48 protein-coding genes (1 of these 48 only partly in view) are annotated in these 49,403 nt (G+C 35.7%); 27 read left to right on the forward strand and 21 right to left on the reverse strand.

The window, feature by feature from the left end; genetic code table 11:
• Nucleotides 1-838, reverse strand: partial view of a glycoside hydrolase family 26 protein gene (locus tag AC2A07_RS11960; RefSeq protein WP_484050600.1) — the 5' portion only. Its footprint begins 293 nt before the window's first position; the window shows 838 of its 1,131 coding nt (coding positions 1-838); its start codon is at nucleotides 836-838; its stop codon lies beyond the left edge, outside the window.
• Nucleotides 839-905: 67 nt separating this feature from the next.
• The gene (locus tag AC2A07_RS11965) at nucleotides 906-2,189 is read right to left on the reverse strand and encodes a glycoside hydrolase 5 family protein (RefSeq protein WP_484050601.1); all 1,284 of its coding nucleotides are present in this window, start codon (nucleotides 2,187-2,189) and stop codon (nucleotides 906-908) included.
• Nucleotides 2,190-2,340: 151 nt separating this feature from the next.
• Here AC2A07_RS11965 and AC2A07_RS11970 point away from each other — a divergent pair, with 151 nt between their 5' ends.
• From AC2A07_RS11970 to AC2A07_RS11985, 4 genes are all read left to right on the forward strand, one after another.
• Entirely contained in the window at nucleotides 2,341-3,219 is an 879-nt protein-coding gene (locus tag AC2A07_RS11970) for a helix-turn-helix domain-containing protein (RefSeq protein WP_314495924.1), read from the forward strand.
• Between the two features lie 379 nt (nucleotides 3,220-3,598).
• Complete coding sequence (locus tag AC2A07_RS11975; RefSeq protein WP_484050602.1) at nucleotides 3,599-6,547, forward strand: SusC/RagA family TonB-linked outer membrane protein; 2,949 nt, start codon at nucleotides 3,599-3,601, stop codon at nucleotides 6,545-6,547.
• Nucleotides 6,548-6,558: 11 nt separating this feature from the next.
• Nucleotides 6,559-8,160: a RagB/SusD family nutrient uptake outer membrane protein gene (locus tag AC2A07_RS11980; RefSeq protein WP_484050603.1), complete on the forward strand. Its 1,602-nt coding sequence runs from the start codon at nucleotides 6,559-6,561 to the stop codon at nucleotides 8,158-8,160.
• 10 nt (nucleotides 8,161-8,170) lie between these two features.
• The gene (locus tag AC2A07_RS11985) at nucleotides 8,171-9,241 is read left to right on the forward strand and encodes an IPT/TIG domain-containing protein (RefSeq protein ID WP_484050604.1); all 1,071 of its coding nucleotides are present in this window, start codon (nucleotides 8,171-8,173) and stop codon (nucleotides 9,239-9,241) included.
• Between the two features lie 205 nt (nucleotides 9,242-9,446).
• Here the strand turns inward: AC2A07_RS11985 and AC2A07_RS11990 are convergent, their stop codons facing one another.
• Nucleotides 9,447-9,836 (reverse strand): nuclear transport factor 2 family protein, encoded by a 390-nt coding sequence (locus AC2A07_RS11990; RefSeq protein WP_484050605.1) that lies wholly within the window; start codon nucleotides 9,834-9,836, stop codon nucleotides 9,447-9,449.
• Nucleotides 9,837-9,904: 68 nt separating this feature from the next.
• Nucleotides 9,905-10,795 (reverse strand): MBL fold metallo-hydrolase, encoded by an 891-nt coding sequence (locus tag AC2A07_RS11995; RefSeq protein WP_484050606.1) that lies wholly within the window; start codon nucleotides 10,793-10,795, stop codon nucleotides 9,905-9,907.
• A 257-nt stretch (nucleotides 10,796-11,052) separates the two neighbouring features.
• On the opposite strand from AC2A07_RS11995, the gene AC2A07_RS12000 reads away from it, so the two are divergent.
• The 5 genes from AC2A07_RS12000 (at nucleotide 11,053) to AC2A07_RS12020 (ending at nucleotide 17,619) form a co-directional block, all read left to right on the forward strand.
• On the forward strand, nucleotides 11,053-11,598 hold the full coding sequence (locus tag AC2A07_RS12000; protein ID WP_484050607.1) for a hypothetical protein: 546 nt from the start codon (nucleotides 11,053-11,055) through the stop codon (nucleotides 11,596-11,598).
• A 331-nt stretch (nucleotides 11,599-11,929) separates the two neighbouring features.
• Complete coding sequence (locus AC2A07_RS12005; RefSeq protein WP_484050608.1) at nucleotides 11,930-14,047, forward strand: M13 family metallopeptidase; 2,118 nt, start codon at nucleotides 11,930-11,932, stop codon at nucleotides 14,045-14,047.
• 308 nt (nucleotides 14,048-14,355) lie between these two features.
• Nucleotides 14,356-14,877: a hypothetical protein gene (locus AC2A07_RS12010; protein ID WP_484050609.1), complete on the forward strand. Its 522-nt coding sequence runs from the start codon at nucleotides 14,356-14,358 to the stop codon at nucleotides 14,875-14,877.
• 144 nt (nucleotides 14,878-15,021) lie between these two features.
• Complete coding sequence (locus AC2A07_RS12015) at nucleotides 15,022-15,855, forward strand: helix-turn-helix domain-containing protein (protein ID WP_484050610.1); 834 nt, start codon at nucleotides 15,022-15,024, stop codon at nucleotides 15,853-15,855.
• A gap of 72 nt (nucleotides 15,856-15,927) precedes the next feature.
• Nucleotides 15,928-17,619, forward strand: coding sequence for an alpha/beta hydrolase-fold protein (locus tag AC2A07_RS12020; protein WP_484050611.1), 1,692 nt, complete (start codon nucleotides 15,928-15,930; stop codon nucleotides 17,617-17,619).
• 485 nt (nucleotides 17,620-18,104) lie between these two features.
• Here the strand turns inward: AC2A07_RS12020 and AC2A07_RS12025 are convergent, their stop codons facing one another.
• From AC2A07_RS12025 to AC2A07_RS12035, 3 genes are all read right to left on the reverse strand, one after another.
• Nucleotides 18,105-18,587, reverse strand: a complete 483-nt coding sequence (locus AC2A07_RS12025; protein ID WP_484050612.1) for a hypothetical protein — start codon at nucleotides 18,585-18,587, stop codon at nucleotides 18,105-18,107.
• A gap of 68 nt (nucleotides 18,588-18,655) precedes the next feature.
• Nucleotides 18,656-19,258 (reverse strand): hypothetical protein, encoded by a 603-nt coding sequence (locus AC2A07_RS12030; RefSeq protein ID WP_484050613.1) that lies wholly within the window; start codon nucleotides 19,256-19,258, stop codon nucleotides 18,656-18,658.
• A gap of 29 nt (nucleotides 19,259-19,287) precedes the next feature.
• A complete protein-coding gene (locus AC2A07_RS12035) occupies nucleotides 19,288-19,731 on the reverse strand; it encodes a hypothetical protein (RefSeq protein ID WP_484050614.1) in 444 nt (147 codons plus the stop codon).
• A gap of 493 nt (nucleotides 19,732-20,224) precedes the next feature.
• Between AC2A07_RS12035 and AC2A07_RS12040 the strand changes: the two genes are divergently transcribed.
• The 6 genes from AC2A07_RS12040 to AC2A07_RS12065 all read left to right on the forward strand — a co-directional run bounded on the left by AC2A07_RS12040 (nucleotide 20,225) and on the right by AC2A07_RS12065 (nucleotide 24,771).
• Nucleotides 20,225-20,590, forward strand: a complete 366-nt coding sequence (locus tag AC2A07_RS12040; protein WP_484050615.1) for a hypothetical protein — start codon at nucleotides 20,225-20,227, stop codon at nucleotides 20,588-20,590.
• A 257-nt stretch (nucleotides 20,591-20,847) separates the two neighbouring features.
• Nucleotides 20,848-21,402: an SMI1/KNR4 family protein gene (locus tag AC2A07_RS12045; RefSeq protein WP_484050616.1), complete on the forward strand. Its 555-nt coding sequence runs from the start codon at nucleotides 20,848-20,850 to the stop codon at nucleotides 21,400-21,402.
• 494 nt (nucleotides 21,403-21,896) lie between these two features.
• Nucleotides 21,897-22,100 (forward strand): bacteriocin-like protein, encoded by a 204-nt coding sequence (locus tag AC2A07_RS12050; protein WP_484050617.1) that lies wholly within the window; start codon nucleotides 21,897-21,899, stop codon nucleotides 22,098-22,100.
• Nucleotides 22,101-22,173: 73 nt separating this feature from the next.
• Nucleotides 22,174-23,022 (forward strand): GLPGLI family protein, encoded by an 849-nt coding sequence (locus AC2A07_RS12055; protein WP_484050618.1) that lies wholly within the window; start codon nucleotides 22,174-22,176, stop codon nucleotides 23,020-23,022.
• 369 nt (nucleotides 23,023-23,391) lie between these two features.
• Nucleotides 23,392-24,021 (forward strand): hypothetical protein, encoded by a 630-nt coding sequence (locus tag AC2A07_RS12060; protein ID WP_484050619.1) that lies wholly within the window; start codon nucleotides 23,392-23,394, stop codon nucleotides 24,019-24,021.
• Nucleotides 24,022-24,297: 276 nt separating this feature from the next.
• Nucleotides 24,298-24,771, forward strand: a complete 474-nt coding sequence (locus AC2A07_RS12065; protein WP_484050620.1) for a hypothetical protein — start codon at nucleotides 24,298-24,300, stop codon at nucleotides 24,769-24,771.
• An 18-nt stretch (nucleotides 24,772-24,789) separates the two neighbouring features.
• Here the strand turns inward: AC2A07_RS12065 and AC2A07_RS12070 are convergent, their stop codons facing one another.
• The 7 genes from AC2A07_RS12070 to AC2A07_RS12100 form a co-directional block, all read right to left on the reverse strand.
• A complete protein-coding gene (locus AC2A07_RS12070; protein WP_484050621.1) occupies nucleotides 24,790-25,386 on the reverse strand; it encodes a hypothetical protein in 597 nt (198 codons plus the stop codon).
• Between the two features lie 96 nt (nucleotides 25,387-25,482).
• Entirely contained in the window at nucleotides 25,483-25,656 is a 174-nt protein-coding gene (locus AC2A07_RS12075; RefSeq protein ID WP_484050622.1) for a hypothetical protein, read from the reverse strand.
• Between the two features lie 276 nt (nucleotides 25,657-25,932).
• Nucleotides 25,933-27,048, reverse strand: coding sequence for a serine hydrolase domain-containing protein (locus AC2A07_RS12080; RefSeq protein ID WP_484050623.1), 1,116 nt, complete (start codon nucleotides 27,046-27,048; stop codon nucleotides 25,933-25,935).
• Between the two features lie 58 nt (nucleotides 27,049-27,106).
• Nucleotides 27,107-27,730, reverse strand: a complete 624-nt coding sequence (locus AC2A07_RS12085; protein ID WP_484050624.1) for an SMI1/KNR4 family protein — start codon at nucleotides 27,728-27,730, stop codon at nucleotides 27,107-27,109.
• Between the two features lie 69 nt (nucleotides 27,731-27,799).
• Entirely contained in the window at nucleotides 27,800-28,417 is a 618-nt protein-coding gene (locus AC2A07_RS12090; RefSeq protein WP_484050625.1) for a hypothetical protein, read from the reverse strand.
• Between the two features lie 124 nt (nucleotides 28,418-28,541).
• Nucleotides 28,542-29,534, reverse strand: coding sequence for an ankyrin repeat domain-containing protein (locus AC2A07_RS12095; protein WP_484050626.1), 993 nt, complete (start codon nucleotides 29,532-29,534; stop codon nucleotides 28,542-28,544).
• Between the two features lie 443 nt (nucleotides 29,535-29,977).
• Nucleotides 29,978-30,169, reverse strand: a complete 192-nt coding sequence (locus tag AC2A07_RS12100; RefSeq protein WP_314495988.1) for a cold shock domain-containing protein — start codon at nucleotides 30,167-30,169, stop codon at nucleotides 29,978-29,980.
• 444 nt (nucleotides 30,170-30,613) lie between these two features.
• Between AC2A07_RS12100 and AC2A07_RS12105 the strand changes: the two genes are divergently transcribed.
• Both AC2A07_RS12105 and AC2A07_RS12110 read left to right on the forward strand, forming a co-directional pair.
• Nucleotides 30,614-31,279 (forward strand): DoxX family protein, encoded by a 666-nt coding sequence (locus AC2A07_RS12105; RefSeq protein ID WP_484050627.1) that lies wholly within the window; start codon nucleotides 30,614-30,616, stop codon nucleotides 31,277-31,279.
• Between the two features lie 213 nt (nucleotides 31,280-31,492).
• Nucleotides 31,493-33,304 (forward strand): chloride channel protein, encoded by a 1,812-nt coding sequence (locus tag AC2A07_RS12110; RefSeq protein ID WP_484050628.1) that lies wholly within the window; start codon nucleotides 31,493-31,495, stop codon nucleotides 33,302-33,304.
• A gap of 315 nt (nucleotides 33,305-33,619) precedes the next feature.
• Here the strand turns inward: AC2A07_RS12110 and AC2A07_RS12115 are convergent, their stop codons facing one another.
• Complete coding sequence (locus AC2A07_RS12115; RefSeq protein WP_484050629.1) at nucleotides 33,620-34,315, reverse strand: alpha/beta fold hydrolase; 696 nt, start codon at nucleotides 34,313-34,315, stop codon at nucleotides 33,620-33,622.
• Nucleotides 34,312-36,888 (reverse strand): phosphatidylglycerol lysyltransferase domain-containing protein, encoded by a 2,577-nt coding sequence (locus AC2A07_RS12120; protein WP_484050630.1) that lies wholly within the window; start codon nucleotides 36,886-36,888, stop codon nucleotides 34,312-34,314. The genes AC2A07_RS12115 and AC2A07_RS12120 overlap by 4 nt, the downstream gene beginning before the upstream one ends.
• 85 nt (nucleotides 36,889-36,973) lie before the next feature.
• Between AC2A07_RS12120 and AC2A07_RS12125 the strand changes: the two genes are divergently transcribed.
• From AC2A07_RS12125 to AC2A07_RS12150, 6 genes are all read left to right on the forward strand, one after another.
• The gene (locus AC2A07_RS12125; protein WP_484050631.1) at nucleotides 36,974-37,714 is read left to right on the forward strand and encodes a polysaccharide deacetylase family protein; all 741 of its coding nucleotides are present in this window, start codon (nucleotides 36,974-36,976) and stop codon (nucleotides 37,712-37,714) included.
• 372 nt (nucleotides 37,715-38,086) lie between these two features.
• Complete coding sequence (locus AC2A07_RS12130) at nucleotides 38,087-38,995, forward strand: universal stress protein (RefSeq protein WP_484050632.1); 909 nt, start codon at nucleotides 38,087-38,089, stop codon at nucleotides 38,993-38,995.
• Nucleotides 38,996-39,004: 9 nt separating this feature from the next.
• Complete coding sequence (locus AC2A07_RS12135) at nucleotides 39,005-39,451, forward strand: GNAT family N-acetyltransferase (protein ID WP_484050633.1); 447 nt, start codon at nucleotides 39,005-39,007, stop codon at nucleotides 39,449-39,451.
• Between the two features lies 1 nt (nucleotide 39,452).
• Nucleotides 39,453-40,568, forward strand: a complete 1,116-nt coding sequence (locus AC2A07_RS12140) for an alanine racemase (RefSeq protein WP_484050634.1) — start codon at nucleotides 39,453-39,455, stop codon at nucleotides 40,566-40,568.
• A gap of 83 nt (nucleotides 40,569-40,651) precedes the next feature.
• On the forward strand, nucleotides 40,652-41,566 hold the full coding sequence (locus AC2A07_RS12145) for a helix-turn-helix domain-containing protein (RefSeq protein WP_484050635.1): 915 nt from the start codon (nucleotides 40,652-40,654) through the stop codon (nucleotides 41,564-41,566).
• 126 nt (nucleotides 41,567-41,692) lie between these two features.
• The gene (locus tag AC2A07_RS12150; protein WP_484050636.1) at nucleotides 41,693-41,845 is read left to right on the forward strand and encodes a bacteriocin-like protein; all 153 of its coding nucleotides are present in this window, start codon (nucleotides 41,693-41,695) and stop codon (nucleotides 41,843-41,845) included.
• A gap of 619 nt (nucleotides 41,846-42,464) precedes the next feature.
• On the opposite strand, the gene AC2A07_RS12155 is transcribed toward AC2A07_RS12150, so the two are convergent.
• Nucleotides 42,465-42,707: a hypothetical protein gene (locus AC2A07_RS12155; RefSeq protein ID WP_484050637.1), complete on the reverse strand. Its 243-nt coding sequence runs from the start codon at nucleotides 42,705-42,707 to the stop codon at nucleotides 42,465-42,467.
• Nucleotides 42,708-42,998: 291 nt separating this feature from the next.
• Here AC2A07_RS12155 and AC2A07_RS12160 point away from each other — a divergent pair, with 291 nt between their 5' ends.
• The 4 genes from AC2A07_RS12160 (at nucleotide 42,999) to AC2A07_RS12175 (ending at nucleotide 46,698) form a co-directional block, all read left to right on the forward strand.
• A complete protein-coding gene (locus AC2A07_RS12160) occupies nucleotides 42,999-44,744 on the forward strand; it encodes a helix-turn-helix domain-containing protein (RefSeq protein ID WP_484050638.1) in 1,746 nt (581 codons plus the stop codon).
• Nucleotides 44,745-44,899: 155 nt separating this feature from the next.
• On the forward strand, nucleotides 44,900-45,307 hold the full coding sequence (locus AC2A07_RS12165) for an XRE family transcriptional regulator (RefSeq protein WP_484050639.1): 408 nt from the start codon (nucleotides 44,900-44,902) through the stop codon (nucleotides 45,305-45,307).
• Nucleotides 45,308-45,906: 599 nt separating this feature from the next.
• Complete coding sequence (locus AC2A07_RS12170; RefSeq protein ID WP_484050640.1) at nucleotides 45,907-46,323, forward strand: helix-turn-helix domain-containing protein; 417 nt, start codon at nucleotides 45,907-45,909, stop codon at nucleotides 46,321-46,323.
• Nucleotides 46,324-46,476: 153 nt separating this feature from the next.
• Nucleotides 46,477-46,698, forward strand: coding sequence for a hypothetical protein (locus tag AC2A07_RS12175; protein ID WP_484050641.1), 222 nt, complete (start codon nucleotides 46,477-46,479; stop codon nucleotides 46,696-46,698).
• Nucleotides 46,699-46,898: 200 nt separating this feature from the next.
• On the opposite strand, the gene AC2A07_RS12180 is transcribed toward AC2A07_RS12175, so the two are convergent.
• From AC2A07_RS12180 to AC2A07_RS12195, 4 genes are all read right to left on the reverse strand, one after another.
• Nucleotides 46,899-47,165 (reverse strand): hypothetical protein, encoded by a 267-nt coding sequence (locus AC2A07_RS12180; RefSeq protein ID WP_484050642.1) that lies wholly within the window; start codon nucleotides 47,163-47,165, stop codon nucleotides 46,899-46,901.
• A gap of 119 nt (nucleotides 47,166-47,284) precedes the next feature.
• Nucleotides 47,285-47,746, reverse strand: coding sequence for a hypothetical protein (locus AC2A07_RS12185; protein WP_484050643.1), 462 nt, complete (start codon nucleotides 47,744-47,746; stop codon nucleotides 47,285-47,287).
• 317 nt (nucleotides 47,747-48,063) lie between these two features.
• Entirely contained in the window at nucleotides 48,064-48,603 is a 540-nt protein-coding gene (locus AC2A07_RS12190; protein ID WP_484050644.1) for a suppressor of fused domain protein, read from the reverse strand.
• Nucleotides 48,604-49,026: 423 nt separating this feature from the next.
• Nucleotides 49,027-49,326: a hypothetical protein gene (locus AC2A07_RS12195; RefSeq protein ID WP_484050645.1), complete on the reverse strand. Its 300-nt coding sequence runs from the start codon at nucleotides 49,324-49,326 to the stop codon at nucleotides 49,027-49,029.
• Nucleotides 49,327-49,403 lie beyond the last annotated feature (77 nt).

A 49,403-nucleotide genomic window follows, 5' to 3' on the forward strand; every position in this document is an offset into this window, starting at 1 on the left:
AAAACTGTTTCCTTGCATTTTCTACAAAAGATCTGTCTTGTACAGGATTATTCATCAGGTAGATATCAAAGCTTATCATATCCACATATCCGTCTCCGGGATACGCTTCCATAAACTCTTCTCTGCTTTTGAAATCAGATGTATTGTAAACCCAGATCAGATTGTGAACTTTTTTCTCTTTGGTTAGATAATCATAGGTAAATTTCCACAGCTGCTTATACTCTTCCGGCGAGCAGTTTCCTTTGCCCCACCAAAACCAGTTTCCGGTAAGTTCATGATAAGGACGGAAAAGAACAGGAACCAGCTTTCTGTTTTTCCCCCTGATACTTGATAAATAGCCTGAAATTCTGTCGAGCCAGGATTTATAGAGATTATGCTTTTCACCATTTGGTAAAATAGTTTTAACGCTTTCTTTCGTATTGTCCCAGGCATCTTTTCCGGTTTTAGGATTGGAAGTGTGCCAGCTTACCGTATTGATCCCGCCTTTATCATAAACCTCTTCCATCATTTTTTTCATTTCCTGAAAACTGAAAATATCAATAGCACCTTTACCATCCAGTTCCATATTCATGATATCCCATCCAAAAACAGCAGGATAATCTCCGGCAGTTTCCAAAACATCACTCCTGTCTTTCTGCATTCTCCAGTTTACACCATAGGCAAGATCATCCTGATGACCAAACATAACACCTCTGTCAAGAATCTTCCAAAGATTCTGATATAGATTTTGAGTTTCCTGAGTTGCATTTTTATCCGACAATGCAATCTGATGCTGTGCAGGAAAAAAAGCCACCCAAAAAATGAGAGTGAAAAAATATATTTGATGAAACAAATTCATTGTTATGTATTTACAATATTTCAATACAAATTTTTAGTTATTGATTTTAAACCCGACATATATCAGTTTACGGTTTAGAATATTTTATAACAGTCTCCCATGTTGACTGATCAGAACTGAAAACTCCATTCAGCCCCTGCTCTTCCATCGGAGGATCACCCATGTATTCATCTCCCTTTTTCCAGTAGATTTGTCCCGGAATTGGTTTTGAAAATCCGTTGAAAGACCAGAAAGCACATCCGGCCAGGCTTCCTTTCCTGTTCTTATTATTTCCCCAAAGTCTGAGGACAGCATCATAATACCGGTCTCGTAATTTTGTGGAGCTGTTGATATCATAAGAATGATGGTCTCTGGGGAAGCCAAATTCTTCAAGTACCAATGGTTTTTTAAGTTCGCCAGCAATTTTGATGTGCCTTTCAATATAATTTAAGGACTTATTTTTTGCATTTTCAAATCCTGCTTCCATTTTATCTTTTTCAAACCATCCCCAGTTTTTCGGCCAGATATGGATGGTAAGATAATCTATGTTTTTATCCTGATGATTTTCTTTGTAAAGATCCATATTTTCAGTGCCCATTTCACCTTCGCTCCCTGTAGTAACCAGATGATTCGTATCAAGAGATTTTATGAAAGCAGCTGTATTTGAAATGAATTTTTTGTACGGTTCATTTGCATCGGGGCGCATCGGGCGAGGTTCGTTGGCAATTTCCCAAGCCATCAGGTTTTTATCTTTTTTATATAATTTACCGGTGACCGTATTTTTCCGGTTAACAATTCTTTTTACCTGCTCCAGATATTGTTCTATACATTCATTACAGGAATAAAATTTTGAAGTGTAATCTCTTAAGTCATCCCAATTAAGAGCACCTCTCATTTTTTCTTCGTCTATTTTTCCGTTCCAGTTAAGATATTGAAGCCATCCGCCACTCCATTCCCAGTTGTTGGAAAGAAAAAGGACTACTTTCATGTCTCTTTTCGAAACTTCCTTCATCAAAATATCCAGACCTTTCAAATTATCATCGTTAAATTTTCCGGGCTCATATTGAAAAGGGATATCCACACGATTCACTCCATTTATCTTCCCTGTCCCTTCAACCCCCACCAAGACACGGATATTGTTGATGTTTTTAGATTTCAGAAAATCAAGTTCTTTTCGAAGCCTTATAATTCCACGTTCCGGATTTTTTTCCAGACCAAGAAGAGAGGCATACCAAAAATTGGTTCCTACAAAATAATAGGCTTTATGTTTATACTGAAACTGATTGTTTTTTACCGATACAAACTTTTGTGCATTAACCGTAATTAAAGCTCCAAGCGTAATTAAAACAACACATTTTGATAAAAATTTCATTAAGATTTTTTATACTTTTATTAACATTTGCTTAATGTCAAATATATTTATGTAAGTTTGTATTATATAATACTATTTTGTCAATTTAGTATTCAAATTTGACAATAGGATCACAAAAAACTGTTTAACAAGTATTTAAAAAAGATACAAAATGAACAAAAATGAATCTATACTAAGAGAAATACCTACAATTTTACCTGATGAGACTTTCCTGATCTTTGACCGTATTAAAAAAACATTTGATTTTCCGTTACATTATCATCCTGAAATTGAAATCAATTTTATTTCCAAAGGAAAAGGAAATATCAGGGTAATTGGTGATCACATTGGAGAAATTGATGAACTGGAACTGGTTATGGTTGGTCCCTATTTACCGCATTGCTGGAATAATCATAAATCCAAATATAAAAGAATCCATGAAATCACGGTTCAGTTTAATAAAGATTTTTTTGATGAATCATTAATGAGCAGGAAAATCATGAGATCTATCGATGAATTATTACAAAAGTCAATAAGGGGAATATTATTTTCCCATGAAACTGCAGAAAAACTCAAAGACCGTTTTTTTAACCTTTCAAAGATGGAAGGCTTTGAAACCTTTTTAGAAATGCTTTATATACTGCACGAACTTTCTATTGCAGAAAACACGACCATCCTGTCCTCATACAGTATAGAGCATGAGACTTTTGCAGATACAGACAGCATGAAGCTGATTCACGATTTCGTACATAATAACTTTGATAAAAAAATAACCCTTGATGAAGTTGCATCGCTCACCAATATGAGCAGCGTCACTTTCAATCGTTTTATAAAGAAAAGAATTGGGAAAACTTTCGTGAATTACCTCAACGAAATCAGAGTAGGATATGCAGCCAGATGGCTTATAGAAAAGGACATAACGGTATCAGAAATAGCATTCGAATCGGGCTTTAACAACATTGCCAATTTTAATAAAATCTTTAAATCGATTCAGAAATCTACTCCTTCAGAATTTAAAGCAAAATTCAACGGCATCAAAAATATTCAATAACATTATCAAATCTCTTTTTTTAAAAAAAACACATTTTAATAACAAATTTGGTTAAATAAATCATGGCAAACTGTTCGTTTTTTACAATAAACCAAGGGAGTATTTGCCTGAAAAAATGAAAATCCGTTTTGTTTTTTCATTAAAATCAACATAATAGTATAAGCATACCCATCACTATTTACAATATAACTAATCAATAAAAACACTAAAAATCAATACATTACACTATAAAAAAAGTTAATCAATTAATTTATTGTAGAAAAAAGATAATATAATGACAAAATAACATTAACCGCTCATGCCGTCAAAATTTAGATTTGTCACTAATGTAAACTAATTATTAACTCAATTTTAACAATTATCTTTTTTCATTTTGATTATGAGAGTAATAAAACAAAATGTAGGCTATCCAATAGCACAAAATAAAGCGGCACTGTTTTTTGCGCTCGTTTTATTACCATTTGGGCTTACCAACGCACAGAGTAAAAAAGATACTCTGAAAGAAAAACAGATCGACGAAGTGGTAATTGTGGGCTATGGAACACAAAAAAGAAGCGATGTAAACTCATCTATCTCTTCTATTAAAGCCAAAGATCTGGAAAACATCAAGCAGACCTCAGTAGATCAAATGATACAGGGTAAGCTGTCCGGTGTTACTGTAACGAATGGGAGCGGGCAGCCCGGTGCCGCTGTTTCGATTAAAATCAGGGGATCGGCGTCGATCAATAACAGTAACGAACCGCTTTATATTATAGACGGTGTTCCGATTTCTGGTGATGCAACAGGAAGAACGACATCGGGAAGGCCTATCGCAGGAAATGATTTTTCCTCAACCGGGGGATCTGGAAATGTAGCTGTTTCTCCTGTTTCTTTCCTTAATCCCAATGATATAGAATCTATCGATGTTCTTAAAGATGCTTCTGCAACTGCAATCTACGGATCCAGAGGAGCTAACGGGGTTATCATCATTACAACGAAATCCGGTAAAAAAGGAGCAGGAAAGATAAGCTACGAAGGATTTACTTCAATTTCAGAAAATTATAAAGATTTAGATGTTTTAAATCTACGCCAATATGCGCAATTGCAAAATGCTATGGCTTCGGTATTCAACGTTCCATTGCGTCCCGAATTTGCACATCCTGAATTACTTGGAGAAGGAACGGATTGGCAGAAAACCATTTATCAAACATCGATCAGCCAAAGTCATCAACTCTCTTTTTCCGGAGGAAAAGAGGATGTCAACTACTTTTTATCTACAGGTTTTCTGGATCAGACAGGTACAATTATTAACACAGGCCTGAAGCGGTATACTATAAGATTAAACCTAAATGCTAAAGTTAAACCTTGGCTGAGGGTTGGTGCTAACATTTCAGGTGGGTTCAGCAATCAGAATTACACCATCAACCAGAGTTATAACGGATTAATTTCCAACACATTATTACAGGCTCCGGATTTACCGGTTTATAATTCTGACGGGACATTTGCCTCTCCTCCTGCAGGACAAAATGTGAACTATTTCAACCCGGTTGCAGAAGCTCTGACTAAAGTAAACAAACTGATCCGAAAAAATTTCAGCGGAAATGTATATGGAGAAGCTGATCTTTTTAAAGGTCTGAAATACCGTGTGGAATTATCTGCCAATACAGAATTTGCAGAGAACACAGAATTTGCCCCGCAGTTTGACAGAGGTTCACAATATAATATTGATGCTGATTTGTGGTTAAGAGATAATGATTGGTATTCTACCAATATCAAAAATTTATTAACCTATGACCGATCTTTCGGCAGGCACAAAGTCACTCTACTAGTAGGGCAAGAAGCTTTAGATTCCCAATGGAAAGGAAATACAGGTGAAGGGCACGGTTTCAAATCCAATGATATTTATACTCTTGCTATGGCCACCACGACCAAGGCAACCAGTTATAAAGGCAGTGCTTCTCTAAGCTCTTATTTCTCCAGATTAATCTATGACTTTGATAACAGGTACAGCATGACCGCTTCCATACGAAGAGATCAGTCATCTAAATTTGAGCCCACTTACAATGACGGAAAAAATCAAGTTGGATATTTTCCTGGAATTACAGGCTCCTGGAAGGTAACGAATGAAAAATTCATGGGATGGATCCCGGAGAATGTGGTCAGCAATCTTAAATTTCGTGCAGGATACGGAGAAACCGGTAATCAGCAGATTCCAAATAACCTATATGCATCGCAGCTTACCATTTATAATAATCCCGCATTCCAGAACAATCCGGATTTAAAATGGGAAACAGTGAGACAATCAAACTTTGGAGTAGATGTTACTTTATTTAAAAGATTAAATGTTAATGTAGATCTGTACAATAAAAAATCTTCTGATTTATTATTCAAAGTGCCTTTAGCAGATTATCTTACAGGCGGCTCATCTTTTTACGGAGGGATAGAAGCACCTTACTCCAACATAGGAAGTTTACAGAACAAAGGTCTGGACATAACGGCTAATTATGAAACAGGAGGAGACATTTTTAAATGGAGTACCAATTTTGTGTTTTCAAAATATAAAAACGAATTATTAAGCCTTGTTAATGGACTGGATGAAATAACTGAACAGGTTAATATCAACGGTTATCTTCCAATGGTTGCTACCAATACTGTAATAGGGCAGCCAATCGGAATGTTTTACGGCCTGAAAAGTGACGGAATCTACAGAAATTCTGCTGATCTGGCTGGTGCGCCGGCAACTGTGTTTGGCTCTGCTCCGCAATTGGGAGATGTAAAATATGCCGACATCAATGGTGACGGAAAAATCGACGATGAGGACAGAACGATTATCGGAAATCCTCATCCTGATTTCACATTCGGATTTACCAACAACTTTAAATATAAAAACTTTGACCTATCTGTTTTTGTACAGGGCTCTGTAGGAAATGATGTTATGAATCTTACCAAAAGAAACGGAACTCAAAATGCAATGATGTACCAGAACCAATTGGTTGATGCATTGGATTACTGGAGTGCAGAAAATCCAAATGCCAGCCAGCCGAGACTGATCAACAGCATTACCCATCCGAACATTATGATCTCTGACCGATATGTAGAAAAGGGAGATTATGTAAGAATACAGAATGTGACATTCGGCTATACATTGTCGCCTGATTTTGCATCAAAAATCGGGGTAACAAGGCTTAGAATTTATGCAACTGCTCAAAACCTCTTTACCATAACCAAATATTCAGGTTACGATCCGGAAATCGGCTCCTTTAACCAGAATATCCTGCTATCAGGAATTGACAATGGCAGATACCCATCTCCAAGAACATATACATTTGGTGTTAACTTAGATTTTTAATTTTTAAAATTATGAAAACCTTATATACTTTAAACCTAAAAAAGATGGCAACCATAGCGCTGCTGTTCGGGTCAATGGTTTCTTGCAGCAATGATTTTACAGACAGACCATCGGAAGACTCGATTGATACCGGTAATTACTATCAAACTGACGAGCAGGTAAATGCCGCCACAGATGCCTTATATTACAAAACATGGTTTCAGTTTAATAATAAATTTTTCTACGCAATAGCAGAGGTAGGATCCGGTAATATGTATACCAATTCTTCTGATGTGAATGCCATGAGAAATTTTTCCATAACTTCTGTAGATCCTGAAATGAATGCGGGATGGCAGTCACTTTGGGCAAATGTAGCGCAGGCCAATTTTCTGATCAATAACTTAAAGACCCTGGCAAAACCCGGAGTTAGCCAGCCTGTCATTGATAATGTGTTGGGAGAAGCTTATTTTATGAGGGCCACCGCCTATTTTTACCTGGTAAGACTATGGGGCCCGGTTCCTATTATTGTCAACAACCTCAACAGTTCAGCCAATCCACAAATAAATACCAATCGGGTTGATGATGTGTACGAACTGATCAGGAGAGATTACACACAGGCTATCGGACTTCTGAACAGCAAGGTAAGAGGAGCAAGCTACGCAAGTAACGCCAAAGTTTCCAAAGGTTCTGCAAAAGCGATGCTTGCAAAAGTTTATCTCTATAATAAAAATTACGCAAAGGCAAAAGAACTGGCAGAAGAGGTGATCAACAGCGGAGAATTTAAACTTTTAGGAGGTACATCCCAATATTCTCTGACAGGAAAATCTTTCGGTGATCTTTTCAAATATGCCAATAACAATAACGAAGAATCTATTTTTGCATTGCAGTGGAGAACCGACGCCAACTATGGTTCTGGTAACAACTGCAACACACAATTTGGAATAAGTAACGGAACACTTTCCACCTCGAATGCTTCTTATGGCGGCGTATTTGCACCATCCCAGGATATACTATCACTGTATGATGCAAACGATGTACGAAGAAATGAGACTTTAATGCTTCCCGGAAATACTTATGCTGATATCAAAGTAAAAGAAGGTAATACATTTAAAGTAGGATTTACCGTTCCGGCAGCGACTCTGATTGGAGGCCAGGGATCTGGTGCTGCAATCAAAAAGTATTGCATTGGTATCGAAAACGGAAATTCTACAGGCTCTGTAGACGCCTTTGCAATGATGAATAACAATACCTATATCATGAGATATGCAGAATTGTTACTGATCCACGCAGAAGCAGTTCTGGCAGGTGGCGGATCTACTTCTAACGCCGTTGCACTTACCTCTTACAATGCCGTAAGAAACAGGGCCGGACTTTCTGCAGTGACCTCTTTCACTTTTGATGATTTGTTTAAAGAAAGAAGAAAAGAGCTGGCATTTGAGGGAGACTATTGGTTTGATTTAGGAAGAATTCCACGCGCTCAGGCTATTACGATCATGTCTGCCCAGAACAGGGGAAATATGTTCAGTCCAGAATATTTCACCCCGGATAACAGTGATTTTACATTACCGTATCCTGCTAACGATGTGGCGAAGAATCCAAAATTATTAGAACCTCCTGTTCCTTATCAATTCTAAAACTTCAATTATGAAAAATTTAAATCTAAAAAACTTTATAAAAGTATTTTTACTTTTTCTTACTGCAACCTTATGGTCTGCCTGCAGTAATGATGACAATGAGGAAAATGGAACCAGTAATCCATCCATAGAATTTGTTGCAGCATCAGTAAACACAGACGGTTCTCCCAGCAATCTTACTCCTACCACTGTAGGATTTGCCAACAATACCTATGTTATAAGAGGAAAAGGCTTCTCTAACCTCAAAAATATCTACTTCAATAATTATGAATCTTATTTTAATCCAACTTTGGTGACCGATAACAATATTATTGTAAGTATTAACGAAAAAACACCTTATTCTAACGTCAACAACAAGCTAAAACTGGTTACCGCATCGGGGACCGTAGAATATGATTTTGTCATTGCTCCGCCGGCACCTTTATTTAACGGTTTCCAGTCTGTAAATGCTGCTGATGGTTCCAGTATTATCATCAAAGGAAATTATTTTGTAAACCCTACGGTAAAAGTAGGCGATACACAGGCAACAATAGTTTCATCTACTCTTACTCAAATTACGGCCACTTTACCAGCGGGTTCCCAAGGCAAAAAGGTTTCGGTAACCACACTCTCCGGAACGGTTACTTACAGTTCTCAGGTAGGAACCTCAATTTACGATGATATTTTCTATGGTGGGGTCACCAATTCGACATGGGCAGGAGATACTTATAATATTGCCTACAGTACAGATGCTGCCAATATTATGCAGGGAGATAAAGCGATTAAATGGAATGCGAAGGCTTTCTCTGCATTTCAAATGGATAATTCTCCCTCAATACCGGCCAACGCAAAAGGAATAAGATTTTATGCTAAAGCTAAAACCGCAGGTGCTACGAATGGTGTAAGGCTCATTCTGAATTACAGTTGGACAACAACACCCTCGATCACCATAGGAGAAGTATACAAATACTACGAAATTCCCTTTACAGGAGCTAATGGTTTTGGATTATCCGCAACTCCATCGACCATGAATCTAACTTTAAACCACAATACAGGGGTTGAAAACGAAATTTATCTAGACGATATCGGTTACTATTATTAATCGCAATTTAACATTTCATATTTTCAAAACGCCATTTCTGTCAGAAGAAATGGCGTTTTTATTTAGGTGACAGAAAATTTCTTTTGATATTTATCCGTCCGTTTAGTATTATAATAATTAAAGTATATGAAATTAAATTTTATTAATAAAAACGGTTTCGGAAATTAAACATAATGGGAGATGAATATAAAATTACACCGGCAATTTATTTCATTGCATCATTAACCGTCTGACTGTCGACAAACTGCTCAAAACTGATAATCTTCCCATCTTTTAATTTCCAGATATGAGCGACTCTGGCTGTAAATGACTTACCAGTGATTTTATTCGTTCCTGTATAAGCTCCATATGCCACCACTTTATCATCACCTGCCACATAATCTTCAGGAGTGAATGTATAGTCGATCCATTCACTTCCTAATCTTGCAAAAACATTTTTTGTAATGCTTTCCAGGCCGATGTAAGTTCCTGCGTAAGGGAAACCTTTGGCTTCGGTCCATGATATATATTCAGCAGCATATCTCGCTAAATTTGCGCCGTTCTCTTCTGAAGTTTTACCTTCGTAGGTACTTTTTACAATTTCAAGATTTGTCATTTTACAGGGTTTTAAAGAACAGCCTGAAAATATAGATAATAGGACCAGGCTGATCACTGTTTTAAATTTTACCATTTCATTTCTCCTGTATTCACTTTGGCCCCAAGCTGCAGGGCTGCTTCAAAAGTAAGGGTCGGATATTTTGTTTTGACTGCTGTAATTAATGCTTCTGAACTCCTGTTATGTTTCAGTGCTTCTTCATAAAACAGGATATAGCTTTTGGTATGTTTCACCGATGCAATATCGAAGGAAGAATCTGAATTTGTATGGGCAGGAATTACAATTTCCGGATGCAGAGCTTCTATTTTATCAAGAACCGTGATCCATTCTCTGCGTATTTCAGGAGTCTGTGCATCTGCCATCCAGAGATTAAAATTGGTTCCGAAAACATTAATTCCGCCAACGACTGCCTTTACAGAAGGAATCCATACAAAAGTTTTTGACGGAAATTCTTCCAGACCCCGGATTTCCAGTTTCTGACCTTCGAGTTCAATACTGTTTCCTTTGACTACCTGTGGCAGTACAACATTGGATGTGATTGCCTTACCTAATCTCTCTCCCCATACATCAAGCTTCTTCTGAGAGGTAGCTTTGATGGATTCTACTGTTGCAGGAGATGCGTAAGCAGTAACCTCCGGAAAATATTTTTTGAATACCTCCAGCCCGAAGTAGAAATCAGGATCAGTGTGGGAAATATAGATGGCTTCCAGTTTCTTACCTGAATGCCTGATTTCCTTCGCTACTTTTTCTGCATCTTCCAAAGTAAACTGAGCATCAATCAGTACAGCATCAGTCTTTCCTGATATAATTACTGATGTAATACCAAAACTTTCTTCTGATGCGTTGTAAACCTGTAATTTTAGATTGCCTGCTTCAATGGTTCTGAAACTTTTTGCCTGTGATTCCATATTGAATAATAGTAAGATGATTATAAATACTGTTGAGATAATTGATTTCATTTAAAATCAGTTTTTCTTCGTTGATGCAAAGATGCGTTGATTTTAAAGCCAGAAACATTGAACAAGTTCAATAAATTGATAACTCAAATTCTACAGTCTCTATTCATCATAAAAAGGAATAATCAATCCAGCAGTATTTATTTTCAGAAAGTTTTTAACATAGAAATGTAATAGACAAGTACATTACAATGAATATGCATGAAATATTACCCAGACAAAATCTTTTTTTTTAGCTTTACCATAGAAAAGCTGTAAAAATGAATCCAATCTATGAGGAGTTTTATGTACATGGCAACAGTGCTCCTTTTATAAAGAAACTCTGGATTGTCAGCAATCCTGAGGATTGCCCGTCACTGTTAAATAAAGGCATCCCTCCAAACGGCTGTTTCACCATCGCAGTCGTTCAGGGAAAAGGTTTGTGCGTAAAACATAAAAACCGTGTTACAAATTTAGCGGAAGGCATTTATTTCTGCGGTCATATTACCGAGATGCTCTACATTGATATTTTTTCAGGAACGAAAGCAACCATGATCCAGCTTTTTCCCTGGACGCCTGCATACTTTGGAATCTCTGATGCTCATTTTTTTGCCGATAAGATCTTTTCTGCCCACGAAATTACCCCGCTAAAAACCTTGGATTTAAGCAAAATGATTGGTTTAAGCAATACACTGATCTGTCATTATATAACAAAAGCCTTTATTCCTTTTTTCAGAAGCAACAGCAATACAGCCCTGATCAGTACAAGTATACAGATGATTATTGCCGGAAAAGGAAATATAACAGTATCACTGCTGGCTAAGTAAGTTCACTGTTCTGTACGCCAGCTCCAGAAATTGTTTAAAAATTTTATAGGAATAAGTCCAAAACTTTTCATCAGAATTATTAATGTGCGGGAAGCACTGGATGATATTGTTTATCCAGGCTTTTTTTCTCCGAATATGACTCAACTTGCTCTCTCACACGGATATTATGACTAGCCCCATTTTAACCGAACATTTTCTTCATTTATAAAAACAACACCAAAGAATTTCGTCAGCGAAGATTATCTGCTTACGATAAAAAATAAGTAACTGTTCGCATTTATACAATCACAGATATCAATGTTGAGGTATCTTAGCCGCTAAAATTAATAAAATGATCAGACCAGCCACATGTAAGGACTTATTCTCAGAATCCTGTAAAACAGTATTGATGATCACAGGAAAGATTGGCTTAAGAATGGCTCGAATATGTGCTCTGATAACACCCTTTCTCTGTATTGATGCTCAAATACACAAATCAGCTTTGGCTAAACCTGCTGCAGGAGATTGGGGAATTGAGACCCGGTTTATAAGCAAATCTGTTTCACCCGGTAACGATTTCTACACCTATGTGAATGACGGCTGGTTAAAGTCCGTCATGATTCCGGCGGGAGCCTCAGGATTTAACAGTTATACGGAAGCTAAAGATAAAATTGACAAGCGGTTATCGGATCTCATCCGTGAAGGATCAAAGACCGAAGGTTATACAGAGAATCCTTCTCTGAAACAGGTCAATGAAGTTTACGCAGGTTATCTTGACACCGATCATATGGATCATTTGGGACTGATGCCGATTCAGAAAGATCTTAATGAGATCCTGTCCTTACGTACTTATGATGATGTTGCAAAATGGATGGCAAATCCTAAATCCTTTTCAATTATAACGATTCATACAGGACCTGCTCTGACTGACAGAAGCAAATTTTTGGTCACCCTCACTGAAAGTGGTCTTGGTTTACCCTCTCCTGACTGGTATCTGAAAAAAGACGGCCCTTACCCAGAACACCGGAAAGCCTATCGAGAATATATCATCCGAACCTTTAAACTTGCCGGAATTTCTGATGCTGAAAAGCGTGCTGATGATATCCTTGAAATGGAGACCCGATTAGCAGAATTGCAGTGGACCCCTTCACAAATGCGTGATACTAAAATAAACTCACATGTTATATCTGTTTCTGAATTGAATATCTATGCTCCGGGTTTCCCCTGGAAAACATTTTTAATGGAAAGAAAGGTTGATGATGTAAGCAATGTGATCCTGCAGGCAGACTCAGCGATAAGAGCAAAAGCTGCACTGTTTGCAGATACCTCTGTAAATATCTGGTCATCTTATTTAGCCTTTCACTGGATTGTTAACCACTCTACTGTTCTGTCCCGGGAATTCCGTAAAAATCATTTTGATTTCTATGGCACTCAGTTAAGTGGGATCGCTGCTGATGCCCCACGAGAACAGAAATCAATTCAGTATGTCTATAACCGATTAGGTCAGTTGGTCGGGAAACTGTATGTAGAACGATATTTCCCTGTAGAAAATCTGGAAAAAATACAGGATCTGGTGAAATATATTCGAAAAGCATTTGCAGCCAGGATAGAAAAACTGGACTGGTTAGATGAAACCACAAGAAAAGAAGCTGTAGCCAAACTGGAAGCAGTAACTGTAAGAATCGGGTATCCTGACGTCTGGCGTGATTACTCATCCTTAAGGTTTGACCGAAAAAATCCTGTTGCCAATGAGCAACTTATCGCAAATGCCAATTGGGACTATGAACGATCTCTCCTCGACAGGACTTTTTCAGGCAGAGACTGGTACCAGGTTCCTCAGACAGTGGATGCGACAAGCAGTAAACTGTACAATTCAATAGAATTTCCGGCAGGCATTCTGCAGCCTTTGTTTTTTGATCCATACGCAGATCCTGCAGTTAATTTCGGTGCGATCGGTGCGATAATCGGGCATGAGTTAGGCCATTGTTTTGACGACCAGGGATCACAGTTTGACGGTCAGGGAATCATGCGCGACTGGTGGACCGGGAAGACCAGAAAACAATTTGAAAGCAGAACCCAACTCCTCGTCGAACAATATAACGGCTACTCTCCTTTAGATGGAATATACATCAACGGAAAGCAGACACTTGGAGAAAATATAGGTGATCTGACCGGAGCAGCTGTTGCCTATGAAGCCTATCAACTGTACCGTAAAGATCATCCTGCAAGTATAAAAAAGCTCAATGGATATACACCGGATCAACGCTATTTTTTATCATTTGCACAGATTAACCGCAGTCTTTACACTCCGGAAGCCTACCGCAAAACAATACTACAGGATTATCATGCTCCTGCAGATTACCGGGTGAACGGAGTTGTCAGAAACCTTGATGCATGGTATAAGGCTTTCCATATCAGCCCTAAAGATAAACTTTACCTGAAACCTGAAGACAGGGTTAGAATCTGGTGATGATACGGAGTATGAAAATAGATTCTACAGACCTTATCAGCCAGCGACATTATTGATTGAAGAATAGTATCAAAAATTTTTCATTAAAAACAATGGCAGTATTTCAATTTAATTTCAATCCATTGATAATCTTCCTATCTTTATCATCAAAGGTTCATCATAGTAAACAGGATCAAAATTGATTACCTGTACATAGAATCAATACCTCCGTAAATCATCAAACAAGGTCTGAAAATAAAAATCTAAGGATTATGCTGAGCAAAAATTATCGAGAGCTTTTGTTGAAAAAAGTTAATCTGATTAAAAAAATGACACTTGGAATAATCGGGTTTTGTATCGTATTTATGATAATCGCTGCATACACTGTCTTTTATTATACCTATTCTACTTTCGGTACTATAAATATCAGTTCCTATTTCATACTATTCGGAATCATTTTTTTTACCATTACAGGCCTGTTGATGAAATCTTTTTTTAAAAGCTACAACAAAGTCATTACTTCAATGAATGATGAAGACCTGGAAACATTGGAAAATCTCGGTGAATCACGATCATGGATAGAAAAATACCTTCCCTCTTTCATCATTTATTCCGGGAAAATAAGAATTTTCAAACTGTATCATCAGCCGGATCTAGCTTTTACTGATCTGACTAAACTTTCAATCCGTCCCAATTATTTCACCAAGGGCAGGCAAAACAAACTGGTCATTTTCAGGAAATCAAACGGAAAAACCAGTTTTTTCAGTATTGACAGCAACCCTATTCAGCATCAACACCTTATTGAAAGGGCATTGACCTATAATCCCAAGATAATAATAAAAGACAGATAGGTTTTCCTTAACCGGTTGACAGAGTCAGCAACCATAATATCTTTTAACTATTTGGTTATGAACCAAGAATTATTTCTCTTTTGTTACATTTTTTTTGAAAATGGACTCTTAATCTCAGTATATTGGTCAATACTATTTCTAAAAATGGATTTAACTCCATCACACCCAATGGCAGACCTATTCAAAACTTTCAAACCGGAAAACATATTGATCAAAAAGTATGTGGATTACTATTATATAGATATAAAACCGGATAATGACAGCTGCGAATTTCAATGTTTCCCTCATTTTAACAATACAGTATCACTTTATAAATCGCATCTGCGATTAGATAACGGAGACGTTATTTACAGCGGTACTGACACAGCATTACAGATATTTACACCGATCAGGCAGAAAGTACTGAATGTAAGACAGACCGGGAAGGTTCATAGAATTGTAATTGTTTTTCATCCTTTGGGAATTCAGCAGTTTTATAAAGAACTCAATTTCGCTGATTACATAACTGATTTTGATTTTTTTAAATGCAGTGAATTAAGAGATCTTTTTTCTACCACAGAAACAGATCGTTTGACCGTTTTACTTGACACATTTTTAGAGCAGAGATTTAATTGTACTGAACATTCGATCATCCATCGGTCTGTAGCGTATATATTCCGAAATTACGAGAATTTTTCTGTCACAGACCTTTCAGAAGATCTTGGCATCAGCAGACAGCATCTGAATAGAAATTTCAGATCACAGTTAGGGGTTTCCGTTAAAAAATTCCACGAAATTATGGTATTCAGAATGACCGTCAATCATAAATTATTTGAAAATCCCGGCAGAAATTTTACGGAACTTGCCCATGAGTTTAATTACAATGACCAGTCACACCTTAATAAAGCTTATAAAAATTTCACCGAAAACTCACCGAAAAGCTTTTTTAATAAAGGGACTGTCTTAGGAACGGAGGATACTTTCTGGTGCCTGCGGTGATAAAGAAATAACGTTCCATTTTTACAAGTTTTCATCGCTTCTTCTCTTTAGCTTTGCCGTTAAAATGTTTTTATGAGATTTTATATAACATTGAGTTTACTTTTGATCAGTTTCACTGCAAGAGGACAGGAGAATTACTCAACATTAACGCAGCGGGCCCTGGAAACCATGTGGAAATCAAAAGATGAAGCAGGTTACAGAAAAGCATTGGATATGTATGAAGAAGCTTTCAGAATGTATCCTGACAGTATTGATGGAACAGGACTTTACAAATCTTCGGTTATTGCTTCCGAACTGACAGATTATGAAAAGGCTTTCAGATATCTTACGCCACTGGCAAAAATGAACACCGATGAGGACGGTTATCCGGGCTGGAGCTATATCATCGGAGAATCCGCAGAGAGTGAATATAAAAACCTTCTTAAAGATCCGAGATGGGCCGTTTTAAGACAAAATGCTGTCAAGGATAAGGAAAATTTTTATAAAAATTTAAAGAAGACTGAAGAGGAGTTTTTTAAGATCAATACTTATTCTCCGGATGAAAATCAGGACGGAAAAATGCTGTACACTTATTTAAAAAATTACAATCCGTTTTTATCAAAAAATCAACAGAATTATTCTGTTACATTTAAAGTAAATGATTCTGCTAAAACTTCTTATCTCATTCATTTACCGCAACATTACGATCCTCAAAAAAAATATCCACTACTCTTTTTTCTTCATGGTGCGGTGAAGGTAAATGTACTGAGCGATTATCAGATGGAGCAGGAAAACCTGGGAGGATGGAACAGGTTTTATACAAAATATGCAGATGTAAGCGATGTGATTCTGGTTTTCCCGAAAGGCAGTAAAAAATACAATTGGATGAATCCGGATGATGGTTTTTTTATGATACCTGATATGTTGAAAAAAATTAAGAAAACGATTAATGTTGACGACAATAAAGTTTTCATTTCCGGGCACTCTAACGGGGCAACAGGGTCCTTTTCTTACCTGATGAAAGATCCTGCTGCGTTTGCAGGCTTCTATGGTTTCAATACCTATCCAAAAGTCTTCACCGGTGGAACTTTTATTGAGAATATCAAAAACCGATCATTCATTAATTTTTCTACTGATAAAGATTATTACTATCCTCCTGATGCCAATGATCACCTTACCAGGCTTATGAAAGGAATAAATGCAGATTATAATGACTACCGGTACAACGGATTTCCTCACTGGTTCCCTCAGTTTGATGAATCTGAACCTGCCTACCAGATACTTTTTAAAGATCTGAAAAACCGAACGAGAAATCCGTTCCCCAAAGAAATTTCCTGGGAATTTGACAATGATAAATACGGAAATGTCGATTGGCTTTCTGACATAAAACTTGATACTCTGAAATCAAAAGCTATCTGGCATAAAGAATTGAACTTTACGATAACAGAATGGTTAAAATATGATAAAAATGACAGTCTGCAGGTAGAAAAAGTTAATAAAAATGCTTTTGATTTTAAAAGAAATTCCGGGAAAATAGTGATTACTTATGAAAATAATATTTTCCACGCTAAAACTTCCCGCCTGCAATCATTTTACATTAATATCTCTCCGGAAATGATCGACATCCACAAAAAAGTCAGAGTATATGTGAATGGAAAACTGTATTTCAATAAAAAAATTAAGTACGATAAGAAAATGATGCTGCAAAATTTTGAGATCAACAGAGACCGTGAACAGATTTGGATAAATCGCATCAAAATACATATAGCAGATACACCCGTCTGAAAACATATATTTAAAGAATTGACATCTGATGTTCTCTTTAAAACACAACATAATATCCTCTTTCAGGCAATCCACTGAAAAGTGTCAGATCAATGATCAGTGGATTTCGGGGCTGGATATCAAAGTAATATTTGCCTGAAAAATTATTTCACCGGATAAAAGGGAGAATTTCATTATAGGGTTTTCCAACAATAATTCCATATAAAGACACCAAAAATAAAACAGCCGCAATGATTAAAAAAACAGGTTTATACCTGAATATCATCCCTTTCTTTCGAGTGTAAAGGTAATTAATGACAGTACCTGTTAAAAAAATACCCGTAAATAAAAGTATTATATAAGTGATCTGCATAGAATGTGATTTAGATTAGTGATGACGCATCTTACTTTTCCAATGATCATTTTTATATTTTTATCCTGATCCGGTTACATAGACTGAACTATATTCTGAAAAATCATGACATGAGCCAGCCTGCTTTTCTGTGTTATTTTACTTTATCAATCCGTACTTCAACAGGATAAACTGATCCTTCCCCAACCTCAAATGATACTTCTACTTTGTCATTTGTCGTCAGAGGTTTGCCTTCATTATCATAAAATATTGTTTTGTCAGATCCACGTCCTGCCTCTCCAGGAACAAAAACGCTGTTGTATCCGTTTTCCTGCCATTTCATTTCTACAGGAGTAATTGTTTCTCCGTCATCACCAGGCGCTGTATTTACATATACGGATTGTGGTCTGTCAACATAAACAGTCATTCCTGCTGAATAATTAAGATAGCCTGTCACAGAAAACCGTTTTCCTTCATTTGCCTCTTTATCATTCAGAATTTTCTGTACTGCACTCTTTGATGATTCTATCGGAGTTCCTTTTTCCCGGTTTTTACCACTCTCAAAATACGAGCATGCAGTGGCTGTCAACAGTATGGCAGAAGCTACAGCTGTTAAAAAAAATGTTTTAGATTTCATATTAATTTGTTTTTTGTTTGTTCTATATTAAAAAGACTGGTAATATTGTATTAGCATCCTGCACTGATTTACTCCTCCACCTTTCTGAGGTCGGAGAGAGAAAGATATCCTGAAATTTCTTTACCTTTTGGATTTACATAATAAACATATACCCAGGTATTCCCGGCCTCAACCCTGTCAATACTGAGCGTGACCTTATTGTTTTTTACCACATAAGAATTTAATTGAGCAGAAGAGTCCGGCTTTTGATGAAAGTAAGACCTTGAGGCCGTAACCATGTAGTCTCCTGCTGTAGCATTGGTCATTTTACGGTACATCCCGTTAAAATCTTCGGGTAAGTTATCTCCGTTACAATCTTTAAATACTGCACGTATCTCATTCTTTTCCAATGCAAGCGTCACCGTACATTCCGGCTCGTTTTCATCACTTTTTAAAGTACACTGCCCGGAAAATAACAATCCCTGTCCATAGTAGGATCCTGTCTGTTCACTCTCTGTATTCCACCACGCAAATATCTCCGCTTCGATATTATTTCCTTTTTTTACAAAAGATATGGAACAGTAAGAGCCGTTTTTGTTATTCAACTGATAGGTTCCGGTTTGTGCCATCACTTTTACACAGTACAAGGATAATAAACAAAAGATTGCTTTGAACTGTAGAATTTTCATCATTTAATTTTTAAAAATCTGATTATTGCTGTCTATTGCGTCCGCAGTGCTGATCTGATTTTTTCAGTATATACTGCTGAGGTCTCTAAATTCTGCTCGAAAACTACACGTCCATTTGTTTTCCCGGTAATGATCAAAGTATGAAATGTTTTTCTGAATACCGAAAACAAAGGCCTTTCCTTTACCGGCAGAAAATGGTCCGAAACCGTGAAATTGTGATCCGATCGTGAAAATTCCCTTTTGTAAATACGGACATCATGATCTGTAATAATGCATTTATTCCGAAGATAAGTGGCAATCAGCATGACAGGAAGAACAATAAAACCCAAAAGACTCCATGCACCTATCTTTACATGTGAAGCTGTTCCTAAAATCAGTCCGTAAACCAAATTATAAAAGGAACCGCCAATAATAAACGGAGCAATAACAGAATAGAAAATCAGTGTTGATTTTGACAGGTTAAATGTCTGTTTCATAGTATGGTTATCTGTTCTACTAAGCTACTTAATTTTCACATCCTGCCAAAGTGAAAGCATCACTATTATCTGATGTATTTCTTTTTCTGTTCTTTTAAAAAACATCAAAACCTCCATCTTTGACCTGGATGCTATCGGAGTCTCTGACAGCACATTTTTATCAGAGAATGACGGTTAACTGTTCTGAAAACACATCACTCAGACTGCCATGAGCATGAGCTGTACAGAAATTCACGCTCCTGTGTAATTACATCAGTTTTTTATTATAAATTTGATATAAGAGCCCATGAGCAAGCCGTTATTTAAAAGCATATATATATAAAAGAAATGCAGACCTATCTTAGTCATCCTTTTAGATAAAAAATACCTGTTTTAAAAAACGGAGATGATAATGAAACTATCAAAGATCAGTAATGTAAATTCCGGTGGCATTCAATATCAGCTTTTGAGTTCAATAAAAACAAATGTGCCGGCTGATAAAAAAATAAAAAAAATGAGTTACGACATTGCACTGTACAGAATCGAAACCAAAGAAAAAGAAGAGATCACAAATGATGAAAATTTCTTCGACAATGTAGAAAATTTAACTGCATTTACAGATCAGCAATTTAAGAAACTGGAAGAGAGACTCTTAAGCTACAGTTACAGGTTATCTGAAAAACATAAATATGGGCTGTCATTCAATCATTCCGACGAAGATTACGGAACTGCATTGTTAACGAAAGAAGCCCTTTTTTTCAGGGCAGGCTGGAACACGGATTCGATTTTTGAAGTGGGCATGACCGCTTCTGAATTTACAGACTCCGGAGAATACGCAAAATATGACTTTCAGAAGGGTGAGTGGGAAACCTGGGAATGATACAATTGACTCTACTTTACTGTAAAAGATCGGAATATTGCGGTTCTGAATGTTGCCAACGAATCATTTTAATGGTATGATCTCATTTAACTTTTTCAGAGAATTCATCATTAGATATAATTTACTTTGGATTTAATCCTGCAAGTATAAAGTAAAAATGTAATCTTATCATTATTTAATTTACTTTAGTATTTAGACTGAAGACTTTTAAACCAAAGACTGGAAGTAAAAATAAAACCTCAATACAGAAAAAACAAATGGAAGGAATTATTCAAAAACTGGACACATCTCTGTTGATATCAAGACCGGAATTTTACACGGAACTGAACGATCCTCTGGACGACTCCCAATTAGACCAATTAGAGGAGTTCTACAAAATTGAAATTCCAAAGGATTTACGGATCGTCTATAAATGGAAGAACGGACAAAAAGCAGATTGTTATGAAGCTTTCGTAAATAATTCCATGTTTATTCCTCTGCATCAGGCACTTCATGATGCTGCCGAACTGACTGCAATGATCGGGCATGATTTCGAAATCGAAAATTGGTGGAATGAAAACTGGATACCCATGTTTCAAAATGGAGGAGGCGACAGTATCTGTTACGATGTAAAAGGAATCTTCACGGATAAAAAAGGACAGTTGATAGAATTCTGGCACGCAGACAACGACAGAAATGTTGTCGCACCGACCTTAGAGGCTTTTTTTGAAAAAATACATGACCTATATGCGACCAGAAAATCCGAAGCGTCTGACGAATATTTTCAAGTTGGAAAAATTGACAATTATCCTGAAAAATTCATCGTAGAATAGATCGAAGAAGAAATATGCCCAAGAACATTTTTCATCACTGAACCAAAAGTAACACAAGCTGTATTTCTCCATGAACTTTGATACTGTATCAGCTTTTGAGCTTCAGCTGCTCATCGAATACGCACTCTAAAATAGTAACGACATCCCATGACCCACATCATCTCAAAAGAAAAACGTATAACCTACTTACTATTAGACCAATCTTTAGAATTTATTACTATACCTATCTTACAGCGGTGTTTATAGAGTTAATTCAAAAAAAAGATTTACAATAATTTGTTTTTAAACTCAACACAAGAAAAATGAGCCGAATTGAAAAATTCATGCATTTGATTTAAAATAGTAAAGGATGCAATTTATCTAATGAGAAGTGAACAGCAAAGTTAAAAACATTTTAAAAGGCTTGTACCAAAGCATTTAACATAATAAAATCTTTTTTGTTGTTTCCAGTTAGTTATATATATTTGCTTCTTAATTTCAAATATTTTAACACAATGAAGAATTTTAAAAAATTATCTCGTAATGACCTTAAAGATGTAAAAGGAGGTCAAGTTTGGATCGCTGAAACCAGATGTGGTATAACTGCTACAACCACTCAAGATTGGACTCCACAAGAGGCCAGCGAATGGCGTGAGAGGGTTGAAGCAATTAACTGTCCTACCCCTACTCATAGTGGTTCTGGTGAAAACTTAGCCTGATTAATCTAAATTTTATGTGCACTTAAGATAGATCATTCCTAACCATAAGTGCACTTTTGTAATTAAAATCTATATGCATTACTATAGAAAACTATTTCAACTTTTCATTTTATTTTATAGTGTTTTATCTTATGCTCAGTCATACAGACAAGATACATTACGTGGTGAGTTTACATATCAGTTAAAAGCTAAATTTAATTCACGCAGTAATTACAGACATGAAGAATTTTTCACATTATTGATCGGGGAAAATCGTGCTTTTTTTGCAAGTAGAAATTCTCTTAAAAGGGATTCTATATTAGATAAATCAAGAGTAACCACCCATAATTCTGACGGAAGCATTACTCTGGGTGTTAAAAATGGAACATCAACTCCAGAAACGAATTTTCACTTTACCATCATACAATCTAATGAAACCATACAGTATTTTGCACCAGTGGTCATGTCGTTACTTTACTATAAAGAGCCGGTAATAAAAGACTGGAAACTTATTGATGAAACAAAGATGATCAATACTATTAATTGTAAAAAAGCAGAAATTACTTTTAAAGGCAGAAACTGGATTGCATGGTATTCCCCTGACATTCCGTTACCCTATGGTCCTTACAAGTTCACTGGATTGCCCGGTTTAATTGTTAAAATAACAGATGATCAAATAGATTATGATTTTGAACTTGTAAAATCCGTATCCGATTCTAAATTGAAGGGAAAATTAATTACGATCAGAAAAAGCAGATATAATGATGCCATAGAAACAACACAGCCAAAACTTAAACAGGCATTAAGAAATGCAGATGCCAATGCCAGTGCTGTACTTGCAAGCTATGGAACTACAATCGTAAAAGGTCAAGAAATAGTACGAAAAAGAGAAAAAGAAAGAGCAGAAAATAAAAAATACGAAAATCCCATAGAATTAGAATAAATAATTATTTCTTACAAGAATTTTCAGATTTTTGAAAATAATCCAGAAGAATTTGATAAATCTGTAGATCATTGTCGTTTATATATTTAAGTAAAAACTCAGTCACAAGAAACATCAGATGCTTTAATGCTGAATTATTACCTGAATATTTTGAAAATAAAATCTCTATCTCTGAAGCTTCTAATACTCTATTAGAAACAATCCATTAGTCTTTACTAAATTAATTGGAAAGATTATTGATCATCTGAATGTTACAGATTTCTCACAGAGCAATTTTTAACCTGCTTTCCTATTTTCTGTGCATTAAGCTTTGAGAGTATTGTCAGATAACCGGCTTTTTTTCAATAAATTAATGACAAACTTAAAATTATGAAAAATATAAATTATTACTTCGCAATCATCTTCATTTCATTGCAAATGAATCTATATGCCCAGAACAGCAAAAGTAAAGGTCATTATGATTATCAGGTAAGAGAAGAAGAAGGAGACCTGAATAATGACGGTAAAGCAGACAGAGTTACGGTCAAAATGGACACAGTAAACGAAACAAGACCCCTTCAGGTGCAGATCTTCCTGTCTCAGCCGAATGGAAAATCAGCTTTAGCAGTCTCTTCAGATCAGATGATTGAACCGCAGTACCCTATTGAAAACAAAGGGAAATTCAATGGATATCAAATTCCCGATTTTTTTATTGAAAAAGGAATTTTATCAATGTGGAGCGAAATTAAAAGTGGTAATATTACTTACGATTTCAAATACCGGAATGGGAATTTTGAATTGATTAATGTAAAAAAGCTGACAAATAATGCTACCAAAGGATATACGGACGAAAATACAGTTTTTACAGAAATGAACTTTGATTTGGTGAAAGGGATCATAACAGAAAATGATGAAATATCAGGAACTGAAAAACCATTACATACAAGAAAAAAAACAAAATTAATCCGGCCCCTCCCTACATTACAGAATTTTAAATTTTCAGATAAAAACCTGTATTAGTAAGTCAGATTTCTGATTTTTAAATTAGTCACGAAGAGGATCATCTTCCTATATCAATTATTGAGATCTGATTGGGCTACTGAACTACTTCTGCCTGTAATACCCTAAAAAATTTACATCACTTTAAACGAGATTTGTTGCAGTTGAGAATCTAAAAATTATTTTTCAATTGAAATTAACAATCTCAGCTTTGCACTTCGATATCCCTTTGTAAAACAGACTATTAAACATCACCGGAAATGAAAATTAACAGATGATAATTTAAATAGTGAAAATATGGAAATCCTTGAAAAATACGGCATTGTAGAACCAGGAAAAGATTATGTATGGTTTGACTGTGAGCATTTTGAAGAAAGTGAAGCTTACATTGATTCAATTAAAAATTTATCATCTGTCAGCAAAAGTAGATTTTCACCCAAAAACCTCACTGTCAGGAATGAAGGATGGACTGAAAACCGGGAGCATTACATCGTTGAAATAAGTTTTATGTTGACTAATGACAATTATGAAATTAAACTTTTGGGTGAAGAATGGTTCGACTTCGACATGATCATCCAGCTCAATCAGATACTTTTAAAGGAAAAATTGAAAGAGCAATTTTATCCTGTTAAAACCGGTGATCAGTCTCTGATCATTATTTTTGTCGGCCCATCTCTTAAAGAAAAACTTGCAGGCGAAAATATTCTGGAAAATACTGACCGGCTCATCCTGACAAAACCTGAAAATTTTGATTCGTTAAAAATTATTTAATCCTGCCCAGCTCAGTTGCTACTTACTCCGTTTTTTATTTAAGTTTAAAATCTCAACTGCAATAACCCCTGCCTGATCACGGTTTTCATTATTTTTAATAGTTAATTTGACTTCCCTGTTCGATGAAACCAGTATATGTAAAGGTCGAGGCTGTTTCGTAATACCTATAAGTGGTTCTTCATTTTTGATGCGTCCAAAGTAAGCTGTAAAATCTGCAACAACTAAAGAATCGCTGATAGCTTCCGGAATCAGAAATATAATTCCGGATCCCACTTCAAGGGACTTCTCACTATTCATATAAAATTGTATCAGTATATCCTTCCGGTTATCCTCTATTACCGAATCATGCATTACCAGTGGTAATTCAGTTAAAAATCTTTTGTTCAAGGATTTCACCCCTTCTTCATTAAATCCTGTATCAGGAAGTTTCACTACAGAATCAAGGTAAGCCATGAATATTTCAGCCTGATGAACTTTTTTTTCTTTAGCTTCCTTCGGTACAGGGTCATTTTTATGGCTTGAACCAGGATCTCTTTTACAGCTCACAAAACTGCTCAATACAAAAACAGACAGAATGTAGTTGATGCTTTTCAATATGAATAGTGATTTTTTCATTTGAATTAATTTTAAGAATAAACTGAACACGAAAGATAAGTAAACTTATTATTTTTTACATCTCAATCCACTTCCCTGAAATATTTGGCAGAATTACTATTTTCTTTTTTCCCCTGTTGAAAATTCCATTCTGAATGTCCCGACAGCAAGTTTCAGATTGTTTTTGCTGCTTAGGATGATAAGTCTTTCATAATCCGGCGCAAAGAAAACAGACCTGTCTTCATCTTTGATGTTCAAATATAAACCACGATCCGTCTTAGGATTTTTCATTCCGCTGCTGTACTTTTTTAACAGATGTTAATGATAGATGCTGACGTCTTTATAATTAAAAACTCTTTTAAATACAGAGCCTTTTTTGAGTGCTTCAAAAAGAATAACGATCTCTTTTACTTTATTGACTTTTTCAGTGTCTTTAAATCCTTTTTTACTGTATTGATGATGATCAGCTGACTTTTATCTGCTAACAGAATTTTATCCGTAAAATCCTGATCAGAAGGAAACTACCAATTCGTAAGTTCTTTAAATTTACTCCTGTCACCGACAAGGCTATGAGGGCTTAAAGCCTGGTAAAACATACTTAATCATAATATCAAATGCAAGTTTTGACTTAGAGGAATTGTAACTGTTTCCTGTAAAAACGACTACCAAATCTAAATCTTTTACAATCATAATGTACTGTCCTCCATTTCCTGAAGCAAAAATAATATTGTAATTCAGTTTTTCTGTTTTTACCTGCTCATTGTACCAGGTGTATCCATAATAAGCAGGCTGCGGAATGGCACTTTTATTTTTTGAAATTTTTACATTAGAAAAATTTTCAATCAGTGTATTCCTTTCAGTTATTCGCTTTATCCATTCAGCAGATACGATTCTTTTGCCATTGTATATTCCATTATTCAATATAATTTCACCAATTTTAATCATATCGGCTGGCAGCATATAAAAATTTCCGGAAGTTAATTCATGCCCGACGGGGTCTTTAGTCCACCTGTATTTTTTTATATCCAATAGATGATAAAGATATCTTTCAGCAAAATCAGAAACAGTCATATGACTTGAACTTGCGATAATACCGCCCAGCAGCATTGTATTTACAGAGGTATAATCCCAGGTGCTGCCGGGTTTGTTTTTCAAATCAAGATTTAGGCAAAATGTCATCCAGTCGCCGGAACGCTCCATTTCTTCTTCACAGTCTTTCATCCCGTTCCATTCCTCACAATCAAAACCTGATTTCATTGTGAGCAGATGCTTAATGGTTAATTCTTCTTTTCTCTGATCCCATAATTTCGGTTTCTTGTAATCCGGAAAAAAATCATATACTTTTTGATCAAGGTTTTTGATAAATCCTTTATCCACAGCAATACCTGTTAATAGTCCGGTAACAGACTTAAAGGCAGATCTTGTATCATGCAGGCTATCCTTCGTAAATCCGTTAAAATAACTTTCAAATACGATCTTTCCATGTTGAGAAATGACAATACCGTCTAAATTTGGATAAGTTCCGTTTTTAGCCGAAATCGTAATACTGTCTAACCTTGTAAAGCCTTGCTGTGCCTTAACTGTTGATTTACAAAAACAAATGAAGATCAACAGCAACAGTTTACTTATTGAAGAAAATTTACCAGACGGTATTTTTAAAAATCTTTCTTTTATATTTTTCATTGGGTATACTGTATTCTGCTTAAATGAAAATAGCTGAAATTTGTTTTATCATTTCAGTTTACCGCTTCCATGTTTCACTCATCTCCCAATTGACAATATCTATTCTGGGATCAGTGTCCAGGTAATGATTTCCATCTTCTAAAGCATCTTCTTCAAGATCATAAAGACTGTTTTCCAAATCATCCTGAAAGTTCTGCACCAATTCTCCAGTAGAGTCTGCGACCAGAATACCCACTTCATATTCATTATCAATAAAAATGATCTGTCCGTATTTTCCGTCAACTGCCGGTGCCAGATCAAGATACAGACCTGTATGGGATCCGTCAAAGGCAAATTTAAGCCATTCAGCATTGTGCATATTATCCGGGTCTATTCCCCGATCTGCTTTTTTTAATGAAATCTTTTCAGATAGATGATTTTTCTGTTGACTTACATGATCAGAAATTATCCTTTCGACCGGGAAAAAATCCATTCCATAAAAGAGGCTTCCGAAATTTTCTTCGTCATTCAGTCCGTTATGCCAAAAATAAAGTTCTTTGAAATCATCGGGTATTTTTTTTCCAATAACTGCTTCCAATTCATTGATTTCATCTTCTGTTGCCGGTTTCTGCAGAGAAAACTCAATGATTTTTCCTGCTTTTTCCCTTAACCAGGTTTCTATTTTTTCATAGACAGTTTTCATATTTTTTATGGTTTTCTAATGGTATGATGTTCATTATTTATAATTGACTGACTCACTCTAAATACTTTTTCATTTTCCTTTCTCTTTTAACAGTTCATCCAGAAAATCATCAAAACTGTCCGGTTCATTACTTAAAAAAATACGGTCATCATTTGGAAAATCTTCTGCCCATGCGATCTGTTTTTTTGCAGTATCTACCTGCTGCTCTTTAGAAAACAGTTCAACAATAAAGTTTGTTTTATTTTCCTCGTCATACTCAATATCCTCAGGATCAAAAAACTGTTTTACAACCACTTCATAAAAACCGTTCCTGAGTTTTATTTTCAGTTTTTCATTTAAGGGGTCCGGCAGTACAGTATCTTTAAACTGCAGTGTTGATGTTAAATCTCCCAAGGAGAACAGATGTAAAGATTCATCGGTAACTTCAATAAAGTGTTCAGACTTTCGGAAACAGTTTTTTTTTGATTCTTCATTCACCAAAAACTCAACAGTCCATTCTCCTTCGCGACCCGTTGAAAAAACAATGATATTCCCGTAATTTTCTTCTGATATAAAATCATTGAGCTGTTTCCAGGTCCAGATTTCCTGAAACCTCAGCATTTCATTATAGGATTTCACATTTCCGATGGCGATTATTCCGTCATCATCAATAATTTTCAGCTTTTGGATTCTACCAGATGAAATCATAATCTTTGCGTTTGAATAAGTCTAGGATTAAATCAATTCAACAACAGTGTTTAGGAGTTTTTACTCCAATCAGTACATTGACAGAACTGATACTGTATTCTAAAGGGTCTTTATAAATAATGACCTATTGCCAGAATTTCCACGATTTCTTAACCGGGATTTCGAATTCGTCATTGATTATTTTTAAATGGAATTTGCAGATCTCATCAGTTAGATAATCGTAGACATCATCTTCCAGATATGGACTTTCAGGATTCATTAACTTTTTAACTGCTTCTGTTATTTTTTCGATATCACTATGACTTGTTCTTGTAAAATTCGTCAGATTATCCAGAATAAATTCTGCATACGCTTTATGGGTTTCAGAATAATTGACATTCCCGTTTCTCCAGGCTTCATCTTTGAGAATATCTAATTCACGAAGCATTTCTCCCTCCAGAGTTTCAGCCTCCCCTACTAAAGGAATCAGATCCGTACGGATATGTCTGACGATATCAGGAAATTTATAATTGTTTGGAAACTCAGGCTGAACAGTGGAAACGGATCTGTAAACCGGATTTAATTTTTCACATGTGAGAACAAGCTGCTGCAAATCTTCCGGTGCCCGCTCCAGCCAATTTCGGGCAGATACTCCATACCTGTTTTTCAGATCAAGATCAGCCCCGGACATCATTATTTTTTCAACGACAGCTAAAAACAGTTGCCTGCGCTCTCCTTCAGTTCTCCATGGAAAACTCTGGATAACCCAATATGCCACCGTGGCTCCGTTGTGATCCACAGAATTCACATCACTGTCATAGTCAAGGAAAAGATCTAAAGCTTTAATTAATTTTTCCTGTTGGGCAGCAATATGCATAACGTTATACCCGGCTTTGCAGTTGAGATTGGGATCGGCTCCGTTTTCAAGAAAATAACGGAGAATTTCCAAACGGCGTTCTTCGCTTTTTATTCCAAATGAGGTCAGGATTTCCATCATTAACGGTGAAAAAGTGCGCTCATCAAAAACATTTAAATCAATTTTACCTTGCTCTATAACATTCCTGATTGTATCAAAATCTCCGGTGGCAATAGCTGACAACAACATTTTTCTGTATTCTTCAGGAATAAATTTTATCATGATCCGGCAATATTTGGTGGTAATCAGTTACGTTTGTGAGTTGCTTTCTAAAAAATCTTTTTTCTGAGATCTTATTATGTTTAAAGTTAATAAAAATAATAGTTCAAAACACAATGACTATTTTTCTTTCTATTTGAAAAACCGGTACCAAAGTTTAGCCTACGTGTTTTTTATGAACACCGAATAATCATCTTAGGAATTTCACAAAAGAATATAAAACTTCTGAAATTACAGAATGATTGTCAGATATGAAAATTACAGGATTTCATTGATACAAATGAACTTAAAATATTAACAGAATCATCAGCCTGTATTCTCAGTCTAAAAACTATACTCTTGCTAATTCTGACAAATTCAAAAAATACTGAAACAAAAAAAGCAGATAACTTTACAGTTATCTGCTTGACTTTTAATAGAAAAAGCGGTTAGCCTTTTCTAAAAATTTATGCTAATCTAACGTTAACTGCGTTAACGCCTTTTGTACCATTTTGTAATTCGAAAGTTACGACGTCGTTTTCACGAATATTATCTACTAAACCTGAAGTGTGTACGAAAACGTCCTGACCACCAGCTGATGGTGTAATAAAACCAAATCCTTTGGTATCGTTAAAGAATTTTACTGTTCCTTGTTGCATTGTATATGTATTAAAAATTATTGATATTCTATTTTGGGATTCTCATCCTTTTATCCTGATCACAGATCAAAACGATAATAAACTTTTGAGAAAAAATATGGATGTGTAGAATTTAAGAGCGAAAATCGAACTTCTTAAAAGGTAGTGCACCTGTAATATTATTGACAAAAATTGAGCTTTTCGAAAATTTGATTTTATTTAATCACAAATTTATTTTAAACCCTTATTATTCTACAAATGTAATAAAATTAATTGAATACCGCAAATTATTTAACAATTAAAGGAAATCTTTTTGTTTTATTAAAAAAATTACAATATTATATACTACTATAAAATGATATGCTTTCCTGAAAAACTTACTACTTTATTTAATAAAGTTTCTATTTTGAACTTTCATATCTGTAACATTCTATGAAATAAATATACCCATCCTTTTAAAAGACAATGTTTATAGATAATATTAGGAAGAATATCCCGGCTAATTATTTTATTATTTTCACCCGTTTGCTGATAGGATTTTCTTTTATCCCTTCCGGATTGATAAAAGTATTCGGGCAGCGTTTCACCAGTCTGCCGGACTCCAATCCTGTCGGACATTTATTTGAAAGTTTCTATCAGCTGGGACTCTACTGGAATTTTTTGGGCCTGGCTCAGGTTCTGGCAGCGCTGCTGTTGATGTCACAGCGATTTGCGACATTGGGAGCACTGCTGTTTTTACCGATTATTTCCAATATTCTGATGATAACTTTGAGTATTGATTTCAGTTACACATACGTAATCACCACTTTGCTGTTCTTTGCTGTCCTGCTCTTACTACTATGGGATTATCAGAAAATTGTTTCCCTATTTCTGTCTTCATCAAAAACTCAAACCACCGTCATCGGACCTGATCTGATTTCCGTAAGATGGCAATATTACGGGACTTCCTTAAGTTTATTTCTGACAGCAGTTTGCTGTATGCCCTATATTTTCAGTAAAGAGAGTATCAATCCTGCTGTGTATTTCATTGCACCTCTTTTCATTACACTTTTTTCATTCCTGTTCATGCTTTATACGGATATAAAAAAACATAAAGGAAATGATTCCACACAGTCAATCACACAGTCCTGAAATAAAGGATCAGTCTGATATTGTCTGATTATGTTCAGAGATGATGCTTAAAAGTCTTTAAAGCTGATACACTCTGTTTCTCCTTAAGACCTTATGTTATATCATTCTGACAGAGCAGCGATTTTGACTCGTTTTATGTACCTTTGTCATTATGCATTCATCTTCTAATCTGATTTAAAAACTGCTGTGGATTTCCGTAATAAAAAAAGATATGTGAGTTTTCTAAAGTTCAAGAGAGATTTTCAACAGTTTGGTCTCAAAAAAGCCCGCAGCTACGAAATTATTCTTCACTGGCTCAAGAACCGTCTGAGCAGAAATCAATTTCTTATCCTTTCCGGGATTCTTGTAGGCTGCACTGCCGGATTGGCTGGAGTGATTTTAAAAACCATTGTCCATAATATCCACCATTTCATAACTTATGATGTTCATTTTGAGTATCAGATCATTTTTTACATCCTGTTTCCTTTTTTAGGTATTGTCTTAACTGCATTTATCGTCATTGCTCTTTTTAAAGGACAGGACAGAAAAGGTATCGGAGCGATTTTATATGAAATTGCACAAAACTCAAGTATTGTATCAAATGTAAAAATGTATTCGCAGGTGATCCAGAGTGCTGTGACCGTCGGATTGGGAGGTTCTGCGGGAATAGAAAGCCCAATTGCCGTTACCGGTGCTGCGATAGGATCAAATTATGCCCGGACTTACAGATTAAGCTATAAGGAACGGACCCTTCTTCTGGCTGCAGGTGCTACAGCCGGTATTGCTTCAGCATTCAACGCCCCGATCGCAGGAATCATGTTTGCATTTGAAATTTTACTGACCGGGGTTGTGTTTACAGATTTCATTCCACTTGTCGTTGCGGCAGTCTGCGGCAGCTTATTATCCAGAATATTGCTTCAGGAAGATGTCCTGTTCAGGTTTTATACCCGTGAGCCCTTCAATTACCGAAACGTCCCGTACTACCTGATTCTTGGAATCATCACAGGACTCTATGCAAGATATTTCGTAGTCGTATCTCAACGGGTGGAGCACTTTATCAACGGGCTCCAGCTCACCCGCCTCCGTAAAGCCATGTTTGGAGGTGCCGTCCTCTCATTGTTATGTGTGCTTTTCCCTCCTCTATTCGGTGAAGGATATGACACCGTAAAAGATTTTACAAATGGAAATGTGAATGCCGTCATACACAACAGTTTTTTCAGATATTTTGAAATCGGGGACTGGACTGTTATTGTATTTCTGATCCTGGTCTGTCTTCTGAAAGCATTTGCCACCTCATTCACTATTTTCAGTGGCGGAAACGGAGGAAATTTTGCTCCTTCCCTGTTTGCTGGAGGATCTGTTGGATTTTTATTTGCGATAATATGCCGGAATTTAGGTTTTTCTGAGGTTCCGGTGACCAATCTGATCCTGGTAGGAATGGCAGGTGCCATGAGCGGTGTGCTGTATGCCCCTCTTACAGCAATTTTCCTGATCGCAGAATCAAGCTTCGGATACGATCTTTTTATTCCGCTGATGATTGTTGCTGTCATTTCTTATCTTATAGCCAAATGGTTTGCCCCAATCTCGCCAGAATTAAAGACACTTGCGGAGCAGGGTAAAATATTTACCCATCAGCACGACAGCAATCTTCTTTCTTCTTTACAGACAAGAGACTTTATAGATTTTGATTCTCAGACTATTCATGAAAATTCATCATTACAGGAACTGTATGACCTGATCAGCAGCGGAAGAAAAAACAACTTTGCAGTTGTGAATGATGCACATCAGCTCAAAGGAATTCTTACATTGGATGATATCCGTCCTTATTTATTTAACGAAAACGAGAAACTGAATATCTCCAAACTGCTTAAAGTTCCTGCAGCAGTAGTTATGCTGAATGATAAACCCGTAAAAATCATTCAGATGTTTGATGATACTTCGACCTGGAATCTCCCTGTTGTTGATGAAGAAAACAGATTTATCGGTTTTATTTCAAAATCAGCACTACTTACCAGTTACCGGCAGCTTCTTAAAGATTATTCTTAAACCACGTCCGTTTGGGTAAGTTTTTGAAGAAATCCGTATCCAGAATTTTTTGAATAATGAAGAAACTTTGTTTAAGGTTCACAGATTCTCGATACAAATTCTTTCAGAATTTTACTCGAAATGACGTACTTTTCACAACAGTTTTACTATTACTCTCACTCATATTAAAATTACCACAATGTTTGTCATTCTGAAAGAATCTCAACATGAATTTTAACGCTACGCTCGCAACAGAGGGTCTAAAATCCTGAAAACATTTTTCGTTCGCAAGGGCGTTCTACTCAGCAAAGACGACTGTCCACCTCATCACCTCACTTATCGCGGATTACTGTGATCAGATATGTATTGGGCAAGCATTTTGGTATTTCCTCCGTAATGATGATTCCCTGCAATATGCGTCATCTGATAATTTTTCCCCAATGTTATTTCGCGGTAAGGAAAATTGGCAAACTCAAAATCACTCAAGACCAACTGTACCGGAGCATTCACCATTTTATTGATCTCAGGAACGACAGGAAAACTTCCTTTGATATACTGTCCAAAGTATTCTTCCAAATGAATTTTAAAATCGTTGCTTTTGGATGGGCCGATGATAAACACTTTTTGAATATTCTTTTTCATCTCTTCCGAGAATCTGTTATAAACAAATGAAGTGACATCTGCTCCAAAAGAATATCCGACTATGATCACATGTTTATTTTTTCTGCCCTCCAACTGTCTTCTGATAAATTCTTCAATATCCTGAGAGGTCTTTTCAGGAGTTTTTTTATTCCAGAAATAAGTTTTTGTATCCAAGGCAAAAACATCATAACCGAGATCCTGTAAATGATCTCCCAAAATTTTTGAAAAAGTATTGAAGCCTGCATCGCCACTGAGGAAAAAAATAATAGGCTTATTCGAATGAGAATTCCATTCCCTGATCTTAAAATCAGTATCGGATTTACATCCCGCTAATAATAAAATGAATCCGAAACAAAGGATCATAAAGACAAATCTGATATTTTTTTTCATGGTTTCATTACTTTATTTAATGCTGACGGAATCTGTAACAGATCAAGGTCATTATTGTAAACGAGATATTTATTTTCCCACACATCCGCATACTTTTCCTTAAAACTCCTCAGGGTATGATAATGTTTAAAGCTTCCTACTCTCTGATAAACAAATTTCAGAATTTCTTCAGCAGTATTGTCGGGCTGCTCAATCTCTGCCATCGGAGTCATTCCCATATTAATGAATTTTAAATTTTGCCATTTAGCATATTCGACAAGCTTTACGATCAGTACATCGATACTTCCGTTCGGAGCGTTTTCTGTTTTTCTGATCATATCATAGCTGCATTCATCAGGTGCACAATAAGGAATGATATTTAAAAAGGCAACGCATTGCCCGTCTCCATCGGAAATAGTGATCACATCCTGGTTTTTAATAATGTCAGGTTCAAACATACCTTCTGCAAAAACAATCTCTTTTTTGTTATCCTGTTTTAACCATTCGTCAGAAACTCTCTTCAACTGAGCTATCGCATCTTCGCTTTGCGGAGCATATTGTATTTCTGTTTTATATCCTGATTTTTCCAAAGCATTTACACTGTTTCTGATCGCTTTTCTTTCTTTTCCTGCCATGCTGAATTTCTCAGCATCAAGAATGGCATCCTGCCCTATGAATAATTTCTGTTTTTTAAACATACTGAAACACGAAAGTCCGTTTTGGCTCACCCGGTAATAGCAGGTTTTAAGATTATTGATTTTACAGTATTCTTCAAACCGGGTGATAATTTCTGTTGTATCCTGCTCAGCGCATACCGGTTCTTCCAGAATCACGGCAAATCCATTACCCGTTCTGTACGATAAAAAACCATGTATCTCTTCAGGAAAAAATAACTGTTTGTCCCAGGTGAGTTTGAAATAGTCCAGAGATGAAGTACCATATTCCCGGACAAGATTTTCGGCGAGGCTATGATCTTCCACGTCACTCTGATCTGTATGAACATTCGTTCTGTAGAATGAAAAAATAAGAACCAGCCAGGAAACAGTTCCTAAAATATAATTCAGATTCTGAAAATCTCTGGCAAAACCTGTATGAGGGATCAAACCGGGATCTTTGAACAACAGAAAAGTGTGTAATGTATAGTACAGCGCTTCTTTCTTTGTAAAATCAATTCCGAAATGAGAGGAATTGATAAAATAAAAGGTGAAAAAATTAAATATAAAAACAGTAATAAAAACCCCTAAAAACCAGCTGAAGCCATACTGCAGAGATGTTTTTTTTGTTTTGAAATTGTATTCCCTGCGGCTGTAAATCAATAATCCCAGAGTACACAGTGCTATTGATGCTTCTTCATAGTCCAAAGCTTTTGTCAGATTAAAAATAACAGAAGCAGATGTCAAAATAACAGCAAAATACCAGGCCCGCCTTACACCTCTGAAAAGACTGGCAGAAGTTACCAGAAGCAGTATTCCTGAGATTAGGGTCAGCATTTTGGAAAAGTGCATAAAATCAAGTGATAAATAGAGCTTCAGAATATGCATACGGTGAGCTATGGCAGGGGTTACCACAGAAAGAATGTTAATGATCCCCAAAAGAAAAGTCATCACCATCGGCAGCATTCTCGCAAACAGTTTTCTGCCACTCCACAGATAGGTAATGATTCCCAGGACTAATGGAAGCCAGAACTCAAAAAAACGGTAGAGCAATGTAATACCAAGACCCTGACTGTGGCTGTAGCCGAAATTGGCAAGAATATAGGTCAGTGAAAATTCTACCACCCCTAATCCGCGAAGAAAAGGGGAAACGATCATTAATAAAACGGAGACTACATAAGATATGGCTGCTGCAGAAAAAGAAGCCTCAACACCAAATGCATACATAGCGATAAGCAGATGAAAAACCCCGCAAAACTCAATGATCACAGAAACCAATACAGTAAGCCAGAAATATTTCTTATCAATGTCATTGCTGAAAATTTCTTCAAAAGAAAGCATGACCTCCGGAAACTTCTGATCAATAAACCGGTATAGGAAATTTTTCCTTTTAAATGAAAGGTACAGTCCGTGTATCACTGCCAGAAGAATGATGAGTGACACGATTCCTGTACTGCTGTCACTGAAATTCCTGTTGATCCATACCGCGTAAAGGATTAGAGGCAGCCCTACAATAAGAACCGTCAGCAGTCCTGTAAAACCATAGACAACACTTGCCTGATGGATTTTAGAAGTCTTATATCCTTTTATTCTGATATTCCTGGGAAGATATGCTAATGAGCTCACGCCACCGGCAGGAAGAAAGATGCTTAAAAAATTCCTTTTCAGGAATAAGATGACTGCATCCTTAATATTTACAGTCAGTCCTGTACTGCGAAAACTGGCTATATACATCAGCCCCTGCAGCAGGATGTAGATCAGAGCGAGAAAAACACCTGCCAAGATCCATGATACATCTGAGCTTTTAAGCAACGGACCTATTGATGCTAGTTCATGTCTTTCACTTCTGAAAAAGGTGAAGGCCAGAAGTAAAATAATGACAGCCAGAATTTCTTTCCAGCGGATCTTTCTGATCAATTTTATCAGTTTTGACTTGCTCATGATTTAATGGGTTTTTAGGAAAGATTTACCAGATAAAAATAAGAAAAATTACATTGGATTTATTTATCTTTATACAAATCATGATATGAAAAAACTGACAGGATTTCTAGCGTTCACAGCATTACTGATTTTTGGCTGCACTTATTCACAGAATAAACCTGCCCGGAATAAATGCAGTATCTACCTCACCTTTGATGACGGCCCTCTTAACGGGAGCGAGAACATTAACGACATCATTTTAAAAGAAAAAATTAAAATCAGTGTCTTTATGGTCGGCGAACATGTCGTCAAAGACAAAAAAATGGATACCTACGCTAAATATTATGACGAGAACCCTTATATCGACGAGTATAATCACAGCTATACCCATGCCAATAACCATTACGAAACTTTTTATAACAATACTGAGAAATCGGTCAGTGATATTGTGTATAATCAAAACCTGCTGAAGCTTCCATACAAAATTGTACGGCTTCCCGGACGCAATATGTGGCGTCTGTACGGAAGATCCAAAAACGATATTTCAAACGGTATACAGACCGCTGATCATCTCGCTAATCTCGGATACAAAGTTGTAGGCTGGGATTTGGAATGGCAGCATCATGATAAGGACGGAACTCCGGTACAGACGGTTAACGATATGTATCAGTCAGTGACAAAACTGTGTAATTCAGATAAAACCTTTACAGAAAAAAATGTGGTAATTCTTCTCCATGATGAGATGTTTCAAAAATCCTGGGAAGAATCTGAACTGAAAAAACTGATTGATTTACTGAAAGCAAATCCTGATAACGTTTTTGAGCAGATGAGGTTTTATCCCCAATAAAATAATATCATCTCTTAATTGTAAAAACGCTTAAATCGCTGTCCTGAAAATAAACTATTTTACAGGAAACGCACCATCTACTTTTAAGACTAATCCGACGGATGAAATTAAACTTCACGGAGCCAATAAGACGGAGTGGTTTATAAACTGTACAACCAAAAAATCACCGGTTTAGATGAGTCATATTAACATTACTCCATTAAAAATTCTCCAGATTTCTAAAAACCTCTTGAGTTGTGAGAAATTTCGGCATAAATATTTACTAATCGTTAAAAGATAAAATATACCATGACCACCCTGATTCTTAACATGGATTAAGATCACCAGTCTGTAATTTTGTATTCTTATTTGAAATCACACTCTCAAATCATTATGCAAAATTTAATAAGCTCTATTTTAGTAGCAGTCGATTTTAGCGGTAAATCACTTAACGCAGTCAGAATGGCAGTGAATATTGCTGCCCGCCACCAATCCCGAATTGTTTTATTTCACAATATTACCAATCATGCCATCATTGACAGGACGGGAAAGCAGATGATCGGGGCAGAAACCATCAGTGAAAATTATCACAAAACAGAACAGTCTTTAAAGGCGCTTGAAAGATCTTTACAGGAACAGCATTCTGATCTGGAGTTTAAAACTGTGATCAAAAATGACAGTTTGATTCATGGGATCAATGCTGTTATTGATGAAGAGAAGGTCGATCTGGTGGTCTGTGGAAGTTCGGGTAAACAAAATTTCACCCAACTGATTCTGGGGTCATTATCTTATCATATTCTGACAGAGGCAGACTGCTCGGTTTTATTAGTCCCGGAAAACTGCAGAAAATACTGTTTTGATAAAATACTTGTTCCTGTCAGGGTTTTAGAAGATCTAACAGATAAAATTGATCTTTCTGTTGCCATTGCAAAGAAAAACAGAGGCGTTATAAGCCTGCTGGGAATAAGTGATGAAGATGATTTATTTAAAATTAAAGAGGCTTACAAGGGAGTAAGAAAAAATCTGGCAATCAGTTCACAGGAATATGACTCACAGTTTTTACTGACCCGTGATAAGGCGACACAGATTTCAAAATTTTCGAAAGATGACCATGCTGATATTATTATCCTTACGTACAAAGATGAGGACAGCTGGAAATCATTTTTTTCAGAAAATTTTTTCAAACAGATTATTAATTATACGGATCTTCCCTTATTATTTCTAAAAAACAACAGGGAAAAGAGTAAAGACCATGCAGATGAAAATGCAGGTTTTGACATTACTCTTCCACATCCGGGATAAAACAACTTTATGATTACACTACAAAAATATTCAGATGAAAACAGGCCCAACCCCAACCAAAAGCACGAAATCATTCAGTTTCTTTTTGAACATCTGGAACAATACGGTGATCCGGAATCAGATATTTCGGATGCTGTCAGCTATGCGTTAGGATTTGAAAACAAACCCGGAGGCCTGATCATTACTGCCAGAGACGAGAACACTGATCATCTTGTGGGTGCTGTTGTTGTCAATAAAACCGGAATGGGTGGATATATACCTGAAAATATTCTTGTCTACATCGCTACTGATAAAAACGTGCGCGGACAGGGAATCGGTAAAAGACTGATGCAGCAGGCTATTGAATCTTCTCATGGAGACATCGCACTCCACTGTGAACCGGAAAATCCGGCAATACATTTATACAGGAAGCTGGGATTTACCAGTAAATATCTTGAAATGCGACTAAAAAAATAAAATGTCACACATTACTTTAAACACCAATAAATTACTTCATAACTATAATTATTTAAATCAGCTTTTCGAAGAAAACCATATCGAATGGGCCGTAGTTGCAAAATTGCTCTGCGGAAATGAAAAGTTTCTGAAATGCCTCTTAAAGATATCAGACAAAGAAGTCTGTGATTCACGGTTGACGAATCTGCGCCATATCAAAGAGCTTTCCCCGAAAACAAAGACCGTTTATATAAAGCCGCCTGCTAAAAGACTTGCTGAAAGCATTGTTAAATATGCAGACGTCAGTTTCAACAGCGAACTGGATACAATCAAAGCTCTTTCGGATGAAGCAGCAAGCCAAAATAAAATCCATAAAATTGTTATTATGGTCGAAATGGGAGAACTCAGGGAAGGCATTATGGTAAAAAACCTTTCTCACTTTTATGGTGAGGCTGTCAAAATACCCAATATAGAAATTGTGGGGATCGGAACAAACCTCAACTGCCTCAACGGGATCCTCCCAGATGAAAAGAAACTGGTCAAACTGAATCGTTTTAAAGAGATTATTGAAGAGTCACATGGCACCGTGATTCCATTTATATCTGCAGGCTCATCTGTTACGATCCCTCTGATTTTCAAAAATAAAGTACCGGAAGGAATCAATCACTTCAGAATTGGAGAAACATTATTTTTCGGTACTGACGTATACAGTGATTCAACCCTAAAAGGAATGTATCAGGATGTATTTAAACTGACCGCCGAAATTATAGAGATCGTGGAGAAACCTATGGTCCCGGCAGGAGATGCAGGAACTAATCTAACCGGTGAAACTCCACAACATGATTGCAGGAATATCGGGAAAACATCGGTAAGGGCGATTGTTGATGTTGGTGTTCTGGATATTGATCCCGTGCATATAGAACCGATATCTTCAGGAATTAAAATTATTGGAGCCAGTTCTGACATGATGATTCTTGATCTTGCAGATAACAGTACTCAATATCATGTCGGTGATACCATTGATTTCAGCATGAACTATATGGCCGTCCTTCGTGCCATGAATTCTGAATATGTAGATAAAAAAACTGAAAGTATAATCCAGCTGCAACAGCTGAAAATTCTGGAACACAGTAATTAAATCGGTCGACCCGATAAGATATATACCACAATAAAAATTGTGGTATTTTTTATGTTTATATTTGATCAGAAAAATTCAAAATAGTGAATCATACCATCCAGTCTCTTACTTTAAGTAAAATTCAGAGTCATTCTGCTCTCCGGAATGAGTTTATCATTATGCCAATTAAGCAATTTAAAGAAAGACTGAGGACTGTTTCAGATTCCCATTTTAAAAATAAATTCTATACATTTTTACTTTCTGATAATGCAGAAGGTTCCGTAACGATCGATCATCAGGAATTTGACCTGAGTCCCTTAAAATTCTTTTTTATTAATTACCATCAGGTCTACGATGTAAAGAATTTAAATTCTGAGAAAGGTTTTGTACTCATGTTTACCAAATCATTTTACAACTATGTATACACCGGTAATAAAATTATTAAAAGTGATACAGCGCTTCATAATGTAGCACCATTTATTCTTTTATCTGAAGGGCATAAAGCCAACCTCCTGCTGACTTTTGAGGAACTGCAACAGGAATATTCCGGGAATCAGTCTCTGCGAAAGGAAATCATCTGCCTGCTGCTCAAAGTTTTTGTCCTTAAATATATCAGGAATTCAAATAAGAAAAATCTTGTTGACAGGTCTGTAAATCATAAAAAAGCAATTATAGAAAAATTCAGCAATCTTGTCAATCTCCATTACAAAGATTTAAAAACAACGTCTAAATATGCAGAGAGGCTGAATCTCAGTCCCAATTACCTCAATGCAGTTATTAAAGAAAGTCTTGATATCCCGGCAGGTCAGATCATTAAAAACCGGATTATCCTTGAGGCTGAAAGACTGCTTCTGCATACAACACTTTCGGTTACAGAAATTTCTTACGCATTGGGATTCAACGATAATTCTCATTTCGGAAAATATTTTAAATCTGCCACCAAATATTCACCCAACCAATACCGTTTACTCAAAATCGATCATGTTTCTAAGGATGCGGATGATACAGGTTCTCTCTGACACTGATTCTCACATCCTGGTACAAAACATTTTCTGAATTCTCTATGAATTTCATTAAAAATTATAAAATTAGTACATTTTTATATTTATAATTTTATTATATTTGATAAACTAATGTAAATACCTATGAAAAACCTAAAAAAAATTTCCAGAAACAAATTAAGCTCTATTAATGGAGGAATCGAAAGGTGTGTTCAGAACTGTCCGGCAGGATCCAGAAAATGCTGTACCCGTGGTAAGGCTTATTACTGTGAGGTAGTGGAAAATGCATGCCTGTAATAATCTAAAATATTTTCAGAATAGAGACTGTCTTAAAGATGGTCTCTTTTATTTTAACTTTATACTGCTTCTCTTTCAGAACATATTCCTGATAATTTTTGATGTAAAAAAGGATCCACTTTAGCGGATCCTTCATGATAAACAGTGATTCTCTGTTTTTTTGAATAACATGGTTCTAGAAAAGGATATCTTTTACGCAGATGCGTTTTCTATTTGGAAATTAAAGACAGTGCTTTTTGAGTAAATCTGTATAAAAACGATGGGATATTTCATTTATACAATTCTAAAAGCTAAGGATCCAGGATCTTTATTGGCTTTATAACTTTCCATTATCTTTAAGGCTTCTGCCTGTCTTTTAAGATTTCCGTCAGTATATTGCTGAAGACTTGATTTTATAAATTTGCCTGTATTATATATATATATTGTGTCTTTTCAATTTTCTTCAACGCAAACAGAAACAGTTAATCATAAAAAGGCATAAGCATTGACTTATCAGTTGGTTATTAGTTTTAAAAAATAATTTTTCACATAACTGAAAAATTTTCAGGTTTAATTGAATGAGATTTAAATCTCTCTGTCTGAATCTGAAACATCTGATTCATTAATGTCTCATTTCAGCTTAATGCTTCCACTGCTGCCCGGTTTTTGGAGGTGGATCACCTTCTGAAAATTCGATTATGACCATGTTAACTGCTGTTAGACTGTCATTTTTTTGCTGCAGTACAGTTTCATCACTATTTTTATTACTGAGCTGCACGTTACTGATCTGTTCTGCTTCTGTTACCCATTCATCGTCTTCCCGACAGGAATTAAGAAAAAGCACAACAGCTGCAAAGGTTAGTTTTGAGATAATACTTTTCATTATTAATTTTTGATGTGAAGTTTATCCCGGCCGGTTTTGATTATTTTGTTTCGAATTCTGATTTCAAAAGTATTCGTCCTGCAGCGGTTGCCAAAACGTTTATGGTGTCAATTAGAAAATTGGTACGTGCCAATTAACGAATTAGCACAAACATAATTTATTGAATAACAAATACTTAAACGTAAACATATATACCTTTGTTATTTTTAAATAAAACCGTGTTTTTTGATTAAAAATCAATTGATTTTATCTATTTTTGACCCAATTAAAGATTATCATCTTCACCAAAACATGAAAAAGCTCTGTCTTTTATTCCTAATTTTATCTTTTGAGATGTTTTATTCTCAGAATGAGCAGTACAGTGAATTTTATCTTTTTAAAAAAAACTACGAGAATTATCCGGAAAATGATGAAAAAGCATTCAGGTACCTGAATAAATATATTGCTCTGGGATGGAAGAAAAAAGATTATGCCCATCTTGTGGAAGGCTATAAAGATGCTGTATTCTTCTCTGCTTCCGCAAAAAACAAACTCATTTACGCTGACAGTACCGTAGATGCGGCGCTTCTTTCTAAAGATGATAATCTGATCAGCGATGCTTACCTGAAAAAAGGGATTGTCTACTATTTTAATTACAAAAGATATAAACCGGCTCTTGACGAATACTTAAAAGCATACCAATATTCTAAAAATTCAAAAGATGATTTTTTAAAAAACGGCATTCTTTATCACATAGGCGTTGTAAAAAGCTATTTGGGCTATTACGACGAAGCGCTGGAACATTTTGAAATCTGTAAATCTTATTTTGAAGCAAGGATGGGCGAAGACCATCATCCGAATATTATATTCAACAATAAAAAAGGATATTACAACAGCCTTCACCGCATTATCGTATGTTACAGAAATCTGCAGCAGTACAAAGCGGTTGACTCACTCATTGGTACAGGAATACTCCGCACTCAGAACAGCAAAGATTACCAGCAGGAATATGGCTATTTTCTGAAGGAAAGGGGCATTGAAGAATTCAGGAAAAGAGAATATCCCCAATCCATCAACTCTTTACAAAATGCTTTAAAACCCATCATTCATATTAATGATTTCGCCTGGGCTACCGTTGATTATTTTTACATAGGAAGATCATACCTTGAAATGAAAGATTCCCGCAATGCAATCAAATATTTTCAGAAAGTAGATTCGGTTTTTCAGAAACACCGTTTCATTCTTCCGGAACTCAGGGAAAACTACGAATTACTGATCAGCGAATACAAAAAAAAGAACGACAACGCAAAAGAACTTTATTATACCAAACAGCTTCTGAAAGCGGACAGTGTCATTAACAAGGACTTCTCCTACCTTTCATCGACTATTCATAAAAACTATGATACCAAAACCCTGCAGGAAGAAAAAGCAAAACTTGAGCTGGCAACTTCCAGAGGATTCTGGATCATCATCGTCCTGGTTGTTTTTGCCTTAGTCCTGTTTTCAATGCTCCTGATCAGATTCAGGAATGAGAAAAAAATGAGGATCAATTATAAAATCCTGGAACAGAAGATCTTAAATAAATCACTTGAAGAACCTGCAAAGCATCAGACATCAGAACTGAAAGATGATGATAAAACAGCACTCAATAATGATATCGTAAATGATATCATTCAGAAATTAAAACGGTTCGAAGAAAGAAACGGCTTCACTGAGAACGGACTGACACTAAATAAACTGGCTGTTAAATTCAATACCAATTCTAATTACCTGTCTCAGGTCGTGAATGAGTACAAAGGTGTTAATTTCAATCGGTACCTGAGTGAACTTAGAATAAATTTCATCACGAATAAACTTTATAATGATAAAGTATATCTCAACTACAAAATAGAAACGCTGGCTGAGAAATGCGGAATTGCGTCAAGAACAAATTTCTCCAACTTATTTCAGGAAATCAACGGGATCCGACCTACCGATTTTATCAAAAAGAGAAATCACGATATTGAGAACAGCCAGGTCGAATTTGAAACTTCCGTAGCAAAGATCTTGAGTAAATAAATTCCGATACAGTCGGGGAAGGTATAAAATAGTCATCCAAATCATATACTGCCGGATATTTTAGATTTGAAAATAATTAAATAGATGGCTGTAAATGAGTAATTTTATTTCCACAACGTTGAGAGCAGGTTACTGCCTCAAAAAAATAAAATACAATGGAACAAAAAACACATCCGGGAAGTAGTACCAAAAGATTCAGAGAGACCGCAGTGAATGGTCAGGAGACGTTAACTCCGAAGCAAGTTGATCACCGAAATCAAAAAAAAATCTCAACCGAACAGAGAGAAACCACTGAAGAAGCGCTATTGCAAAAAATTTCTGAAACCATGAAATCCCATGTGGATAATTTCCGGAGTTTCGCAAGGGAGAACTCAGTGAATATCATTTCAAACACGTTCAACAGCAGCAGTATCGGATATCAGAAAAATTACAATCCGGTATTTAATTCTGTAGACCAGATTTTAGAACTTCATGAGGATACAGTCAGTTTATATGAGCGTATGCTGAAAGAGAAAGAAGAGAAGTTGGAAAAACTCTTAAAGCTTGCAGAAAACGGAGAGTGATATCGGTAATAATCATTTTCCGTGATCTGAAACTCCAAATCATCATCAGAACTGTCGTAAACCCACCACCGAAGAGAAACCTGACTTTGAAAAATTACATCTCATCAATCAACTTGATGAAAATGATAAATCAATGATTTTAAAAATGGCATATAAAATGTTTACCAAAAAAAATATATACTTCTTTAATAAAAATGTAGCTGAACTATAACGCAAAACCCCATCGCAATTTCGATGGGGTTTCTTTATTTGCACAAAGTTATAAACTTTGTGCAGCGGGAAACGAATCAGTTTCTGTTATCTACAGACTCCAGTCAGAAATTCCGCCTGATTACCTGAACCAATGAAGTAGCAATAAGACTCATGTCGGACAACCTGAATTCCGAGTACTTGATATTGAAAAACCGAATGGCTGATAAAATAAATTCTCAGTGCTGATCTTTACAATTCGTCAGATCAGAATAAGGTTTTTTTCAGAAATTATCCTGAACCGAGAGAATTTCTTAGATTTGAAATTAATTATTTATCTGATAAATGATTAACTTTACTCTCCGGAATTCAGAGGAGCTTTTGCCTCTTAAGAAATAAATAAAAAACACATGGAACAGAAAGTACACCAGGGACGCAATATCAAAAGATTCAGGGAGATGCTGGGCATTAAGCAGGAAGGTCTCGCATTCGATTTAGGAGATGAGTGGAATCAAAAGAAAGTATCATTGCTGGAACAGAAAGAGGTCATTGATGATCAACTGCTGGAAAAAATATCTGAAGTCCTGAAAATCCCGGTGGAAGCTTTGCAGAATTTTGATGAAGAGCAGGCGGTGAATATTATTTTGAATACAATTAACAACAGCGATAACGCTGTAATGCATTCTTTATATATAAAGTATGCTGAAATTAATCCTATTGAAAAAATCCTTCAATTTCATGATGAAAAGATCGCCCTGTATGAGCGAATGCTGAAAGAAAAGGAAGAGATGATGCTGAGAATGGAGAAACTTTTGGAGAATAAGTGATTTACTTTGCGGGATTGATGGGATAAAAAACTGAAAGATTTCTCCATCACAAAATTGTTTTAGAATCGAACTTATTATTCAGATGCAACGATAAGAAAATCATTCCCGTTATTATTATTGCCTAACCTTTGAAATGTAAAAATTGTATCTCTAATGAAATCCACCAACATGAGAATTTATTTTTCAGGACTGTATTTATTCGTTTTCGTAATATCCTCTTCATGTGGATCTCATCAAAAGAATAATTCAAATAAGAATTACCTGGAAGGTTCTCAGGCAGAAATTGACAGAAATGTACAACAACTCGAAAAAAGACGGGAAGCAGACGAAAGGAAAATGGATGTCAGTGATTATGAAGCGAACAGACCAAAATAGAAGTTTAAAAAACCTTTCAACTTTAAGTTACTGCATTATAGCTCTGTTATGTAAAAAAAAAAGAACATAAGATAACATAAACCACTGTTTTTGCAGTGTTCTTTTTCGCTCAAAGTCGGGAGACATTGCGCAGCGGGCAGCGGGAACACAAGAAACCCACCGCAATTGCGATGGGTTCTTTTATTATTGCTCACGGATTACTAATCTTCTGGATCGGCTTTCTGAATAAAAAATTCTTTGTTATATAGTTCACTAATATTTACTAATGATATTGGCATTTTTCTAACACTAATAAGTACAGTACCAACATCTCCTTTTTCTACTTTAACAATTTCAATCTTGAGACTGTTATCCTTTAAAATTATATAATCTCCCACACGTACTTCTCCATTTGGTTTACCTGCTAAGAAAAAACCATCATTTTTATGATCATTAAATGCGTTTTGAATTAAAATTTTAGTCATCATGTTATTTATTATTTCGTAAAAGTTGCGCTTATCCTGATGTCCAGAATAAGGTTCAATCTGCCTCGATTAGGCTTACGGTACCTATGAAGTTACAAACTCCGCAGAACAGTTTATTTTGCTTACATTATTTTACTAACATCCAAATCATTTATAGAATTTATATTGTCTTTAATTTTGGTTTGTATCAAAATATCTAAAATATCCGGAGGTAAATCAGTTACTTTTAAGGGTTTTACAGGAGTAGCAACCAAATGATATTGAGTATCTGTTAAATCATTTAAATTAGTCTTATCAAAAGAGTAAAGTCCTCTTTGAGTAAAATATACAAAATTTCTTAAATATCTTTCATCAGCACCACTGCCAAATATCTTAGTTAATAATGCATCTAATAAAGGATTTATTATTGTAAGAGATATCTTTGGTAAACCCTTAAAATAAGATACTAATTTTTTATTGTTTACTTCTGAATTTGCAACTGTTTCAGGTAATTTTCCCGCTCCAGAAGCAACAAAACTAATATAATTATCATCGGTAAAAAACCAGTCGATGTCTAATGTTTGTTGTTCTATTTCAGTATACATAAAAAAATAATTATTTTCCAAAAGTTGCTTTACAATTACCACACATTGGAACGACCTTTCCTTTCCCAGGTCTTATAGCTTTTGTAAAATTGATTTGCGATGGGAAAGTATGTGGTAATTATATCATTTCAAGAGATTTTCTGAAGCATTATTCCAGTCGATCTCTGCAATATTCCCGTTAAACATTGCTTTGGCATTACCAGGATTTACAGGATTGGTATATCGCAACTTATACACTCAAGGGCAAATACGAGATTACTGATTACTTATTATCTGTTACAAGATAAAATCGTGAAGGATTGATGATGAAATCTTGGTTACCAAGAATATACATTTCTATTAAGATTCCACAAATCATTAATTTCGTTATCTTCTAAGAATTCTTCGAATTTTTCCCATCCTTTTTGTTTTATCAATAAAGCTTCACTTGAATAAATTGGAATTATCAGAGGAAAAATAATCGATTTATCTTCTAATTTTAACTCCTGTAAATCGTCATCAAAATAAAATGGTAGAGAAAAGTATAATGAATTCATCTTTGTTTCCGAAGTTATTGTAAAATCAAATGACAAAACATCACCTCTATAAATTCCAATTTTTCTATCAATTAGATATTCCAAAAAGCTAGTTAAAAATGAAGAGATTTCATTTTCGTTATATTTTGACATACAGACAAAAATGAATTCATAATAATAGTCAATAAAATAACGATTCACACCTAATGTAGTAAAAGTTCTAATACCCTCAAATGGAGTACTGTCATACAATGAGATTGTTAGATGATATCGTTTATCATTAATATTTATACCATTGGATATCTCTCCGATGTATTTTTCTAAATGTTCTACTACTTTCATTTTTGAAATCTTGAATCATTATTTCCTTCCGCACGGTTACAGCTTGCACATTCTAATGGAGCACCTTTGTTATATCGTCCAATTGTTCTTTTCTAGTCATTCCGGTGTGATCTCGTTTTGTCCATGAGCGGTTGTGGCTCAACCATTTGGACCATTTCTCTTTTCTTTTTCATAATGATTTCCTTAAACATCTTTTTACAAGTTGGACATTGCTTTATATTTGGCTTAGAGCCGTTTTTTGCATTATCCCAAGAATCCTACATTCCTTTTCGAAAACTTCCTCTTTTTGCTATTTTTGATTCAGAGGAATTAGCTTTAGAATTATCATTCTTTATATTCTTGGAAGAATTATTCACTATCCAAGCTCTAAAACCAACTTTTAAAATTCCCGATAATATTAATCCTCCACTTAATATAGCCACCTTATCCTCCTGCAACAGTTCCACCTCCTGTTGATGATAGAGCTCCAGAAGCTACCAGTCCAGTTCCTCCGGCTCCAATATCATTAACACCATTAAGCATCACTAATCCTCCTGCTATAAAGGACGCTCCGTTTCCTGTTTTTACATCATTATTAAAAGAAGAAGAAGAAGAACTATTATCGTATTTTTGCGTTAAATTACTTCCTTTTACATTATCTAAAAAAGCTAGACTAAATCCTTTAAGATTACTACAACAATCTTTTGTACCATCATCAGAAGCTCTTCCACCAGGATCGGTCAAGCTAATCGGATTGTTTAATACATTAGAATAAATATCTTATGTATTATCAGCTTAAAATCACTGACTTTCCGCAGCGA

The sequence above is a fragment of the Chryseobacterium sp. HNCC26DJ238 genome, assembly GCF_057180465.1.

What these genes read in the sequence shown, in the direction of transcription:
- AC2A07_RS11980 (WP_484050603.1), top strand. Translation starts at nt 6,559, where the DNA reads ATGAAAACCTTATATACTTTAAACCTAAAAAAGATGGCAACCATAGCG.
- AC2A07_RS12015 (WP_484050610.1), top strand. Translation starts at nt 15,022, where the DNA reads ATGGATTTAACTCCATCACACCCAATGGCAGACCTATTCAAAACTTTC.
- AC2A07_RS12115 (WP_484050629.1), bottom strand. Translation starts at nt 34,315, where the DNA reads ATGAAAAAAAATATCAGATTTGTCTTTATGATCCTTTGTTTCGGATTC.
- AC2A07_RS12050 (WP_484050617.1), top strand. Translation starts at nt 21,897, where the DNA reads ATGAAGAATTTTAAAAAATTATCTCGTAATGACCTTAAAGATGTAAAA.
- AC2A07_RS12140 (WP_484050634.1), top strand. Translation starts at nt 39,453, where the DNA reads ATGTCACACATTACTTTAAACACCAATAAATTACTTCATAACTATAAT.
- AC2A07_RS12190 (WP_484050644.1), bottom strand. Translation starts at nt 48,603, where the DNA reads ATGAAAGTAGTAGAACATTTAGAAAAATACATCGGAGAGATATCCAAT.
- AC2A07_RS12130 (WP_484050632.1), top strand. Translation starts at nt 38,087, where the DNA reads ATGCAAAATTTAATAAGCTCTATTTTAGTAGCAGTCGATTTTAGCGGT.
- AC2A07_RS12125 (WP_484050631.1), top strand. Translation starts at nt 36,974, where the DNA reads ATGAAAAAACTGACAGGATTTCTAGCGTTCACAGCATTACTGATTTTT.
- AC2A07_RS11990 (WP_484050605.1), bottom strand. Translation starts at nt 9,836, where the DNA reads ATGACAAATCTTGAAATTGTAAAAAGTACCTACGAAGGTAAAACTTCA.
- AC2A07_RS12100 (WP_314495988.1), bottom strand. Translation starts at nt 30,169, where the DNA reads ATGCAACAAGGAACAGTAAAATTCTTTAACGATACCAAAGGATTTGGT.
- AC2A07_RS12080 (WP_484050623.1), bottom strand. Translation starts at nt 27,048, where the DNA reads ATGAAAAATATAAAAGAAAGATTTTTAAAAATACCGTCTGGTAAATTT.
- AC2A07_RS12020 (WP_484050611.1), top strand. Translation starts at nt 15,928, where the DNA reads ATGAGATTTTATATAACATTGAGTTTACTTTTGATCAGTTTCACTGCA.
- AC2A07_RS12160 (WP_484050638.1), top strand. Translation starts at nt 42,999, where the DNA reads ATGAAAAAGCTCTGTCTTTTATTCCTAATTTTATCTTTTGAGATGTTT.
- AC2A07_RS12155 (WP_484050637.1), bottom strand. Translation starts at nt 42,707, where the DNA reads ATGAAAAGTATTATCTCAAAACTAACCTTTGCAGCTGTTGTGCTTTTT.
- AC2A07_RS12090 (WP_484050625.1), bottom strand. Translation starts at nt 28,417, where the DNA reads ATGATTTCATCTGGTAGAATCCAAAAGCTGAAAATTATTGATGATGAC.
- AC2A07_RS12175 (WP_484050641.1), top strand. Translation starts at nt 46,477, where the DNA reads ATGAAATCCACCAACATGAGAATTTATTTTTCAGGACTGTATTTATTC.
- AC2A07_RS11965 (WP_484050601.1), bottom strand. Translation starts at nt 2,189, where the DNA reads ATGAAATTTTTATCAAAATGTGTTGTTTTAATTACGCTTGGAGCTTTA.
- AC2A07_RS12085 (WP_484050624.1), bottom strand. Translation starts at nt 27,730, where the DNA reads ATGAAAACTGTCTATGAAAAAATAGAAACCTGGTTAAGGGAAAAAGCA.
- AC2A07_RS12180 (WP_484050642.1), bottom strand. Translation starts at nt 47,165, where the DNA reads ATGATGACTAAAATTTTAATTCAAAACGCATTTAATGATCATAAAAAT.
- AC2A07_RS12030 (WP_484050613.1), bottom strand. Translation starts at nt 19,258, where the DNA reads ATGATGAAAATTCTACAGTTCAAAGCAATCTTTTGTTTATTATCCTTG.
- AC2A07_RS12150 (WP_484050636.1), top strand. Translation starts at nt 41,693, where the DNA reads ATGAAAAACCTAAAAAAAATTTCCAGAAACAAATTAAGCTCTATTAAT.
- AC2A07_RS12135 (WP_484050633.1), top strand. Translation starts at nt 39,005, where the DNA reads ATGATTACACTACAAAAATATTCAGATGAAAACAGGCCCAACCCCAAC.
- AC2A07_RS12000 (WP_484050607.1), top strand. Translation starts at nt 11,053, where the DNA reads ATGAATCCAATCTATGAGGAGTTTTATGTACATGGCAACAGTGCTCCT.
- AC2A07_RS12095 (WP_484050626.1), bottom strand. Translation starts at nt 29,534, where the DNA reads ATGATAAAATTTATTCCTGAAGAATACAGAAAAATGTTGTTGTCAGCT.
- AC2A07_RS12035 (WP_484050614.1), bottom strand. Translation starts at nt 19,731, where the DNA reads ATGAAACAGACATTTAACCTGTCAAAATCAACACTGATTTTCTATTCT.
- AC2A07_RS12045 (WP_484050616.1), top strand. Translation starts at nt 20,848, where the DNA reads ATGGAAGGAATTATTCAAAAACTGGACACATCTCTGTTGATATCAAGA.
- AC2A07_RS11975 (WP_484050602.1), top strand. Translation starts at nt 3,599, where the DNA reads ATGAGAGTAATAAAACAAAATGTAGGCTATCCAATAGCACAAAATAAA.
- AC2A07_RS12040 (WP_484050615.1), top strand. Translation starts at nt 20,225, where the DNA reads ATGAGTTACGACATTGCACTGTACAGAATCGAAACCAAAGAAAAAGAA.
- AC2A07_RS12165 (WP_484050639.1), top strand. Translation starts at nt 44,900, where the DNA reads ATGGAACAAAAAACACATCCGGGAAGTAGTACCAAAAGATTCAGAGAG.
- AC2A07_RS12075 (WP_484050622.1), bottom strand. Translation starts at nt 25,656, where the DNA reads ATGAAAAATCCTAAGACGGATCGTGGTTTATATTTGAACATCAAAGAT.
- AC2A07_RS12010 (WP_484050609.1), top strand. Translation starts at nt 14,356, where the DNA reads ATGACACTTGGAATAATCGGGTTTTGTATCGTATTTATGATAATCGCT.
- AC2A07_RS12055 (WP_484050618.1), top strand. Translation starts at nt 22,174, where the DNA reads ATGCATTACTATAGAAAACTATTTCAACTTTTCATTTTATTTTATAGT.
- AC2A07_RS12120 (WP_484050630.1), bottom strand. Translation starts at nt 36,888, where the DNA reads ATGAGCAAGTCAAAACTGATAAAATTGATCAGAAAGATCCGCTGGAAA.
- AC2A07_RS12025 (WP_484050612.1), bottom strand. Translation starts at nt 18,587, where the DNA reads ATGAAATCTAAAACATTTTTTTTAACAGCTGTAGCTTCTGCCATACTG.
- AC2A07_RS12060 (WP_484050619.1), top strand. Translation starts at nt 23,392, where the DNA reads ATGAAAAATATAAATTATTACTTCGCAATCATCTTCATTTCATTGCAA.
- AC2A07_RS12185 (WP_484050643.1), bottom strand. Translation starts at nt 47,746, where the DNA reads ATGTATACTGAAATAGAACAACAAACATTAGACATCGACTGGTTTTTT.
- AC2A07_RS11985 (WP_484050604.1), top strand. Translation starts at nt 8,171, where the DNA reads ATGAAAAATTTAAATCTAAAAAACTTTATAAAAGTATTTTTACTTTTT.
- AC2A07_RS12005 (WP_484050608.1), top strand. Translation starts at nt 11,930, where the DNA reads ATGATCAGACCAGCCACATGTAAGGACTTATTCTCAGAATCCTGTAAA.
- AC2A07_RS11995 (WP_484050606.1), bottom strand. Translation starts at nt 10,795, where the DNA reads ATGAAATCAATTATCTCAACAGTATTTATAATCATCTTACTATTATTC.
- AC2A07_RS12070 (WP_484050621.1), bottom strand. Translation starts at nt 25,386, where the DNA reads ATGAAAAAATCACTATTCATATTGAAAAGCATCAACTACATTCTGTCT.
- AC2A07_RS11970 (WP_314495924.1), top strand. Translation starts at nt 2,341, where the DNA reads ATGAACAAAAATGAATCTATACTAAGAGAAATACCTACAATTTTACCT.
- AC2A07_RS12105 (WP_484050627.1), top strand. Translation starts at nt 30,614, where the DNA reads ATGTTTATAGATAATATTAGGAAGAATATCCCGGCTAATTATTTTATT.
- AC2A07_RS12065 (WP_484050620.1), top strand. Translation starts at nt 24,298, where the DNA reads ATGGAAATCCTTGAAAAATACGGCATTGTAGAACCAGGAAAAGATTAT.
- AC2A07_RS12170 (WP_484050640.1), top strand. Translation starts at nt 45,907, where the DNA reads ATGGAACAGAAAGTACACCAGGGACGCAATATCAAAAGATTCAGGGAG.